Origin of the sequence: Vibrio sp. CAU 1672, from assembly GCF_029223195.1 — a bacterium.
Classification (GTDB): domain Bacteria; phylum Pseudomonadota; class Gammaproteobacteria; order Enterobacterales; family Vibrionaceae; genus Vibrio.
Genome location: NZ_JARHUF010000017.1, coordinates 1 through 57,671, shown reverse-complemented (window position 1 = coordinate 57,671; position 57,671 = coordinate 1). Strand labels below are relative to the sequence as shown.

The 57,671-nt window shown below is 50.5% G+C and carries 46 protein-coding genes and 1 other RNA gene (1 of these 47 running past the window's edge); 29 read left to right on the top strand and 18 right to left on the bottom strand.

All coding sequences use genetic code 11. The features are described from left to right. Together ssrA and smpB are read right to left on the bottom strand one after the other, a co-directional pair. Positions 1 to 234, bottom strand: a transfer-messenger RNA (tmRNA) gene (gene ssrA, locus P2G85_RS15160); it reaches 134 nt to the left of the window's first position. A 68-nt stretch (positions 235 to 302) separates the two neighbouring features. Next, positions 303 to 788, bottom strand: a complete 486-nt coding sequence (gene smpB, locus P2G85_RS15155; RefSeq protein WP_275864904.1) for an SsrA-binding protein SmpB — start codon at positions 786 to 788, stop codon at positions 303 to 305. A 118-nt stretch (positions 789 to 906) separates the two neighbouring features. Here smpB and P2G85_RS15150 point away from each other — a divergent pair, with 118 nt between their 5' ends. Further along, complete coding sequence (locus P2G85_RS15150; RefSeq protein ID WP_275864903.1) at positions 907 to 1,350, top strand: SRPBCC family protein; 444 nt, start codon at positions 907 to 909, stop codon at positions 1,348 to 1,350. Then, positions 1,340 to 1,699, top strand: a complete 360-nt coding sequence (locus tag P2G85_RS15145) for an RnfH family protein (RefSeq protein WP_275864902.1) — start codon at positions 1,340 to 1,342, stop codon at positions 1,697 to 1,699. Before P2G85_RS15150 ends, P2G85_RS15145 begins: the two co-directional genes overlap by 11 nt. Before the next feature lie 63 nt (positions 1,700 to 1,762). On the opposite strand, the gene P2G85_RS15140 is transcribed toward P2G85_RS15145, so the two are convergent. The 5 genes from P2G85_RS15140 to nadK form a co-directional block, all read right to left on the bottom strand. Beyond that, complete coding sequence (locus tag P2G85_RS15140) at positions 1,763 to 3,025, bottom strand: erythromycin esterase family protein (protein ID WP_275864901.1); 1,263 nt, start codon at positions 3,023 to 3,025, stop codon at positions 1,763 to 1,765. A gap of 217 nt (positions 3,026 to 3,242) precedes the next feature. Beyond that, positions 3,243 to 3,602 (bottom strand): outer membrane protein assembly factor BamE, encoded by a 360-nt coding sequence (gene bamE, locus P2G85_RS15135; RefSeq protein ID WP_275864900.1) that lies wholly within the window; start codon positions 3,600 to 3,602, stop codon positions 3,243 to 3,245. 232 nt (positions 3,603 to 3,834) lie between these two features. Then, entirely contained in the window at positions 3,835 to 5,499 is a 1,665-nt protein-coding gene (gene recN, locus P2G85_RS15130; protein WP_275864899.1) for a DNA repair protein RecN, read from the bottom strand. A 168-nt stretch (positions 5,500 to 5,667) separates the two neighbouring features. After that, positions 5,668 to 6,849, bottom strand: coding sequence for a DUF3103 domain-containing protein (locus tag P2G85_RS15125; RefSeq protein ID WP_275864898.1), 1,182 nt, complete (start codon positions 6,847 to 6,849; stop codon positions 5,668 to 5,670). Positions 6,850 to 7,093: 244 nt separating this feature from the next. Continuing rightward, complete coding sequence (gene nadK / locus P2G85_RS15120) at positions 7,094 to 7,978, bottom strand: NAD(+) kinase (RefSeq protein ID WP_275864897.1); 885 nt, start codon at positions 7,976 to 7,978, stop codon at positions 7,094 to 7,096. Positions 7,979 to 8,124: 146 nt separating this feature from the next. Between nadK and grpE the strand changes: the two genes are divergently transcribed. From grpE to dnaJ, 4 genes are all read left to right on the top strand, one after another. Continuing rightward, on the top strand, positions 8,125 to 8,721 hold the full coding sequence (gene grpE, locus P2G85_RS15115; protein ID WP_275864896.1) for a nucleotide exchange factor GrpE: 597 nt from the start codon (positions 8,125 to 8,127) through the stop codon (positions 8,719 to 8,721). Between the two features lie 438 nt (positions 8,722 to 9,159). Continuing rightward, positions 9,160 to 10,437, top strand: a complete 1,278-nt coding sequence (locus tag P2G85_RS15110; RefSeq protein ID WP_275864895.1) for a dicarboxylate/amino acid:cation symporter — start codon at positions 9,160 to 9,162, stop codon at positions 10,435 to 10,437. A 312-nt stretch (positions 10,438 to 10,749) separates the two neighbouring features. Beyond that, complete coding sequence (gene dnaK / locus P2G85_RS15105; RefSeq protein ID WP_275864894.1) at positions 10,750 to 12,666, top strand: molecular chaperone DnaK; 1,917 nt, start codon at positions 10,750 to 10,752, stop codon at positions 12,664 to 12,666. A 197-nt stretch (positions 12,667 to 12,863) separates the two neighbouring features. Continuing rightward, positions 12,864 to 14,012, top strand: a complete 1,149-nt coding sequence (dnaJ, locus tag P2G85_RS15100; protein WP_275864893.1) for a molecular chaperone DnaJ — start codon at positions 12,864 to 12,866, stop codon at positions 14,010 to 14,012. A gap of 195 nt (positions 14,013 to 14,207) precedes the next feature. Here the strand turns inward: dnaJ and P2G85_RS15095 are convergent, their stop codons facing one another. The 4 genes from P2G85_RS15095 to hemL form a co-directional block, all read right to left on the bottom strand. Continuing rightward, positions 14,208 to 17,594, bottom strand: coding sequence for a response regulator (locus tag P2G85_RS15095; RefSeq protein ID WP_275864892.1), 3,387 nt, complete (start codon positions 17,592 to 17,594; stop codon positions 14,208 to 14,210). Positions 17,595 to 17,822: 228 nt separating this feature from the next. After that, positions 17,823 to 18,848, bottom strand: coding sequence for a 16S rRNA (guanine(1207)-N(2))-methyltransferase RsmC (gene rsmC, locus P2G85_RS15090; protein ID WP_275864934.1), 1,026 nt, complete (start codon positions 18,846 to 18,848; stop codon positions 17,823 to 17,825). An 80-nt stretch (positions 18,849 to 18,928) separates the two neighbouring features. Further along, positions 18,929 to 20,014 (bottom strand): AI-2E family transporter, encoded by a 1,086-nt coding sequence (locus tag P2G85_RS15085; protein ID WP_275864891.1) that lies wholly within the window; start codon positions 20,012 to 20,014, stop codon positions 18,929 to 18,931. Positions 20,015 to 20,417: 403 nt separating this feature from the next. After that, positions 20,418 to 21,710 (bottom strand): glutamate-1-semialdehyde 2,1-aminomutase, encoded by a 1,293-nt coding sequence (gene hemL, locus P2G85_RS15080; protein ID WP_275864890.1) that lies wholly within the window; start codon positions 21,708 to 21,710, stop codon positions 20,418 to 20,420. Positions 21,711 to 21,957: 247 nt separating this feature from the next. On the opposite strand from hemL, the gene erpA reads away from it, so the two are divergent. From erpA to P2G85_RS15065, 3 genes are all read left to right on the top strand, one after another. Further along, positions 21,958 to 22,299 carry an iron-sulfur cluster insertion protein ErpA gene (gene erpA / locus P2G85_RS15075; RefSeq protein ID WP_275864889.1) on the top strand — a complete coding sequence of 114 codons (342 nt, stop codon included), beginning with the start codon at positions 21,958 to 21,960 and terminating at the stop codon, positions 22,297 to 22,299. Positions 22,300 to 22,414: 115 nt separating this feature from the next. After that, on the top strand, positions 22,415 to 23,530 hold the full coding sequence (locus P2G85_RS15070) for an efflux RND transporter periplasmic adaptor subunit (protein ID WP_275864888.1): 1,116 nt from the start codon (positions 22,415 to 22,417) through the stop codon (positions 23,528 to 23,530). Positions 23,531 to 23,540: 10 nt separating this feature from the next. Continuing rightward, entirely contained in the window at positions 23,541 to 26,666 is a 3,126-nt protein-coding gene (locus tag P2G85_RS15065) for an efflux RND transporter permease subunit (protein WP_275864887.1), read from the top strand. A gap of 57 nt (positions 26,667 to 26,723) precedes the next feature. Here P2G85_RS15065 and P2G85_RS15060 read toward each other — a convergent pair whose 3' ends face one another. Then, positions 26,724 to 28,013 (bottom strand): peptidoglycan DD-metalloendopeptidase family protein, encoded by a 1,290-nt coding sequence (locus P2G85_RS15060; protein ID WP_275864886.1) that lies wholly within the window; start codon positions 28,011 to 28,013, stop codon positions 26,724 to 26,726. 129 nt (positions 28,014 to 28,142) lie between these two features. On the opposite strand from P2G85_RS15060, the gene tyrS reads away from it, so the two are divergent. Then, complete coding sequence (gene tyrS / locus P2G85_RS15055; protein WP_275864885.1) at positions 28,143 to 29,330, top strand: tyrosine--tRNA ligase; 1,188 nt, start codon at positions 28,143 to 28,145, stop codon at positions 29,328 to 29,330. 140 nt (positions 29,331 to 29,470) lie between these two features. On the opposite strand, the gene P2G85_RS15050 is transcribed toward tyrS, so the two are convergent. Next, a complete protein-coding gene (locus tag P2G85_RS15050) occupies positions 29,471 to 29,659 on the bottom strand; it encodes an ABC transporter substrate-binding protein (RefSeq protein ID WP_275864884.1) in 189 nt (62 codons plus the stop codon). A gap of 75 nt (positions 29,660 to 29,734) precedes the next feature. Here P2G85_RS15050 and P2G85_RS15045 point away from each other — a divergent pair, with 75 nt between their 5' ends. Continuing rightward, positions 29,735 to 30,580: a magnesium transporter gene (locus P2G85_RS15045; RefSeq protein WP_275864883.1), complete on the top strand. Its 846-nt coding sequence runs from the start codon at positions 29,735 to 29,737 to the stop codon at positions 30,578 to 30,580. On the opposite strand, the gene dacB is transcribed toward P2G85_RS15045, so the two are convergent. Further along, the gene (gene dacB / locus P2G85_RS15040; protein WP_275864882.1) at positions 30,559 to 31,977 is read right to left on the bottom strand and encodes a serine-type D-Ala-D-Ala carboxypeptidase; all 1,419 of its coding nucleotides are present in this window, start codon (positions 31,975 to 31,977) and stop codon (positions 30,559 to 30,561) included. The two genes, P2G85_RS15045 and dacB, sit on opposite strands and share 22 nt — an antisense overlap. 212 nt (positions 31,978 to 32,189) lie before the next feature. Here dacB and tadA point away from each other — a divergent pair, with 212 nt between their 5' ends. Next, positions 32,190 to 32,708 carry a tRNA adenosine(34) deaminase TadA gene (gene tadA, locus P2G85_RS15035; RefSeq protein ID WP_275864881.1) on the top strand — a complete coding sequence of 173 codons (519 nt, stop codon included), beginning with the start codon at positions 32,190 to 32,192 and terminating at the stop codon, positions 32,706 to 32,708. A 474-nt stretch (positions 32,709 to 33,182) separates the two neighbouring features. On the opposite strand, the gene mltF is transcribed toward tadA, so the two are convergent. Continuing rightward, on the bottom strand, positions 33,183 to 34,754 hold the full coding sequence (gene mltF, locus P2G85_RS15030; protein WP_275864880.1) for a membrane-bound lytic murein transglycosylase MltF: 1,572 nt from the start codon (positions 34,752 to 34,754) through the stop codon (positions 33,183 to 33,185). Between the two features lie 300 nt (positions 34,755 to 35,054). On the opposite strand from mltF, the gene purL reads away from it, so the two are divergent. Then, positions 35,055 to 38,978 carry a phosphoribosylformylglycinamidine synthase gene (purL, locus tag P2G85_RS15025; RefSeq protein ID WP_275864879.1) on the top strand — a complete coding sequence of 1,308 codons (3,924 nt, stop codon included), beginning with the start codon at positions 35,055 to 35,057 and terminating at the stop codon, positions 38,976 to 38,978. 273 nt (positions 38,979 to 39,251) lie between these two features. Next, on the top strand, positions 39,252 to 39,548 hold the full coding sequence (locus P2G85_RS15020; protein ID WP_275864878.1) for a DUF3622 domain-containing protein: 297 nt from the start codon (positions 39,252 to 39,254) through the stop codon (positions 39,546 to 39,548). Positions 39,549 to 39,636: 88 nt separating this feature from the next. Here the strand turns inward: P2G85_RS15020 and P2G85_RS15015 are convergent, their stop codons facing one another. Then, positions 39,637 to 40,080 carry a DNA-directed RNA polymerase subunit beta gene (locus tag P2G85_RS15015; protein WP_275864877.1) on the bottom strand — a complete coding sequence of 148 codons (444 nt, stop codon included), beginning with the start codon at positions 40,078 to 40,080 and terminating at the stop codon, positions 39,637 to 39,639. 122 nt (positions 40,081 to 40,202) lie between these two features. Beyond that, on the bottom strand, positions 40,203 to 41,261 hold the full coding sequence (locus P2G85_RS15010) for a succinylglutamate desuccinylase/aspartoacylase family protein (protein ID WP_275864876.1): 1,059 nt from the start codon (positions 41,259 to 41,261) through the stop codon (positions 40,203 to 40,205). Positions 41,262 to 41,591: 330 nt separating this feature from the next. Here P2G85_RS15010 and P2G85_RS15005 point away from each other — a divergent pair, with 330 nt between their 5' ends. Beyond that, complete coding sequence (locus tag P2G85_RS15005; RefSeq protein WP_275864875.1) at positions 41,592 to 42,131, top strand: DUF3332 domain-containing protein; 540 nt, start codon at positions 41,592 to 41,594, stop codon at positions 42,129 to 42,131. Between the two features lie 71 nt (positions 42,132 to 42,202). Here the strand turns inward: P2G85_RS15005 and P2G85_RS15000 are convergent, their stop codons facing one another. After that, entirely contained in the window at positions 42,203 to 43,675 is a 1,473-nt protein-coding gene (locus tag P2G85_RS15000; RefSeq protein ID WP_275864874.1) for an aminoacyl-histidine dipeptidase, read from the bottom strand. Positions 43,676 to 44,692: 1,017 nt separating this feature from the next. Between P2G85_RS15000 and P2G85_RS14995 the strand changes: the two genes are divergently transcribed. From P2G85_RS14995 to pgpA, 14 genes are all read left to right on the top strand, one after another. Next, entirely contained in the window at positions 44,693 to 45,982 is a 1,290-nt protein-coding gene (locus P2G85_RS14995) for an NCS2 family permease (protein WP_275864873.1), read from the top strand. Between the two features lie 295 nt (positions 45,983 to 46,277). Further along, entirely contained in the window at positions 46,278 to 46,742 is a 465-nt protein-coding gene (gene tet(34) / locus P2G85_RS14990; protein WP_275864872.1) for an oxytetracycline resistance phosphoribosyltransferase domain-containing protein Tet(34), read from the top strand. A 93-nt stretch (positions 46,743 to 46,835) separates the two neighbouring features. Further along, a complete protein-coding gene (frsA, locus tag P2G85_RS14985; protein ID WP_275864871.1) occupies positions 46,836 to 48,086 on the top strand; it encodes an esterase FrsA in 1,251 nt (416 codons plus the stop codon). 114 nt (positions 48,087 to 48,200) lie between these two features. Then, a complete protein-coding gene (gene crl, locus P2G85_RS14980) occupies positions 48,201 to 48,590 on the top strand; it encodes a sigma factor-binding protein Crl (RefSeq protein ID WP_275864870.1) in 390 nt (129 codons plus the stop codon). A gap of 149 nt (positions 48,591 to 48,739) precedes the next feature. Further along, positions 48,740 to 49,879 (top strand): glutamate 5-kinase, encoded by a 1,140-nt coding sequence (proB, locus tag P2G85_RS14975; protein ID WP_275864869.1) that lies wholly within the window; start codon positions 48,740 to 48,742, stop codon positions 49,877 to 49,879. Between the two features lie 17 nt (positions 49,880 to 49,896). Continuing rightward, the gene (locus P2G85_RS14970; RefSeq protein ID WP_275864868.1) at positions 49,897 to 51,147 is read left to right on the top strand and encodes a glutamate-5-semialdehyde dehydrogenase; all 1,251 of its coding nucleotides are present in this window, start codon (positions 49,897 to 49,899) and stop codon (positions 51,145 to 51,147) included. Between the two features lie 164 nt (positions 51,148 to 51,311). Beyond that, positions 51,312 to 51,761 carry a transcriptional regulator NrdR gene (nrdR, locus tag P2G85_RS14965; RefSeq protein WP_275864867.1) on the top strand — a complete coding sequence of 150 codons (450 nt, stop codon included), beginning with the start codon at positions 51,312 to 51,314 and terminating at the stop codon, positions 51,759 to 51,761. A gap of 5 nt (positions 51,762 to 51,766) precedes the next feature. Beyond that, positions 51,767 to 52,903, top strand: coding sequence for a bifunctional diaminohydroxyphosphoribosylaminopyrimidine deaminase/5-amino-6-(5-phosphoribosylamino)uracil reductase RibD (gene ribD, locus P2G85_RS14960; RefSeq protein ID WP_275864866.1), 1,137 nt, complete (start codon positions 51,767 to 51,769; stop codon positions 52,901 to 52,903). 1 nt (position 52,904) lies between these two features. Next, a complete protein-coding gene (locus tag P2G85_RS14955; protein ID WP_275864865.1) occupies positions 52,905 to 53,558 on the top strand; it encodes a riboflavin synthase in 654 nt (217 codons plus the stop codon). A gap of 136 nt (positions 53,559 to 53,694) precedes the next feature. Further along, positions 53,695 to 54,804 (top strand): bifunctional 3,4-dihydroxy-2-butanone-4-phosphate synthase/GTP cyclohydrolase II, encoded by a 1,110-nt coding sequence (gene ribBA / locus P2G85_RS14950; RefSeq protein ID WP_275864864.1) that lies wholly within the window; start codon positions 53,695 to 53,697, stop codon positions 54,802 to 54,804. Positions 54,805 to 54,974: 170 nt separating this feature from the next. Then, a complete protein-coding gene (gene ribE, locus P2G85_RS14945) occupies positions 54,975 to 55,445 on the top strand; it encodes a 6,7-dimethyl-8-ribityllumazine synthase (RefSeq protein WP_193288390.1) in 471 nt (156 codons plus the stop codon). Continuing rightward, a complete protein-coding gene (nusB, locus tag P2G85_RS14940; RefSeq protein WP_275864863.1) occupies positions 55,445 to 55,912 on the top strand; it encodes a transcription antitermination factor NusB in 468 nt (155 codons plus the stop codon). Before ribE ends, nusB begins: the two co-directional genes overlap by 1 nt. 63 nt (positions 55,913 to 55,975) lie before the next feature. After that, complete coding sequence (gene thiL, locus P2G85_RS14935) at positions 55,976 to 56,941, top strand: thiamine-phosphate kinase (RefSeq protein ID WP_275864862.1); 966 nt, start codon at positions 55,976 to 55,978, stop codon at positions 56,939 to 56,941. A gap of 52 nt (positions 56,942 to 56,993) precedes the next feature. Continuing rightward, the gene (gene pgpA / locus P2G85_RS14930; RefSeq protein WP_275864861.1) at positions 56,994 to 57,500 is read left to right on the top strand and encodes a phosphatidylglycerophosphatase A; all 507 of its coding nucleotides are present in this window, start codon (positions 56,994 to 56,996) and stop codon (positions 57,498 to 57,500) included. Positions 57,501 to 57,671: the final 171 nt, after the last annotated feature.

The following is a 57,671-nucleotide window of genomic DNA, read 5'->3' as shown; positions in this document are numbered from 1 at the left end:
GCCGTTCATCTCTCAGGCGGGAGAATCCGGGCTAGCGCGTTTGGGTTTGATCTCTCGTGATTCCCCGTCTTACGTGCGGAAGCTAGGGCGAGAGAGCTCTGAGCAGGTTATTAAGCTGCTAGTGCGTAGTTTTCGTCGTTTGCGACTATTTTTTTGCGGTTTATTAACGAGGCCTACCGCACCTCGGCATGCACCTCAGACTTCTGAATTCCCGTCGAATCCTAAATCAGCCCCAGAGGTAATATTCGCATAGTAACAGAAAAGCTTTCGCTGTCCAGTACTATGCGTTTAAGTGGTCAAGATTAACGCAGCGAACTCTTCATTACGCGCGCTTTTTCCCGAGCCCAATCTTTTTCTTTCAGATCGGTACGCTTATCGTGCAGCTTTTTACCTTTTGCTACGCCGATCTTCATCTTCACCCATGAGCGAGACCAGTACAGAGACAGCGCCGTTAGCGTCATGCCTTCACGGTTAACTCGGCCGAGGAGGTTATCTAACTCTCGGCGGCTCATAAGGAGTTTACGCACACGTGTAGGGTTCGCCACTACGTGTGTCGATGCCTGATTCAGAGGAGTGATGGTCATGCCACTCACAAAGGCTTCACCGTTACGTAGGAATACGTAACTTTCAGAAATATTGGCTTTACCTTGGCGAAGGGCTTTCACTTCCCAGCCTTGAAGCTCCAAGCCGGCTTCAATTTCATCTTCAATGAAATATTCGTGGCGAGCTTTTTTGTTCAGCGCGATAGTATTGCTACCCGCTTTTTGTTTTGATTTTTTCTTTGCCATAATAGCGCCATTATACGGGTTGGATTTCGGTTAGGAAATCCTTTTATTTGCGCAATCGGTGAATAAAAGTAAAATTGCAGCAAGCCTTTAACCAGTACGCGTATCGATAGGAGAGTGTATGAAGCAAGTCAGCCGTTCTGCGTTGGTGTCTTTCAGTGCAGAGCAGATGTTCGATCTGGTCAATGATGTCGCCAAGTATCCGGAGTTTTTGCCGGGCTGTTCTGGGTCGCGGATCATTGAAGTTTCGGGTGACGGGATGGTGGCTTCTGTCGATGTGGCGAAAGCGGGGATCAGCAAAACCTTTACCACGGCCAATGAGTTAGAGCCAGGCAAGTCGATAATGATGAACCTGGTGGATGGCCCGTTTAAAACATTGCGTGGCGGGTGGTTTTTTACCGCACTGGATGAGCAGGCGTGTAAAGTGGAACTGAAACTGGAGTTTGAGTTCTCCAGCAAAATGATTGAGATGGCGTTTGGTAAAGTGTTCAACGAGCTGGCCAGCAATATGGTCAACGCGTTTACCAAGCGCGCAAAACAGGTGTACGAGTGCTATGAGTATTGAGTCGGATATGATCCACGTTGAGGTGGTGTACGCGCTGCCTCATGAACAGCGGGTATTTACTTTGGTGGTGAATAACCATGCCACGGTAGAAGAGATCATCCGTCAGTCCGGAGTGTTAGAACTCTACCCTGAGATTGACCTGAACAAGAACAAAGTCGGGGTATTCAGCCGTAATGTTAAGCTGGATGCCATGGTACGCGACCGGGATCGGATTGAGATTTATCGCCCGTTGCTGGCTGATCCCAAAGAAATTCGCCGCAAACGCGCGGAACAGGCAAAAGCGTCAGGTTCGGCAGATCCGGTTACCGGTGGCAAGCCCAATGCCCTGCGTAAGGGCAATGCGTCGTAGCCAGAAGGCTTACTGTTAAGCAAAAACCTCCCATTGGGAGGTTTTTTTTGTGTCAGCGCAGGCTCACCTTGGAGAGTCAATGCTGCTCGGTGTTTCAAAACGGGTATAAATAATGCCATCAGCCAGTTCCTGGCTGGTCTCGATTGGTTGGTAAATGATCGATTTCGCTTCGGGCATGTCGGCGATATCTGCCATTTTGATAAACGCCTGGTCAATCCCTTCGTTTGCCAGTAGCTGTTCGACACTGTGTTTATCATGACTAATATACATCGGTTTGGATCGCTCACTCAGATCGGCTTCCAGCGGCGTGATATGGCCTTCTGCGAACGCATGGATCAAGCTGTAGACGTTATCGGGATCGGTCATTGTTTTCAGATGTGAAAATGCGCCGATACTGTCTGGCCACGAGCCAACGTAGGCGCTGATGTGAACATTGTGCCCCCAGGCGAGGATCCGTTGCCCGGGAAACCACTCGGTTTGCAGCCAGCGCAGGTTATCTGCCTGCATGATCTCATTGGGATTAAAGGTGTCGAACCAACGGTCTTGGACGTGGGCTTGCATGCTTTTGACCACCTGTAGCCAGAATGTCGCGTATTCACGGAAATCTTTACGTTGTTCCGGTGGTGGCAAGACTTGTTCAGCCTTCATCTGTGACAAAACTTCTTTTAGCTCAACCAGTTGGCTAATGAAACGTTTTTTTTCTTTAGTATCAGGTTCAACAAAGTACCACGGGCACATCATGGCCTGGCCGCTGGAGATGAAACCGGGCCAGTCGAGGCTGAGCAGTTGGTGTTGTTCAATGAAGGTCTGCATTTCCGGTAACATCACGCTGCAGGCCGGATCGCTGCTGTGGCGCCCGTCAAAGGCGACCAGGATCAGAGGGTCATCGGTAAAGGCCTGTTGTTCGACATAGCGGTACAGCGGATAGATTTCCGGGGTTTCCGCATACAGAAACATGAAAGAGTACAGCATAGCGTCTCTTACATTGGTGATCTCTTTATCCTGCAGGCGTTGCCAGAGCCGCAAGCCGTCATACAAGCCACTCTCCATCGCCAGCACGTCGATGTCGCCAGCCTGGTGCAGGTATTTGGTGATCCTTGATTTTGCTTTAAAGCCTTTTGCTCCGCCGTGTGTGGTTTCTCCCAGACCGATAAACGATTTACCCATGACCGCCTGGTGGATGGGCTCAAGATCCGAGTCATCCGGATGATCAAACTCCAGGCTTTGAATGTGGGAGGTGACTAGCGAGGTTTCTGACGAGCTGTCATTGCAGCCACTTAGCAATAGGGTTAGGGGTAAGAGGAGACTCAAACTACGGGCCTTCATGATATCGTTCCTTTTGAAAACAGGGGCGAAATAAGGCTAAACCTTTGATTGTAGTTAACAAATCTGATTGTGATTGAATTGAGAGCTGATTCAAGTGCGGCTGATGAAAGCCTCGATGCATATCATGTGCTTATGTATTGTTGGTGTGGTATTGGCGACATAAAAAGACCTCTGCGAGCAGAGGCCTGTTTGTTGAATACGGATTTGTGTTGATGGATTACTGGATTTGTTCGTAGAAGGCATCACTTTTCGGAAAATCGCCATTGATATCGGCGAGGGTGCCTTGGTCATTGAAATTCACCACCAGGTCTTTCTGGATTGGATCGCCATGGCCTGGGGTGTGGTGATAGATGTAGTACCAGGTGTTTGGGTAACCATTTTCAATCAGCATTGGCGAACCAAGCACGTAGCGAACCTGGGCTTTGGTCATGCCAAATTTTAGTTGGTCCACGGCACTCTGTTCTACATAGTTACCTTGGTTAATATCAATTCGATACACCAGTTTTTCTAATACCGAACATCCCGTCAGCAACGTCATTGCTAATGGTACGGCAACTAACCACTTCTTTAATTGCATAATAACTTCTTAGTAACCTTCAAAATACTGCGCTGATAATAAACAAGCTCGACGCAGATGTAAAAAGCTCTGTGTCAGATGCTAGTAAGTGAGACCACGATTTTTGAGTTGAGTTGCATTTATTTCGGTATCGGGCGGGAATATTGGGCTGAGCTGGTAGCGGTTGAGGTTTGCGGCTGGCTGAACAAAGGCCAGGGGCAGGGGAATGCTCCCCTGCCTTAAAGTGGGAGGGTTAGGCGGCAACCAGTAACTCTTTAGCGTTGGCCAAAGTCGAGTCGGTGATCTGGCTACCCCCCAGCAGGCGGGCAAGCTCTGAGACGCGCTGCTCATTATTCAGCTGGCGCATCTGGGTTTCGGTTTGTCCGCCTTTGGTGTGCTTGGCAACAAACATTTGCTGGTGGCCACAGCCAGCGACCTGCGGCAGGTGGGTGACACACAGCACCTGGGTTGATTCGCCCAGTTGGCGTAACATTCGCCCGACTACCGCGGCGGTCGGGCCGCTGATCCCGACATCCACTTCATCGAAAATCAGACTTGGTGTATCGATTTTTTGTGCGGTAATGACTTGAATAGCCAGGGATATCCGCGATAATTCCCCCCCCGATGCGACTTTGGCGATCGGCTGCAGCGGCTGGCCCGGGTTGGTAGAGACCAGAAAGCAGGTGCTGTCGATGCCAAGCGGCGACGGTTGTGTCTCATTTTTACCAACTTCAATGTGGAACTGGGCTTTTTCCATGCTGAGTTCATGCATACTCTGGGTGATCAGCTTATTCAGCTCTTTGGCGTAGCGGCAGCGTGATTTATGCAGCTTTTCAGCCTGGGTCAGGAAGGCCTGGTAGTGTTGCTCAACTTCTTGTGCCAGCTCATCCAGTTTTTCATCTGAACAGTCCAGCGCCTCAATCTGAGCGAGTAGTTCTTGATGATGCTGGTAAAGATCCTCTGGCATCACATGGTGCTTGCGCGCCATGGACATCACTTTTGAGAAACGTTCTTCGACATAAGCCATCCGCGCCGGATCCACATCGATGCCATCAAGGTAGCTGCGTAACTCATTTTGGGTCTCTTCCAATTGGATCATGGCTTCGGCCAGCATATTGGGTAGTTCAGCCAGTTTTTCATCCAGCTCCGCTAATTGGATCAGGGAGTGATTGGCTGATTGCAAAATACCAAGCGCATTAACCTCTTCACCTTCGTAAATAAGTTCGAGGGCTTGTTGGCAAGTGGTGGCAAGTTCCCCGCTGTTGGACAGCCTTTTGTGCTCGTGTTCAAGCTCGGCAAATTCTTCTTCACCTAACGCTAACTCATTCAGTTCTTTGATTTGGTATTCAAGCAGTTGCTTCTGAGCCTGGTTTTGCTGGCTGTTGGCTTTGAGTTGCTTGAGGTTGTTGTCGGCCTGGCGCCAATGCTGATAGGCATTGCGGGTATTTTTCAGCAGGTTCTGGTGACCGGCGTATTGATCCAGCATCGCCATTTGATGGTCACTTTTCATCAGTTGGTGATGGGCGTGCTGGCCATGGATGTTGATCAGCAGTTGCCCGAGTGACTTAAGCTGCGACAGCGGAACCGGACTGCCATTGATAAAGGCGCGTGAACGGCCCTCTTTGGTGATCACCCGGCGCAGAATGCATTCGCTGCCATCAAACAGATCGTTGTCTTCCAGCCAGCGTGTGGCATGCAGGTTGTTATCGAGTAAAAAAGCGGCACTGACTTCGGTTTTTTCTTCCCCTTGGCGCACCATGCCGGCTTCGGCACGGCCACCCAGACAAAGGCCAAGCGCATCAATCGCGATGGACTTACCGGCACCGGTTTCACCGGTGATGGTGGTCATGCCCCCAGACAGTTCGAGCTGTAATGACTTCACGATGGCAAAATTGTTAACACTTAAGTGAGCCAGCATTTTTATTTACCTGTATAACTGAACAATACTGTATAAGAAAACAGTATATACTGTTTCTTTATACAGTAAAGTCAACAGGGTGTTTTTTTGTGAGGGAGGTGGTTTTTTGGTCGTTGGGGAAAGAAAATGAGCCGTACCAAGTGGTTGCGGCTCATTAAATCTGGCTGGCTATGGACGAGTAGGGTTAATCTCCAGTGGCTCAAGTGTGACTACGGCATTAGCGCCTGCCCCCGGATGGTCAACATAAGGTGTGTCTTGCATCAGGGTGTAGTAAACATCGACAAAGTCATCATCATTGGTGAGTACGCCATCCGGAATCGCATCAATGATTTTGTTGGTGATCTGAGGAATGATCGCATAAGCCTGAACTTCTGGGTCGGGGATGGCTTTCATTACTTGTTCTGCAACCTGAACCAGCAGTTTCGCCAGCTGTTTGTAGTCTGTGCCGTCATCTTGTTCCATCAGGATGATGTCTGCCGCTCCCCAGCGGTAACGAGACCAGTGAATGACAATCTGATCAGGGTAGTAATCTTTGTTGTCGTAATCCAGGTATGGCATTTCGACTAGATCCAGGGTGGGCTCATCCCGGCTCGGGTTAACTCCGGTTACGATGGCATAAATCTCTGCCTTGCCTGAGATCCAAGGTTCTTGGTCATCTGCCAGGCGAATTTTCTTCAATTGGGTGGTCTGAATCGGATTCGCTGCTGATGCTGGCGCTAATGCCATGCCTTTTAGTGGTGACTCTTTATGGTATGGCTGGATCATCGCCGCCTGGCCAAGCTGGTGCATTTCTGCCTGCATAGCCTGTAAGCCAGCTTTTAGCTCTGCTGAGCTGTTATTGTCGATAACCAGTACCGGCACGTCCGGCAGTTGATAAACATCCAGTTGATGAATGTTGCCGTAAACGTCAAATGCTTCAATGTATTGCCATTGCTCATCATCACCATTTGGTTCGTAAGCGAACAAAGGCGAGATATTCCCCTGCTGCCATGCCGGTAGCATCGCTTCATTGGCCAGGCGGATCTCTAACAACTCATTTGAGTATTCAGCTATCCCTTTCCAACCGCGGATGAGTGTATCTGCCTTGAGCATTTGTTGGCTCAAAGGTGACTGAGAGTTTTGGGCAACAAATTTTGACAGCGGAATATTAGTTTGTCCGGCAGTAATATCGTTGCGCAGGGCTGATTCAAGCTCGGCATAATTGTTACTCAAGGATTGGGCAAGCGCCCGTTTGGTATTGCTGATGTCTTGTGCTTTGGCATTAGAAATCGTGGTGGTTTGAGTGTCCTCTGACTGGCAGCCAACCATCACTAATGTACTGAGAATAGACAGGATTATAGTTTTTCTCATCGCTTTGCCCTTGGTAGGATTATTATTGTTAGAGTTTATACTCTATTCCTTGCCAGAGTATCACTGCCAAGGAGTCATTCAACCGGTGTATAGAAGTTCGTTAGACTTTTGCCCAGAGGTTCAAACTTTTGGTTTGTTTGGGGCGGGGCTGTAGAGAAAGCAATATGTTTGCAGATAGGTAAGCAGGCGGAGTAACGCGGATAGCAGCAAGGCCAATGTACGGACATCGGCCTTTCGTTTGGCGTCAGAATAATTTGCTGGACCAGCCTAGCTTGTTTCGCAGTACGTGGTAATAACTGTAGTCTTTGGGGTGGATCAGTTTCAGCACGTTAGGGCTCTGATAGATGTGAATTTCGTCCCCGGGAGAGACGGGCAGAGAGACCTGGCCGTCACAGCTGACTTCCTGGGTACCGCGGTTTTCCGGGGAAACAAGTAACTTGATCCGTCGTTTGCCGTCGACCACTAATGGGCGGCTGGACAAGGTATGAGGAAACATCGGCACCAGTGAAATCGCGTTCAGGCTCGGGGATAAGATCGGGCCACCACCTGAGAGCGAATACGCCGTAGAACCGGTGGGGGTGGAAATAATGATGCCATCTGCGCGCTGTGAGAAGGCAAAGCTATCGTCAATATAGACTTCAAACTCAATCATGTGCGCTACCTGACCCGGGTGCAGTACCGCCTCATTGAGTGCTGCGTTGTGGCTTTTGATCTGGCCGTGACGATGGATCTCGGTCTCCAGCAGGAAGCGTTCTTCTTCGATGTATTCGCCATCGAGCACCGCTTTGAGGGCCTCCTGGAACTCATCGGGATTCAAGTCGGTCAAAAAGCCCAGGTTGCCACGGTTAACCCCAATTACCGCGACGTCAAAGCGCGATAAGATCCGGGCTGCCCCCAGCATGTTGCCGTCGCCGCCGACCACGATCGCCAGATCAGCGTTTTTTCCCAGCTCGACCATGCTGGCAAACTGGCTTTCAGGTATGTCATTTAAAATAGTGGCCAGGCGGTCGTCGATAAATACTTGATAACCTTCTGAAGTGAGCCACAAATACAACTCTCTGTGAGTCTGGATAGCCTGTTGATCTCGTGGTTTTCCGATAATCGCGATCACGTTACATGGGTTTTTCATAGCATTTCCGCACTAAAGAGGCTTGAATCAGGAATCTTCATCCCCATAATAATGGCAAGTTACCTAAATAAGCGAATTTTTTATGTGCTTAAAGCCCGTGAAACATAAGCGGCTTTGAGGACATTACGTTGAATTCTGGAGATATCATGAGCAACGAAGAAAACAAAGTTACTGAAGAAGAGCTTGATCAAATCATCGAAGAAGCTGAGAAAGCAGAAGCGGCGGCTGAAGAAGCTGAAGCAGAGCTTGAAGATATTGGTGATGAGAATGACGCTAAGATTGCTCAACTGGAAGCGGCACTGCTGTCGAGTGAAGCGAAAATCAAAGAACAGCAAGAATCTGTGCTGCGTGCGAAGGCGGAAGTGGAAAACATGCGTCGCCGTACTGAGCAAGAGATCGATAAAGCGCGTAAGTACGCTCTGAACAAATTCGCTGAAGAACTGCTGCCGGTGATTGATAACCTGGAGCGTGCAATCCAAGCTGCAGATGCTGAGCACGAAGTGGTTAAGCCGATTCTTGAAGGCGTTGAGCTAACACACAAAACGTTTGTCGATGTGGTTGCAAAGTTTGGCCTGAAAGAAATCAATCCTGAAGGTGAAGCATTCAATCCTGAGTTCCATCAAGCGATGTCGATTCAGGAGAGCCCGGATCATGAATCGAACACTGTCATGTTTGTGATGCAAAAAGGCTATGAGCTGAACGGTCGTGTGATTCGTCCGGCGATGGTTATGGTAGCGAAATAAGCCGCTGATTGCTTATTTTCTGTTTTTAAAGCGCTCATTCCATGGAATGAGCGCTTTTTTTCGTCCCTACCCATGGTCAGGTCGTTGTGATTTCCTGCCTTATCTGATGACGGATGCGCTACCGGCGTAGCAAATTTGATCTTCTTCAAAAAATCTCTTATTGGAAAAAATATTTCCTATCGGCTGTTTTTGGTCTCGATTATGGCGGTGAATGGTTGGTCTTGTTGGTAAGTGATTGTTCTGGTGGTTATTTAGCATTTAATGCTGAGCGAGTGACAGAATTTACTATTTTACCTTTCAGATTTATTGTTAACAAATTTGTAAATTATCACTTTATTTTGTAACTCTGGTGTGTATTATTTGCGAGGTCTGGCTAAAAAATTAGCAGATATATCTACAAGAATGTAAATATCAAACACAACATTTCGGAGTTTTACGATGGATAAATCGCTTTCGAGTAAGATTTTTATCGGCCTTTTCGCCGGCTTGCTGTTGGGGACAGCAATCCAGTACCTGTTTAACGGTGTGGCGGTTTTTGATACCTACCTGCTTGGGGCGGCTGAAGGCGCTGGTGGCATGTTTGTTTCGTTGATCAAGTTGCTGGTTGTCCCTCTGGTGTATGTCTCGATTGTCTGCGGCATTGTCGATCTGAAAGACATTTCTGCGTTTGGTCGTCTTGGTGGTAAAACTTTTGCTCTCTACATTATTAACACCATCATTGCGATCACGGCAGCACTGACCGTTGGGATGATTTTCCAGCCTGGAGCGGATGCCAATCTGGCGGGAACGGTAGCAGAGACAGTGAAACTGGCCACAACGGAAACTCCGGACATTTTTTCTTTGGTGGTGAATATTGTTCCCAGTAACCCGGTTCAGGCATTTGCTAACGGGGATATGCTGCAAATCATCTTTATGGCAATTCTGACCGGCTTGGCTATTCAAGCACTGGATTCGCGTGGTGGCCCGGCAATCCGTACCTTCAAAATGGCCAATGAGATCATGATGAAACTGGTAGGATTGGTGATGAGCCTGGCTCCTTACGGGGTGTTCGCGCTGATGATCCAACTCGGTGCGACTCTGGATGCCAGCACTCTGATGTCGGTAGCCGGTTATGTTGCGCTGGTAGTGAGCATGCTGGTGTTCTGGATCTTCTTCTTTTATCCGATGGCGGTGGGTATTGCGACCGGCACGTCACCCAAGGCGTTCCTGCGCGCCACTCGCGAGCAGATCCTGTTCTCGCTGTCAACGGCCAGCTCAAATGCAACCATTCCGGTGACGATGCGCACCCTGACGGAAAAACTCAATGTGTCTAAGTCTGTGGCTGGCTTCGGCGTACCGCTGGGGGCGACGATGAACATGTCCGGTGTGTCTATCTACATTGCGCTGGCAACCATCTTTGTCGCGAATGCCTTCGGCCAGCCGATCAACACGGCGGATCTGTTCACGTTAGGTCTTACCATTCTGCTGCTGTCTATCGGTGCCGGTGGTGTTCCAGGTGGTGGTGTGGTGATGGTTGGGGTTCTGCTGCATCAACTGGGCTTGCCGCCGGAAGGCCTGGCTATCATTGCCGCGGTTGACCGTATTAACGATATGTTCTGTACCTCATCTAATGTGGTGGGTGACACGGCGGTGAACACTATTGTCGCGAAGAGCGAAGGTGAAATTGACCAGCAGGGCGCTGCAGCGGAAAGTAACCCCGTGCGGGCAAACGCATAACACCTTAAAATTTACGTAAAAGCGGGGCCCAGGCCTCGCTTTTTACGTTTTTGTCCGTATTGACCGGCATAAACAGCGACTCATGTCGTAGTTGAGCTGGCAAGGCGTGGTGCAATTCCCAGCAAAAAATAGAAAAAATACGCTTTTTTTTATTTTCTGCCCTTGAAAAGCCATTAACCGCCCTTATCTATTGGGCATAAGAGAAGCAAACATTGATTATTTTTGTTTGTGAGCAAGGGTTGAAACCCGATTCTCCATCCCCACATAGGGGATATAACCAAACGAAAATAGAATTTATTCGGAGATAGCCTGATGGGTAAAATCATTGGTATTGACTTAGGTACTACTAACTCATGTGTTGCTGTACTGGACGGCGACAAACCACGTGTAATTGAAAACGCAGAGGGTGAGCGCACCACTGCATCGGTTATTGCTTACACTGATGGTGAAACGCTAGTTGGCCAGCCTGCCAAACGTCAAGCGGTAACAAACCCAACTAACACGCTATTTGCAATTAAGCGTCTAATCGGTCGTCGTTTTGAAGACGAAGAAGTTCAGCGCGATATTGAAATCATGCCTTTCAAAATTGTTAAGGCAGATAACGGTGACGCTTGGGTAGAAGCAAAAGGCCAAAAAATGGCGGCTCCTCAGGTTTCTGCTGAAGTTCTGAAAAAAATGAAGAAAACTGCCGAAGACTTCCTGGGTGAGGAAGTAACTGGCGCAGTTATCACAGTACCGGCTTACTTTAACGATGCACAGCGTCAGGCAACAAAAGACGCTGGCCGTATCGCAGGTCTGGAAGTTAAACGTATTATCAACGAACCAACTGCTGCGGCACTGGCTTACGGTCTGGACAAGAAAGGCGGCGACCGCACTATCGCGGTTTATGACCTTGGTGGTGGTACATTCGATATCTCTATCATCGAAATCGATGAAGTTGAAGGTGAAAAAACCTTTGAAGTTCTGGCAACTAATGGTGACACCCACCTTGGTGGTGAAGACTTCGACAACCGTCTGATCAACTACCTGGTAGAAGAGTTCAACAAAGAGCAAGGCATCAACCTTAAGAACGATCCTCTGGCAATGCAGCGTGTGAAAGAAGCAGCAGAAAAAGCGAAAATCGAGCTTTCTTCTACTTCTCAAACTGACGTAAACCTACCTTACGTGACTGCAGATGCAACTGGTCCTAAGCACATGAACATCAAAGTGACTCGTGCGAAACTGGAATCTCTGGTTGAAGACCTGGTACAACGTTCTCTTGAGCCACTAAAAGTTGCTCTGGCTGACGCTGATCTGTCAGTAAACGACATCACTGATGTAATCCTGGTGGGTGGTCAGACTCGTATGCCTATGGTTCAGGCGAAAGTTGCTGAGTTCTTCGGTAAAGAAGCTCGCCGTGACGTAAACCCTGACGAAGCCGTAGCAATGGGTGCTGCAGTTCAAGGTGGTGTACTTGCGGGTGAAGTGAAAGACGTACTGCTACTAGACGTTACGCCACTGTCTCTGGGTATCGAGACAATGGGCGGCGTAATGACCAAGCTGGTTGAGAAGAACACCACTATCCCAACTAAAGCGAACCAAGTTTTCTCTACAGCAGAAGACAACCAGAGCGCGGTAACTATCCACGTTCTGCAAGGTGAGCGTAAGCAAGCGATGTACAACAAGTCTCTGGGTCAGTTCAACCTGGAAGGCATCCAGCCTGCACCACGTGGCATGCCACAAATCGAAGTGACTTTCGACCTGGATGCGGACGGTATCCTGCACGTATCTGCGAAAGACAAGCAGACTGGTAAAGAGCAGAAGATCACTATCCAGGCTTCTGGCGGTCTGAGCGATGAAGACATCGAGAAAATGGTTCAAGAAGCAGAAGCTAACAAAGAAGCGGACAAGAAGTTCGAAGAGCTAGCTACTGCGCGTAACCAGGCTGACCAAATGATCCATGGTACTCGTAAGCAAGTGACAGAAGCTGGTGAAGCTCTGCCTGCTGAAGAGAAAGAGAAGATTGAAGCGGCTATCGCTGAGCTTGAAGAAGCGCGTAAAGGCGATGACAAAGAAGCGATCGATGCGAAAGTTCAAGCGCTAATGCAAGCTGCTCAAAAACTGATGGAAATCGCTCAGCAGCAGGCTCAAGCGCAACAGGCACAAGGTGCTGACGCTGGTGCACAACAGTCTCAAGAAGACGATGTTGTTGATGCTGAGTTTGAAGAAGTTAAAGACGACAAGAAATAAGCTTTCTTAATCAGGTGACTATGGTCACCTGGTGTCGACGATGCTTTTGTGTGCGGGCGTTTGGGGAGACTCTTACGCCCGCCTGTTTGTAACGGCTGTCTTTCTAGGTAAGTACTTTGCGTGAATGCGCTTACCTAGAATGATACAAACACCAAGCGGCAAAGGCCGTTTGCAGTAAATAATTGGTGACGAAGAACATGTCAAAACGTGATTTTTACGAAGTATTAGGCGTAAGCCGCGATGCCTCTGAGCGCGATATCAAGAAGGCCTACAAGCGTCTGGCGATGAAATTCCACCCAGACCGTAACCAGGGTGATGCATCGGCTGCCGACAAGTTTAAAGAAGTAAAAGAAGCGTACGAGATTCTGACCGATCCGCAGAAAAAGGCCGCCTATGACCAGTATGGCCATGCGGCGTTTGAGCAAGGCGGTGGCGGCTTCGGCGGCGGCGGTTTTGGTGGCGGTGGTGCTGATTTCGGTGACATCTTCGGCGACGTATTTGGTGATATTTTCGGTGGTGGCCGTCGTGGCGGTGGTCAACAGCGTGCGCAGCGTGGTGCCGACTTGCGTTACAACATGGAGCTATCGCTGGAAGAAGCGGTGCGCGGCGTATCAAAAGAGATCGAAGTACCGACGTTAGTGCACTGTGACAGCTGTGATGGCAGCGGCGCGAAGAAAGGCTCATCGGCTGAGACCTGTGGCACCTGTCATGGCCATGGTCAGGTGCAGATGCGTCAGGGCTTCTTTGCGGTTCAGCAAACCTGTCCGACCTGTCACGGTAAAGGTAAGATCATTAAAGAGCCATGTACCGAGTGTCATGGCCAGGGACGCAAACAGAAAACCAAGACGCTTAACGTTAAGATCCCTGCCGGTGTGGACACTGGTGACCGTATCCGCCTGTCTGGTGAAGGTGAAGCCGGGGAAATGGGGGCGCCAGCCGGGGATCTGTATGTGCAGGTGCATGTCAGAGAACACCATATCTTTGAGCGTGATGGTAATAATCTGTATTGTGAAGTACCGGTTAGCTTCTCAATGGCAGCACTGGGCGGCGAAGTGGAAGTTCCGACCCTGGATGGCCGTGTGAGCCTCAAAGTGCCTTCAGAAACTCAAACCGGGCGTATGTTCCGTATGCGTGGCAAAGGTGTGAAGAGTGTGCGTGGTGGTGCGGTTGGTGATTTGATCGTTAAACTGGTGGTGGAAACCCCGGTTAACCTCAGTGCACGTCAGAAAGATTTGCTGCGTGAATTTGAAGAGTCCTGTGGTGGTGAAGCCGCCACTAAACATAAGCCGAAATCAGAAGGCTTCTTCAATGGCGTGAAGAAATTCTTTGATGATCTGACGAGTTAAATTTTCGCTCTATGCTGGAAAAAGCCTGCTGAACAGCAGGCTTTTTTGTATCAGTAGTATTATTTTGCATCAATAGTATCAGGGCGTGTTGGCCCGCAACAAAAACGGCGCCGAGGGCACCGTTTGATTGTATTGTCGCTGTCAGTGATTTTAACCAGCAAGATTGTTCAGATACTGATGTAGATTGGTCTGAGGCTAGCTGGTCAGCAAGCGTTGTAATTTGTCGCGCTGGGCTTCGATATAGCCCCTTTGCGGGCTCTGTTCCTTACAATGCTCAAGAATAAACTCAACCGAGCTTAGCACCGTCCGCCAGCGTGGGGTTTTCGGCAGCGTCTCGATCCGCAGGTACTTATCCAGAGTCCGGGTCTGCAGGGTGCTGCGGTCAAGGTAGACACGCCATAGACCGCTCTGCTCGGCAAAGGCGAACTTACTTTCACCGGTGACCGATTCCCAGTACTCCAATGCATGGGTCATGGTATCGACCAGGACTTCGCGCATCAGCTCTTGCTTATCTTTTTTGTTACCCAGCGCTTTGTCTGCCAGACGGGTAAACTCACCCCCGAGCTCTTTCAGTTTCTGCAATTTGTCTTTATCACCGTCAAACGCATAGCCTGACAGCACATCGACCGCGGTTTCCAGATTATGCAGCCGTTTGGTGTTTGCGCCGCCGCCAACATTAAAGATGTACATTACATCCAGGCTCGATCCTTCGGGCATTTTGAGGATGTCGGCCTCAATATTCTGGCGGATATCTTCGATATAAATGTCGATCTTGCCACAATAGTGCGGTTGTCTGATGCTGAGGTATTTCGGTGCGATCAGCTCTTCTGCGGATGAGCGTTTCAGTTGTTCCAGCGAGCGTTTAAACAGCTTACAGGCGGCCTCATTGGCAAAACGGATTCGTTGGTCATCGCGCAGGCAGATGATCGCCTCCGGCGCGGATTCCAGCTGCTCGAGCAAGCGTCCCTGGGTTTCCAGCAGGCTCGCTTCCACCTCGGCGCGTTGGCGCAGCTCTGATTCGAGCTGTTGGTTTTCAATCCGGCGTTGCTCAGCCTTACTGGCGGTTAAGTGAGCCAGTATGCGTGCTGCCAGTTCTTGCTTATTGAATGGTTTGGACAGGTAATCATTCGCTCCGGCCTCAAAACCGCGCACGCGGTCCTCGGTCTGGTTGAGGGCGGTCAGCATAATGATAGGTAACGTCGCATGATCGTACTGCTTACGCAGTTCACTGCACACCTGGTAGCCACTCATGCCGGGCATCATGATGTCAAGCAGCAACAGCTCCGGTTTTTCTTTTTCAATCAGTGTCAGTGCTTCTGCACCGTCACCGACGGCACGGACCCGGTAGCCTTCCAGGCGCAGGAAGCTTTCCAGAATACGCCGGTTAACCGGTTCATCGTCGGCAACATACAGCAGCGGGCCATCCGGGTTTTCGACCAGCGACACATCTTCACTGTTCTCCAGTTCCATCTCCGGAACATGGAAGTGCTCCAGACTGGCCAGACTGTGGCTGGAATCGATCTCTTCAGGGCTGGCAAGTGGTAAGGTAAAGCTGAATGTGGTGCCGACCATTGGCTGGCTGCTGACATAGAGCGCCCCACCCATCAGTTCAATTAGTTGACGGCTGATGGACAGGCCAAGCCCGGCCCCCTGACGGTATCGGCTTGAGTCCTGGCCGGCTTGGATCAGCGGTTCAAAAATGTGCTCCAGCTGTTCGGCAGGAATGCCCTGGCCGGTATCGACGACCTGGACTCGTATCTGCTCATCGACTACCGTCGCAGAGATGACAACTTTCCCTTCCGAGGTGTACTTAATGGCATTGCCGATCAGATTATACAGCACTTGTTCCAGCCGTTGCGGGTCCGCCGAAACGGGTTGCAGATCCGCAGGCACCTGGTTGATGATGCGCAGGGTTTTGTTGCCCAGCAGGTGACCGGACAGTTCAAGCACCAGCCGTGTCGAGCTGGCCAGATTTACCGCTGACTTTTGAATGTCCATACTGCCAAAGCGCATCTTGTGGTAATCCAGCAGATCATCGACCAGGTTAGCCAGACGCTGACCACTTTTGATGATGATATCCAGCTGGTAGCGCTGGCTGGCCGGGATCGGCCCGTTAGCTCCCGATACCAGTGTCTCAGCGATGCCAACCATCCCGTGCAGCGGGGTTCTCAGCTCATGGGAGGTGGTGGCAAGAAATTCGTCTTTGAGTTTATCGGCCAGTTGTAGTTCATCGTTCTGTTTCTGGATTAGGGTGAGGTTACTCTCCAGTTCTTCATTCTGTTGTTTGATGGTTTGGATTTTTTCGCGGATCGAGCGTTGCATGCGCTCAAAGCTGGTCGCCAGGCGGCCGATTTCGTCTTTACGCTCGGTATTGAAAGTCGTGTCATCCAGATCGCCGGCCGAGACTTTTTCTGCCGCCCAGGTCAGCTTGAGTAGCGGTGAAGTAATGAAGTTAGACAAGTAATGAGAGGCGATGACCACCAGCAGAATTGCGACCAGCATCGCGATCACAAACAGTTTTTCCAGTTGATGGACCCGGGCGAAGGCCTGTTTTTCAGGTAATTGCACCACCAGCGCCCAGCTCAGTTCGCGGGCTTGGATCGGCGCATAGGCGGCAATGATCTCTTCGCCGTGGCCGTTGGTGTAGGTACCCACCCCGGTTTGGCCCGCCAGGGCTTTATCCACCACGTCCAGGCTGGTGTAGATGTCTTCAATCCTGGTATTGAGGGTGCGGGGCTGATGATCACTACCGACCAGTAAGGTATTGATCACACTGTCCCGGTTGGTTTCAGCAATCAGTTTGGTAATGCCATTGTTGGGCAAGCGGAACATCGCGTAACTGTGCAAATAACCTTGCTGCACAATCGGGGCGCCAAGCCAGGCCACCGTCTGACCGTTTTCGAGGTCAAAATCCGAAATGACCACCGGCGTATAGTCTTCATTGTCTTTGCGTTTTTCCGTGACATCATGCGACAAACGCCGGAATGTGCGTCCCAGGGCGGTTCCCTGGTATTTCCCGTTGAGCAGGTTGGTGCCGTAATTATCACTTTTCTTGATCGAATAGGTGACATTCCCGTCTAAATCGACCAGCAAAATGTCGTCAAAATCGGAGCGTTTCAGCAGCTCTAAATAACCCCAGTGGTAGCGCTTGTGCAGCAGACGGTAGCGTTCACTGCCAATGTAGTTCGGGGATTCGGGTAAGATTGAGGTTTTGATTTGATCGCCGCTGCCCTGAATATACCGTTGCTGGGCATTAATCCGCGCCTCTTCGGGATTTTCCCCCAAACGCTGGAAAGCATTGACCAGTCCGTAGAAGCGTCCACCACTGGCGTAGGCCAGTTCTGAGCGGACAAAGCCCATTACCTCGGTGACTTCCGCTGCAAAATAGTCGATGATCCGTTGCTGTTTGCTGTCACGAACGGACAACAGGTGTGACGTGCTTTGCTCTTGAAGATCTTTGCTGTGTGATTGCAGGAAGAATATCGTCGTGATGGTAAGCGGAGTAATACTCAGCACCAAAAATGCCGTCATCAGTGTATTTTGCAGGCGCTTAAATTTCTGTTTTTTGTAGAATTTAAACATGGATAAGATTACAACTCATAAAAGGGCAAGCTCGGGATACAGAGGGCCTGCCAAGACTCTCGCGTAGCGCGGAGAAGACGTTAAACTCGATAGATTTAACAAAATTAACGAGTTTTTTTTCTTTGACAAGAAAGTTGACTGGATTTCGTGGAGAGTCACGCAGTTTTTCGCACTGCTGGCAGAAAAGCGGTAGATTAATGCGCAGGTTATCGCCTGCGCACGGTGGGATTATGCCTTTTTAGCGTAATATATCGAGAACTTATTGGTCTTATTTAGCGTCTCGCAATTATTGAAGCTTTGCTCAATAATCGGCGGGTATTTAAGGAAACTGTTGGCCACAATCACCAGCTCGCCACCCTTAACCAGATGGTTCGGAGCTTGTCCGAGCAAGGTTTCGGCCGCGTTGTAGCTGGTATCCAGCCCACTGTGGAAAGGTGGGTTGCTGATGATAAAACGGTAATCGCTGGCGGTGTCAGAGTAAATGTCGGAAGCAAACACCTGACCTTGCAAGCCGTTTGCGGCCAGTGTGGCCTGGCTGGAGGTGATAGCGTAGGCGTTGATATCACACATTTCGATGTCGATACCGGGGTTGGTCATGGCCATAAAGGCGCCAAGCACCCCGGCACCACAACCAAAATCAAGCACTTTGCCGTGCAGCGCTGGCAGGGTTTCAAGCAATAGGCGACTGCCAAGATCAAACTCGCCATGGCTAAACACGCCCGGCAGGCTTTTCACTGTCAGGGAGTGGGTTCCTGCCTTTACGGTGTAGCTTTTAAACCAGGCTTCTTGCGTGAATGGTTCGGGCTGGTTCAGGCAGGTGCCCCAGTAAAAAGAGCAGCGCCGGGCCGAATCATATTTATTGATTGGGCCGTAGGCCTGGAACAATTTTTCTATGCTCTTCACTCCGGAGCGATTTTCACCCACTACCACGATTTCGGTATCGGGACCTAATTTTGCCATCAGCATGGCCAGCAGGTATTCCGCTTCGGCTTTGGCCTTTGGCCAGTACAACAGCACCATATCAGCTTGGGTTTCAGCATCAAACTGGGAACCAAAATGGCTTTTGATTTGGTCAAAATGGCAGATTTGACGGTAGTAGCTGTAGTTGGAAGTAAACACTTCAACGGACTGGCAGTGATTGACCAGTTCAACCGGGAAAAGATCTTCAACTTCACCGGCAACCAGCACGTGTTTACCATTAAAATAGTCCAGTTGACGCTGGGCGATCTGGCTGGGAGCAATATAAGCAGACATAGTATTGGGATGGTAGAAAAATGTTGGGCCAGATTTTCGCACAATCTGGCCCAAGCTTGAAGTGTAACGGCGGGACTTTATCAGCTGTTGTCCTGGCGGTTGAGGAAGTCTTTAAATTCTTCTTCGTAGATATTAAACAACACGATGGTAATGGCAAAAATCAGTGGACCGTATATCAGGCCAATTAAGCCGAATAAGTGCAAACCGCCCAACAAAGAGAAGAAGATCATCAGGGTGTTCATTCCGGCACTGCCTTGCATCAACAGCGGGCGGAGCAAATTATCGATCGAGCCGACCACGATGACACTCCATGCCGTGAGGAAGATCGCCCAGGTAGTGTCACCGGTGAGGAACAGGTAAGCGGCCGCGGGAATCCAGATCAGTGCAGTACCGACCACCGGGATGAACGAAGCAAAGCCCATCATGGTGCCCCAGAACAGCCCCGGGAAGCCGGCCAGCCACATCCCAATCCCACCGGCAAAGCCTTGTGCGACGGCGGTCAGAAATGATCCCATCACGGCAGATTTAGATACCTGCTCGATTTCTTCCAGGATTTTGTCTTCCTGGCTGCGCGACAAAGGCAGAATATGGCGAATTGCGGCGATGATTTTATCGTGATCACGCAGTAAGAAGAACAGCACAAACAGCATCAGGAAAAAAGCCATCAGGAAGTTGGTGGCATCACCGAGGATCTTGGCACTGATGGCAACCAGGTTTGACCCGAAGCTGGTGGCAAACTGGCCGATTTTTTCGGCAATGGCCTGCGGTTCGACTTTATCAAACGGCAAGTAGTCATTAATAAAGGCTAAACCGTTGATCACCCAAGGGTGCTCGAATAAAGTCTGGATCCCCCCGTTGGTGACCCAGTGGTAAGTGTTCTGGGAAAAGACCGAGCCCTGTTGGACAATCGCACCAAACACAAATAGCAGCGGTATGACGATGATGAAAGTCAGTACCACGCAGGAAAGCAGTGACGCGAGATTAGGATGTTGTGGCAGGCGGCGTTCAAACCAGTTATGCACCGGAAACATCAGCAGTGAGATGATAAAAGCCATTATAATGGAATTAATGTATGGCTCGACCAGTAAATAGCAAGCAAACGCTGCGGCCAATAAAGCGACCACCAGCACCCGGTGGCTCGATGATATTTTTACATTATTTGGCATGTGTTTCGTTCCTACTTACCAAAGTTTGAAAACAGGTGACTGGCAAGCGGCAACCCGTACCTTGCCCGTTGTTAACCATTACTATCCCAAACATGGTAAACCGTACGTGTCCGGATGCAGGGATAACGTGCTTTCCTGCGTTTAGTCAGGTTCGGTTGGCTTGCTGGGGCTGAGTTGTATATCATGACCATAAATCAGTCAGTTATCAATCATGAGATTCATATGGGATGTTGTAACGGGGAGAAAAGCTGCCCATCGAAAAAGAAAACCAAACCGATCCCCTGGTTTGGCATTGTACTGGCAGCACTTGGTGTACTGGTGTTAGTCAACTGGCACTAGAGTCAGGCAAGAAAAAAGGGCCCGAAGGCCCTTTAGGTCAGAATGCGTTGTTAGTTCCGGTCGATTACGCTTCGTTGGCCAGGATGGCAAAACTGCGATCTGCGGCCTCCAGCGTGGCGTCAATCTCTTTCGAGCCGTGTGCCAGGGAGGTAAAGCTCGCTTCAAATGCTGAAGGCGCCAGGTAAACACCGTGCTCAAGCATCAGGTGGAAGAAACGCTTGAAGCGTTCGATGTCGCACTTAGTCACGTCTTCGTAGCAAGTTACGCTTTCTTGGTCAGTGAAGAAGAAACCGAACATACCGCCAACCTGGTTCACTACCAGTGGAATGCCGTGTTTCTCAGCAAGGCTCTTAAAGCCGTTTGCCAGTTGTTTGGTTTTGGCTGCCAGACGTTTCTCGTTGCCTTCTTCTTTTAGCAGGTTCAAACATGCAAAACCTGCGGCCATCGCTACAGGGTTACCTGATAGCGTACCAGCCTGGTAAACAGGGCCGGTTGGCGCAACGTATTGCATCACGTCTTTACGGCCACCAAAAGCACCGACTGGCATGCCGCCACCGATAACTTTACCCAGTGTGGTCAGGTCTGGTTTGATGTTGTAGTATGCTTGGGCACCGCCAAGTGCTACGCGGAAGCCTGTCATAACTTCATCAAAAATCAGCAGCGCTCCTTCCTGATCACAAATTTCGCGCAGACCTTCATGGAAGCCTTCTACTGGTGGAATACAGTTCATGTTGCCCGCGACTGGCTCAACGATGATACAGGCGATCTCACCTTTGTTTGCCGCGAACAGTTCACGTACCGAATCCAGGTCGTTGAACGTGGCTGTCAGGGTGTGTTTGGCAAAGTCAGCCGGTACACCCGGTGAGCTTGGCTGGCCAAGCGTCAGCGCGCCAGAACCCGCTTTTACCAGCAAGCTGTCGGCATGGCCGTGGTAACAGCCCTCAAATTTCATGATCTTGTCACGTCCGGTGTAGCCGCGTGCAAGGCGAATGGCGCTCATGGTGGCTTCAGTGCCAGAGCTGACCATGCGCAGCTGCTCCATTGATGGCACTAGTTCAGACACCAGTTCAGCCATGGCAATTTCCATCTCTGTTGGTGCGCCAAAGCTTAAACCGCGTTGTGCTGCACTGATCACTGCTTCACGGATAACGCCATGGTTGTGACCCAGGATCATTGGTCCCCAAGAGCCGACATAATCAATGTACGCTTTACCATCGGCATCGAAAATCAGTGCTCCGTCGGCGCGCTCAATGAAAAGTGGTGAGCCACCTACGCCGTTGAATGCGCGAACCGGTGAGTTCACACCGCCAGGAATGGTTTTCTGTGCCTTTTGATACAGGTCTGATGATTTGGTCATGGGGTATCCTCTTTATGATTGCTCGGACCAAGTGGTGCGCATTGTACCTAGGTCGTCGTCAGTTAGAAATATTTTGCTGGATTTCTGCGGCAATTAACATCGTAATCTTACTTATCTCATGCAGAGAGCGAGAATAGGGTGACGAATACTTGAACGTATTGGTCAGGTATTGGATAATCACGGTAATAGCATAAAATTGACGCCAAACCCTCAGGCTTGGCGCACTACACGAGTGAGAGAGGTCTTCGTGAGCGAAGTAAACGTACCATTGTCTTTTTCTGATGCAGCAGCGACGCGTGTTAAAGCGCTGATTGCTGAAGAAGAAAATCCAAATTTGAAACTGCGCGTCTACATCACGGGTGGTGGCTGTAGTGGCTTCCAATACGGCTTTACCTTTGATGAAAACGTTAATGAAGGGGATACGACCATTGAGAACAGCGGTGTGACGCTGGTTGTCGATCCTATGAGCCTGCAATACCTAATCGGCGGTGTTGTGGATTACACAGAGGGGCTGGAAGGGGCACGTTTCTTCGTGAATAACCCTAATGCGACCACAACTTGCGGTTGTGGCGCGTCGTTCAGCGTGTAGCCGCGACAATAGGCAGCCCTGTCGGGCTGCCTGCATATTACGTAGCAGGATGTCACGTAAATATCCTTCTCTCTTAACGTAACCTGAGAGGTGGAAATAATTTAAAGGACTATGTATGTCTGGAGTTTCCTTCGGGCGTCGTTTTTTGGAGCGTCCCTGGCTAGTTTCTCTTGTGCTGGTGTTGTTGTTAGCTGTCTGGCTTGGTGTTGGCCAGCTTAGTGCGCAAGACGATGCCGTTACCCCCTCTTCCTCACCACCTACCGAAGTGCCGTTAGCCAAGGTGCTGTATGACACTTTTCATGCTCAGTCGACCAGCAGAACCATTGATTTGTACGGCCGGACTGCACCTAATCGCCAGGCTCGGCTTGGGGCTGAAATCGCCGGTAAAATCGTGCAGCTTAAGGTGCAAAAAGGCCAGCGGGTCAAACAGGGCGAGGTGATTGCCACCATCGACAAGCGTGATCTTCGCCTCCAGCAGCAACGCGCCGAGGCGATGTTGCAAGTCAAAGAAAAAGAGTTCAAAGCCGCACAATCGTTGAAAAGCCGAGGCTTGCAGGGAGAAGTGGCGTTTGCTACTGCCCGGGCGGCACTGGTAGAGGCGCGTGCGGCGCTGAGTAAAGCCCAGACTGCGTTACGCAATACCGAAGTTCTCGCGCCGTTTGACGGCATTTTAGATCACCGTTTTGTTGAAGTGGGCGATTTTGTCGGAGTAGGCGATCCTATCGCGACCGTGATTGACCTGGATATGCTGGTGATTGAAGCTGACGTCAGTGAGCGGCATATCCGGTACCTGCAGGCGGGGCAGTCTGCCGAAGTTCGCTTTATCAACGATCAAGCCAACCTCGGTAAGATTCGATACATTGGGCGTGTTTCCTCACCATCGACCAATACTTTCCCGATTGAGATCGAGATTGATAACCGGCAAGCTTTGATGCCTGCCGGGATCAGCGCTGAAGTGAGGCTGTCTTTGGGCACAGTACCCGCGGTAAAAGTGACCGCTGCTATGCTGGCCCTCGATGAACAAGGCAATTTAGGGATCAAAACCCTGCGTGATTCACGGGTTCACTTTGTGCCAATTCAGCTGGTGAAGGCCGAGCAGGACGGGGTGTGGCTGTCGGGGCTGGGTGAGCAGGTTGATATTATCGTCCTCGGGCAGGGGTTTGCCCGGGATGGCGATATCGTAGCCGCGAGCCGGGTGGACAGTCCGGTAAGCACAGTGCCGCAGCCGTGAGGAGGCAAGTATGTATACGCTAATTGATGCCGCCTTGTCGCGTGCCCGCACGATGCTGACGTTATTGGTGATGATCCTGGTTGCCGGAGTGCTGACCTACATCACCATTCCTAAGGAATCCAGCCCTGATATTACCATTCCGATTATTTACGTTTCCGTCGGGCATCAGGGTATTTCTCCGGTTGATGCTGAGCGCCTGTTGGTGCGGCCGATTGAGCAGGAGCTGCGCTCAATTGAAGGGGTAAAAGAGATGACTGCCGTGGCTTCGGAGGGGCATGCTTCGGTGACACTCGAGTTCAGTGTGGGTGTCGATTTGGCCAAAGCGATGGCCGATGTGCGTGATGCGGTGGATCTGGCCAAGCCCAAGCTGCCGGCCGACAGCGATGAACCGACGGTGAATGAGGTGACGCTGGCCTCAGAAGAGCCGGTACTGACCGTTGTGCTCTATGGCTCGGTGCCTGAGCGGACTATAGTCCAGCTTGCCCGTACGCTGCGGGATAAACTCGAAAGTTACCGCCAGGTACTGGAAGTGGAGATTGCCGGTGATCGGGAAGACATTGTTGAGATAGTGGTTGACCCGCTGTTGATGGAGAGCTACGGCTTAGATCAGGCCGATATCTATAACCTGATCGCCCTGAACAACCGGGTGGTGGCCGCGGGTTTTGTCGATACCGGTTACGGGCGTTTTTCGGTCAAGGTACCTTCGGTGTTTGATTCGCTTAAAGATGTACTCGAGTTGCCGGTCAAAGTGGATGGCAAGCAAGTGATCACTTTTGGCGACGTAGCGACGGTGCGCCGCGCATTTCGTGATCCGGAAAGCTTTGCCCGTCTGGATGGTGAGCCAGCAATTGTGCTCGACGTGAAAAAGCGTGCCGGGGAAAACATCATTGAAACCGTCGAGCTGGTCAAGCAGGTGATTGCGCATGGTCAGCAACGTGCCGATTGGCCGAGTAATTTACAGGTAAAATACACCTGGGATCAGTCTGACGACGTCAAGCTGATGCTCAGTGATCTGCAAAACAACATCCTTTCCGCCATCATTCTGGTGGTGATCGTGATTATTGCCATTTTAGGGGTTCGCACTGCGGTATTGGTGGGGATCTCAATTCCTGGCTCATTCCTGACTGGGTTACTGGTGCTGTCGGTGTTTGGCTTAACGGTCAATATCGTGGTGTTGTTTGCCCTGATCATGGCGGTCGGGATGCTGGTGGACGGGGCGATTGTCGTCACTGAGTTTGCCGATCGGCGCATGCAGGAAGGCGTGCCGCGTAAAGAAGCCTACCGCGATGCGGCCAAGCGCATGGCGTGGCCAATCACAGCTTCGACAGCGACTACGTTAGCAGCGTTCGCGCCGTTGCTGTTCTGGCCTGATATTACCGGTGAGTTCATGAAGTATTTGCCGCTGACTTTGATCGCTACGTTGTCAGCGTCACTGGTAATGGCGCTGCTGTTTGTCCCGGTGATTGGTGGCATCATTGGTAAACCACAAGTGTACAGCCCTTTGCAGCAACAGGAGATGGTGGACCTGCATAACGGTGAGTTTGATAAGGCGACCGGCCTCACCAAACTCTATTACCAGACCCTGTCTATTGCGATTCGTCACCCGCTGAAAGTTTTGCTTGGGGCGATAGCGCTTGCAATTGGGGTAGGATTTACTTACGCCAAAGCCGGCTTGGGGGCCGAGTTTTTCCCGGAAGTGGATCCGCCGTTTTTTACGGTCAAAGTGCGCTCTTATGGCGATTTGTCGATCAATGAAAAAGATGCGGTCATGCGTAATATCGAGCAAGTGATGTTAGGTCATGATGAATTTGAAAGCGTGTATACCCGAACCGGCGGTAGTGATGAAATTGGCCAAATCCAGATCACGCCGGTCGACTGGCAGTACCGGCGCAAGGTCAAAGCGATCATTGATGAACTGAAACACACCACCGACGGTTTTTCCGGGGTGGAAATTGAGTATAAGTTTCCCGATGCCGGACCGCCGGTTGAGCATGATTTGGTCATAGAGATGTCAGTGAGCAATACCGCGCTTGATTTGGATCAGGCAGCCAAAATGGTCCGTCATTGGGCTGACAGTAATCCGGCGCTGACCAACCTCAGTGATACATCAAGCAAGCCCGGTATTGACTGGCAGATTGACATTCGCCGAGACGATGCCTCGCGCTTTGCGGCCGATGCGACCCTGGTCGGCAATACGGTGCAGTTTGTGACCAACGGCTTGAAAATTGGTGACTATCTGCCGGATGATGCCGATGAAGAGGTCGATATTCTGGTGCGTTACCCGCAAGACAAGCGGGATATAGGCCGTTTCGATCAGTTGAGAGTGAAAACAGCGGCGGGTTTGGTGCCGATCACCAATTTTGCCAGGATCAAAGCGGAACACAAACAGGATACCATCCGTCGCGTGGATGGCCACCGGGTGATCAATATCAAGGCCGACATGGCGGAAGGCTACAACCTGGCGCTTGAGTTACCTAAAATCAGTGAAGAAATTGGCAAGCTGGGCCAGCCTGATGGGGTGGAGTTTAAGATCCGTGGCCAGAATGAAGAGCAGGAACATTCGTCGGCATTTTTACAGAATGCCTTTGTTATCGCGCTTGGTGTGATGGCACTGATCCTGATCACCCAGTTCAACAGTTTCTATCAGGCGTTTTTGATTTTAAGTGCGGTGTTGTTCTCGACAGTCGGGGTGTTTGTCGGCTTACTGACTTTTCAAAAACCGTTTGGTGTGATCATGTCCGGGATTGGGGTGATTGCGCTGGCGGGGATCGTGGTGAACAACAATATTGTGCTGATCGATACCTATAACCAGATGCGCCAGCGCGGCCTGGACAAAGCGGAGGCGATATTGCGTACCGGGGTACAGCGTTTGCGGCCGGTATTGCTGACGACGGTGACCACCATTCTAGGCTTGCTGCCGATGGTGCTGGAGATGAACATTGATTTGGTGAATCAAAAAGTTGAGTTTGGGGCACCCAGTACCCAATGGTGGTCGCAGCTGGCAACTGCGGTAGCGGGCGGTTTGGCCTTTGCCACTTTGCTGACCTTGGTGTTGACGCCGTGTTTGCTGATGCTGGGACGGGAGCACCGTCAGCCTGAGCCCCGACCAGCAAAGGCTGTCAACGCAGACAAGTAATCCGCCAATAACCAAAAGGCAGCGTAAGCTGCCTTTTTATTTTCCTGTTGCCACGAGTTACTTCATTGCCAGAAGCTGGCTGTAACGTTCCAGTTTCGCCAGGCTGACTTTGGAGTTGGCGATAAAGGTCTGTTTGGCTTTACCGGTCAGCGATTTTGATTGTGGCAACTTCACCGTTCTCGGGTTTTTGTGTACGCCGTTAACCAAAAATTCATAGTGTAGGTGTGGTCCGGTAACCCGCCCGGTGCCGCCCAGCGTGCCGATGATCTGGCCCTGCTTGACGCGCTGGCCGGTTTTGACTTTACGTTTGGTCAGGTGCAGATATTTGGTTATGTAGGTATTGCTGTGTTTGATAAACACATAGTTACCGTTGAATTTGTTGTAGGCGGATTTCTGCACCACACCATCACCAGCGGCCCAGATTGGGGTGCCGACCGGAGCCACATAGTCGGTGCCCCGGTGGGGGCGGACGCGGCCGGTTACCGGGTGCAGGCGGCGTGGGTTAAAGTTGGAGCTGACGCGGCGGAAATCCACTGGCGCGCGTAAGAAGGCTTTTTTCATTGCCCGGCCATTTTCATCGTAGTACTTGCCGGTTTTCTCATCCAGGATCGCGGTAAAGAGATCACCCTGGTTCATAAAGATCGCGGCGATGATTTTACCCCGGCCGATCACTTCTCCTTCTACCACCTGTTCCTGATAAAGTACGCGGAAGCTGTCGTTTTGGCGGATGTCCAAGGCAAAATCGATGTCCCAGCCAAAAATGCCGGCCAACTCCATGATTTGGTTGGCGTTTAAGCCGGCACTGATGGCGGCATTCCAGAAGTTAGAGGTAATGGTTGCCTCTGCATAATTGTACTGATAGTCGACCTGTTTTTTATCCAGCTCAGCTACGTACTCATCACCGATGAGTTTTATCCGGAAGGTTTCAAACGCATTCAGCGGGCGGCTGAGTTGGACCAGATCATCATGTTCATTAAAGCCAAACTGCAGTTTATCCCCGGGGCGCAAGCGCGACAGTTGCTGTTTGATTTCCTGATCGGAAGAAATTAACTCATGCAGCAATCGTGGTGAAAGTCCGACCCGGTTGAATAATACCGCAGCACTTTCGCCTTGATTCACGGTATAGCGTTCCCAACGCAACACTGAGTGCAGTGCCGATGGAATGGTTTGGGGCTGGGATTCCAGGGATAGGGGAACGGGGTAATGTTGGCCGACTTGAAGTCTGCTCTGCTTAGGCTCTAATTCTTGCGGATCGGGAAGAAAAAACAGTGCGATAACAATAAGGGCACTGAAAAAGCCGATCAATATTTTGTGCAAGAGTGGAAGTCGGACAAAAATCGATTGCATGAGGTATAGAATAGTAGATTAAACATAAAAAATGACAACTACCTAGTCTAACCTGTTTCAAAATGCATCGCTATTCAAGTAAGATGTTCAGCTATTATATTTTTGCCAAATCTGTGGGAGTGAACAAGAATGGCGAGCATTGAAGCTGCACTAGCCGAGATTAAGCGCGGTGTTGAAGAGCTGATTCCGGAAGACGAATTGATTGCGAAACTGAAAGAGGGACGTCCTCTGCGCATTAAACTGGGTGCCGATCCAACGGCTCCGGATATCCATTTAGGTCACACCGTGATCTTCACCAAGCTACGTCAGTTCCAAGATTTAGGTCATGAAGTTACCTTTTTGATTGGTGATTTCACCGCAATGGTTGGTGACCCAACCGGTAAAAACACCACCCGTCCACCGCTAAGCCGTGAAGATGTGCTGCGCAACGCTGAAACGTACAAAGAGCAGGTGTTCAAAATTCTTGATCCGGCCAAGACCAAAATTCAGTTTAACTCTGAGTGGCTGTCTGAGCTGGGTGCAGAAGGCATGATCCGCCTGGCGGCAAATCAGACTGTGGCACGTATGCTGGAGCGTGATGATTTCAAAAAGCGTTATAACTCAGGCCAGCCAATCGCAATCCACGAGTTCATGTACCCGCTGCTGCAAGGTTACGACTCGGTGGCGATGGAAACCGATGTGGAGTTAGGTGGTACTGACCAGAAGTTCAACCTGTTGATGGGCCGTGAACTGCAAAAAGCCAACGGTCAGAAACCGCAGGCGGTACTGATGATGCCTCTGTTGGTTGGTCTGGACGGTGAGAAGAAGATGTCGAAGTCGGCCAACAACTACATTGGTATCAGCGAAGCGCCAAGCGAGATGTTTGGTAAGATCATGTCGATCTCGGATCTGTTGATGTGGGAATACTACGAGCTATTGTCGTTCCGTCCTCTGCAGGAAATCGAGCAATTCAAAGCTGATGTAGCGGCGGGTAAAAACCCACGTGATATTAAGGTACTGCTGGCGAAAGAAATCATTGCACGTTTCCATAGTGAAGCAGACGCTGACGCTGCAGAACAAGAGTTCGTTAACCGTTTTGCTAAGAACCAAATCCCGGATGAAATGCCTGAGTTTGACTTTGATGCCGGTACACCAGTGGCGAACCTGCTTAAAGAGGCGGGCCTGTGTGCGTCGACTTCTGAAGCGATGCGTATGGTGAAACAGGGCGCGGCTAAAATTGAGGGTGAGAAAGTGGCGGACGCCAAACACCAGCCAGAAGCGGGCACCTACGTGTTCCAGGTGGGCAAACGTAAATTTGCACGAATTACGATTAAGTAATCCATCAGCAGAGAAAATGGAAGCGCCCGCCGGGCGCTTTTTTTACGCCTTTTCAGCGAAAAAACACCGTCGGTGACTGTAAAACGTCGGCGGATTTGCTATCATGCGCGCGCTGCCAGTCAGGCAGTAATTTTGGAGACTTATATGAACAATACCGACCATCCTCCCAGTTGCTGGGTGAGTAAGATTACGGGAGTGAAATAACCCGCTTCGGTATTGGCGTTCTCCGTCTTACCTGAGTGGTAAGGCAACCTTTCTTCATCGTCCTTATAGTTAGTTCCTTCTTCATATTCTGAATAGACAATGCTGTGCTTTGAGCCGTGGGGCATTCTGTTGCCCGCATACGGATGATCACTGGTGCACCTTGTCGATGGTCGTTACCAATGCCAATCGGGAGATTCGCCATGACGGTAATGAACAACACTTTTATTGAAACGACCCCAAACTTCTCGGAAGCAGAAATTGGTGCGGCGCGTAATGCTTTTTTGCAGTATGAGTCCGAACAGCAGTTATACCTGTTGACCGTGATGCCGATTGATGAAGCGGTGGGGATTTTGCAGCACTGTTCAGTCGGCTATGTACAGAGCTTGTTGACGCAGCTTGAACATGACGGATATGACAAACGTGCCCGGCATTTCGCGCACCAGCTGGGCTTCCACCTGTCAGAGGTGGATACGCCGCAAGGCTACTTATCAACCGGGGTGATGGAGCACGTTAAACAGCGGATTGGCTGGATTGTGGCACTGGCACTGCTGGGCATTGTCTCCGGACTGATCATTGCCCAGTATGAAGACACATTAAGCCAGTTGGTACTGCTGGCCGTGTATATGCCAGTGATTGCGGCGGCAGGCGGTAATACCGGAACCCAGGCCGCGACGCTGGTGATCCGGGCTTTGGCCACCGGTGAGTTGAAAAAACGCCAGTGGCTGGCGGTGCTATGGAAAGAGAGCCGGGTGGCGCTGTGTATTGCGCTGGTGATTGCTCTGGTGATGGTCGGGCGGATCATGCTGTTCAGTAACCCCAATGCCACAGGTGGCTTTGAGCTGAGTGACATTGCACTGGCGATTGCGGTAGCGCTGTTTATTCAGGTTACGCTATCCACCACGCTGGGTGGCTTACTGCCGATCATCGCTCGTGCATTTAAGCTTGACCCAGCCGTGCTGGTCAGTCCGGTACTGGCTTCCATCGTGGATATTTCCGGGATGTGGATTTACTTCACGGTGGTTAACTATTTCTTAGGTATAGCCTGACTGAAGTTGACCAGATCCTGGTAAAACAAGGTTTCAAAAAGGGTAATCGGGGCGACAACCACAGGGGTGTCGTCCCTTTTTTCTGGGAAATAGTCAGAGACAAACTGGACAAACAAGGTGCTGGGTTGACCCTGTTCATTGAGGCCGAACCCGGCCATATTATAGGTACCGTACAACGAACCGCTTTTGGCGATCAACTGGCCTTTGACTGGTTCTTTACGCATACTTTGTCGGTACTGCAAGGTACCGGATTCTCCGGATTTGGGTAGTAAGCTGATTAACTGGAGTGTGTCATCATGCTGCCAGATATAGCGCAGGATCTGAGCCATGGTGGTTGCTGAGAGGCGGTTGTTGCGCGATAAGCCGGAGCCGTCTTCCAGGCGAGCATTCTGCATGCTGACCCCGGTATGGGCAAAAATGATTTGCTTGATGGCTTCGGTACCATTGCGAAAGCTGCCTGATTGGATAAAAAATTTCTGCCCCAAAGCTTTGGTTAAGGTGTCCGCGATCAGGTTATCTGAGCGCTTGAGCATCTCATCCAGCAGTGTTGGTAACTGGGCTGAATGGTGGGTGGCCATCAGCTCTTCAACCTGAGTGGGCGCCTGACCAATACGTAGGTTGCCCTTGAGGGGGATACCGAGTTGTGGCAGCAGTTCAGCGATTTTATCCCGGGTATAACGCTCAGGATCCTGGACGGCAAACTTGAGCGGCAGCGGACGGTCGCGTTCGACTAGGCAGCCCTGCAGTTCATAGTTATTGTCTGGCCTGGCGATCAAATCCAGATCGCAGTGGCGGCTTTTCTGCATCGCTTTCGATACCGTGACCGCATGAGTAAGCACTTTTACCGGGTGGTGTGGCGGGACGTAGACCCGTGTCGCACCAGTTTCCTCAGAATAGAGGGATGCCTGTACGCAGTTTTCATCCAGGGTAATGGCACTTGCCGGGGCACTGTAACACACCCCCAGCACATCCCATGGCCAGCCCACAGCTCGGTCGTAACCACTGAATGCACTGTTATCTAACCACAGATCGCCCTCAATGTTCCTAAGCCCGGCTTGTTTGGCCTGGGTGAGTAGGGCTTTTAAATCGGCGGTGGTGAGCGTTGGGTCACCACTAAAGCGAATAACCGCATCCTGCCCCGAGCGCGTCAGTTGGGTCTCAAAGGAGAACTCATCACCTAGCTCCAGTTTGGCGGCCAGAGCGGTAATCACTTTAAGGGTACTGGCTGGCGGGAAGTACTGCCCGTTTGGGTGAATGTCTTGCAGCGCGCTGTGGTCGCTTAGTTTCTCTGCGATTAGACTGACCCTCGCCCCTTCCGGCAACACGTCCTGATAAGGGGCGGCGTGAGTAAGGGGAGAAAAACCCGACAACAACAATAAAAGCCAACGTAAACGCATAATCCATTTGATCTGTGGTGAAGTATGACGTGAGTATATAACGAATTATCCCGCAGTGTGGTTCAAAACATGGTCAAGATCTTTGCGTTGCCTCGCTGGATAAGATAAAGCCTTACTAAAACGCCTACTGCGGATCTGATTTGTCTTGTGCTGGAATTGGGTTATCCTAATCCCTCACTATGTTCCCCCTTATGTTCTATAGGTTATCTATTTTGTCTGAGTCACATTTTACCCAGGAAGACGAGCAATTTATGCGCCGTGCCATCGAGCTTGCCCAACGAGCAGAAGCCGAAGGGGAAGTGCCGGTCGGGGCGCTGTTGGTAAAAGATGGTCAAGTCATTGCGGAAGGATGGAACCGTTCTATTAGCGCGCATGATGCCACCGCCCATGCGGAAATCCAGACTCTGCGCCAGGCCGGACAAGTGGTAGAAAACTATCGTCTGCTCGACACCACCTTGTACGTGACGCTGGAGCCTTGCCCGATGTGTGCTGGCGCGTTGCTGCACAGCCGGGTGAAACGGATTGTGTTTGGCGCACCTGACTTAAAAGCCGGGGCTGCGGGAACGGTGCTAAACTTATTCGCCAGCCAGGCTGCGTATCACTATGCCGTGGTCGAAAGTGGCTTGTTAGAAGATGAGTGCCGAAGCCAACTGCAAGCATTCTTTAAGCGGCGTCGCAAAGAAATCAAAGCCAGGAAACAAGCGCAGAAAGCGCTGGGAAATGAGCAGTAGCCTTATGGTGAGCGGGGAAGGAAATTTTAGCAAACACCTACCAGGTAGATGTTTGCTCTAAGTTTTTCAGTTATTCACCAGGTGAACGAAAACACGGTTACGTGCACTGACTTTCTTTTTCATGCACGTAAGCTTGCGCTTACGGCGGTTTGCAGCCACTGTCTTATTCAAACGTTTTGACTGCACTCTGCGTTTTCTCATACTCAGAACCTCTTGCAGACAATCAACACCCAATCCGAATCACGTATCAGGATACGCACGGTTTTGATCCGTAGATGACAATTCTTATTTGAGAGTTACATCAGATCGAGGAGAGGGTAGCCAATGGAGCTTACTGTTCCTGTCTGTTCATCATTCAGTTTAAGGCCTGAATCGCACGACAGGAAATAAGCCCGAAAGCGTCGATTCTAAATAGTTTCTGAACGGGACTCAATAAAAAATAGCGAGCTTTGTGCTCGCTATGATCCGAAAGGTTTATTCTGCTTGCGGAACCGTCTCTGGCTGCGCTTCACTTGCACCTGAAACGTGTCCTGCGACGGTTTCTACAGCCCCTGAGGTGAGCAGATCCGGGTTGAGTGGCGGAATGACCTGAATATCATTGGTATCGGCTTCCTGTACCGGTTTTTGGCTGACGTGACCAATAATCGACTGGTAGTAACGACGGATATTCTCGACATAGTTACGCGCCTCATCACCACGGGCATAACCGTAGCGGGTTTGGCTGTAGTAGCGTTTTTGCCGTAGCAGCGGCAATCGCTCTTTGACATCTGACCAGGCATCGGGGTTATCACCTTGTGCTCTGGTCAGGCGGCGTGCATCCATCATATGCCCATAACCAACGTTGTATGACGCCAGGGCAAACCAAATCTTTTCGTGCTCCGGAATTGAGTCAGGCACCCGGGCAACGATGCGGCGCAGATATTCGACTCCGCCGCGCACCGATTGCTCTGGATCGAGACGGTTGGTTACCCCGACACTTTTCGCGGTTGGCAGGGTTAACATCATCATTCCGCGCACCCCGGTGGGGGATTTGGCTTTGGGTTTCCAGTGTGACTCCTGGTAGGCCAGAGCGGCAATCAAACGCCAGTCAAATTCCTCCGAATATTTTTGGAACAGCGGCGACCACTTGGGCAATGTGTCATCAAGTGCGCGGATAAAGGCTCGGGTGTCGACATAATCAAAAGTTTCGATATGGCCAATGTATTTTTCTTCCAGGCTGGCTAACTCGCCGGATTGCTTGATTGAGCCGAAGAACTCGATCAATAAGGCGTAGAGGCTTTCATCTTCCGAGCGACGGGTGAACCAGGATACCGGTTGATCTTCAGTCAGTTCAAACGCCAGGGCCAAATCAGGATACAAGCGTTGTGCCAGTGACAATTCGACCGAATCGGTTACGGTAAAGCGTAATTCGCCAATTGAGACCTGTTTAAGTAAGTCACGGGTATCGGCATTGCCGACAATATCAAACTGCAGCGCCGGATACTCTTTTTGTAAGGCGGCTAAGGTTGGTACGTATTGCGATTGTTCAACGATTTTCAGTGTGCTTAAGGCGGTGGGTGTATGATCCTCTGCGACAGGCTCTTCTGCTTTTGCTTGTTGATATTCGATTAGACGTTCAATATTTCTTGGGCGTAGCTGGCCTTTTTTATACACCACTTGCTGGCTGACATAGTAGTAAGCGGGGCCGGGACGAAAATGCTTCACCGCCTGTGAGGTTTGGTTAAGGCCGGTGGCGATAAGGTCGATATCGCCTTTTTTCAGCGCCGGGAACAACTCGGCTTGACGGAAAGCGGGTTTGATCTCGAGCTTTACCCCCAGTTGTTCGGCAAATTTACGCGCCAGTTCGTAATCCAAGCCAGCAGGGCCATCTGGACCAATGTAGTAGGATAGCTGGTTGTTCAGCGTGCCAACGCGCAGTACCCCACGCTCCTGGATTTGCTCGAATTCACTTTTGGGGTCCGACTCTATCTGGCAGGCAGAGAGTAAAAGCACAGATGCGAAAAGCAGAGCGCAGTGCTTGAGTCGGTTGAACGGACTTATTTGCATTAATTCGGTACGTCTCGATAAATTACTAGTTGCCTTTATATCAAAGCACGCTGGTGGGGCAAAGTGGATCAGACAGATAGAGTGCGACATTGTGTGATTTATCGACATTTTAGCTGTAATTCAAATTTGACAAAAAAAATGACGCAAACGGTTGCTTTTGGTGTTACATCACAAAAACAATTGCTATATAATGCGCTCGCAACCAAGAGGTGAAATCGGCATAAGTTCGAAGTCTTGTTTTCTAACCCACTGAATTTATTCCAATATCACCTTAATCAATTGCATAAGAGACCTAAGCACATGAGAATTTTGCGTGGCTCCCCAGCTCTTTCTGAGTTTCGAGTTAATAAACTACTGGAACTTTGTCGTGAACAAGATCTGCCTGTCACGGGCATTTACGCCGAGTTTATGCACTTTGCGGATCTGAAATCTGACCTTGATGGCCAGGAGTTAGATAAACTTGAAAAGTTGCTGACTTACGGTCCAACCATCGAAGAGCATGAGCCTGAAGGTCTTCTACTGCTTGTTACTCCTCGCCCGGGCACGATTTCGCCTTGGTCTTCTAAATCTACTGACATCGCCATCAACTGTGGCCTGGACAAAGTCAAGCGTCTGGAGCGTGGTACCGCGTACTACGTCGAAACATCAACCGCACTTTCTGATGCGCAACTTGCTGAGCTAAAAGCGCTTATCCACGACCGTATGATGGAAGCGGTATTCACCGAACTAGAAGCGGCATCAGCACTGTTTACTGTGGCTGAGCCTGCACCTGTGGCCCACGTTGATATCCTTGCGGGCGGTCGTCTTGCGCTGAAAGAAGCAAACGTTTCCCTGGGTTTGGCGCTGGCAGAAGATGAAATTGATTACCTGGTCGAGAACTTTACTAAGCTGGGGCGTAACCCGAATGACATCGAACTGATGATGTTTGCCCAGGCGAACTCAGAACACTGCCGTCACAAAATCTTTAACGCAGACTGGACGATCGATGGTGTTGAACAACCCAAGTCACTGTTCAAGATGATCAAAAATACCTTCGAAACGACACCTGACCATGTACTGTCTGCCTACAAAGATAACGCAGCGGTCATGACCGGTTCAAAAGTGGGGCGTTTCTTCCCGGATCCAACCACACGCCAATACAACTACCACCATGAAGATGCACACATCTTGATGAAGGTGGAGACGCACAACCACCCAACCGCAATTTCTCCATGGCCGGGAGCTTCAACCGGCAGCGGCGGTGAGATCCGTGACGAGGGTGCAACCGGTATCGGCGGTAAGCCAAAAGCTGGCCTGGTTGGTTTCACGACTTCTAACCTGCGTATTCCTGGTTTTGAACAGCCATGGGAAACCGATTTTGGTAAGCCTGGCCGTATCGTTAATGCGCTCGATATCATGCTGGAAGGCCCGCTGGGTGGCGCGGCATTCAACAATGAATTTGGTCGTCCTAACCTGTTAGGCTATTTCCGTACTTACGAAGAGAAAGTCACTTCACACGCCGGTGAAGAAGTACGTGGCTACCACAAGCCAATCATGATTGCGGGTGGTATGGGTAACATCCGTGATGAGCATGTGCAGAAGAAAGAGATCCCGGTAGGCGCGAGCCTGATCGTACTTGGCGGTCCGGCAATGAACATCGGCCTGGGTGGCGGTGCGGCTTCTTCTATGGCGTCTGGTCAATCGGCTGAAGATCTCGATTTTGCTTCGGTACAACGTGAAAACCCAGAGATGGAACGCCGCTGTCAGGAAGTGATCGACCGTTGTTGGCAGCTGGGTGAAGAAAACCCTATCGCATTCATTCACGATGTGGGCGCGGGTGGTATCTCTAACGCACTACCAGAACTCGTAGACGATGGCGAGCGTGGCGGTAAGTTCCAGCTGCGTGACGTACCTAATGATGAGCCGGGCATGAGCCCGTTAGAAATCTGGTGTAATGAATCACAAGAGCGTTACGTGCTTGCTGTCGCACCAGAGAACATGGCAGCGTTTGAAGCCATTTGTAAGCGTGAGCGTGCACCATACGCAGTGGTGGGTGTGGCAACAGAAGAGCGTCACCTGACGCTAGAAGATTCGCACTTCGACAACACGCCAATCGATATGCCATTGGATATCCTGCTTGGCAAGCCACCGAAGATGCACCGTGAAGCGACGACGCTGAAAGTGGAAAGCCCGGCGATCGCTCGTGACGGTATCGAACTCAATGAAGCGGCGGATCGCGTACTTCGCCTGCCAACCGTGGCAGAAAAAACCTTCCTGATCACAATCGGTGACCGCACGGTAACGGGTCTGGTTGCTCGTGACCAAATGGTGGGTCCTTGGCAGGTGCCGGTAGCAAACTGCGCAGTAACCGCTGCGAGCTACGACACTTACCACGGTGAAGCGATGTCGATGGGTGAGCGTACACCAGTGGCACTGCTGGACTTTGGCGCGTCAGCACGCCTGGCAGTCGGTGAGTCACTAACCAACATTGCAGCGACAGATATTGGCGACATTAAGCACATCAAACTGTCAGCAAACTGGATGTCTCCGGCCGGCCACCCTGGTGAAGATGCCGGTCTTTACGAAGCGGTAAAAGCGGTTGGTGAAGAGCTGTGTCCGGCACTGGGTCTGACCATCCCGGTTGGTAAAGACTCGATGTCGATGAAGACTAAGTGGAGCGATAACGGTGAAAACAAAGAAGTGACCTCGCCGCTGTCTCTGATCATTACGGCATTTGGTCGTGTGGAAGACGTGCGCAAGACGGTGACTCCGCAATTGCGTACCCCTGCTACCTTGAAAGGACTAGGTGACTCATCTCTGGTTCTGGTGGATCTGGGTAACGGTAAAAACCGTCTGGGTGCAACGGCACTGGCACAGGTTTACAAGCAGCTAGGTGATAAGCCGGCTGACGTTGATAACGCTGAGCAGCTAAAAGGCTTCTTCGATGCGATGCAATCTCTTGTTCGTGATGACAAGCTGGTGGCTTACCACGATAAAGGCGACGGCGGTCTGTTCGTAACGCTGGCCGAAATGGCATTCGCGGGTCACTGTGGTGTGAAAGCCAACATTGCCGAGTTAGGTGACGATACTCTTGCTGCACTATTTAACGAAGAGCTCGGTGCTGTGGTCCAGGTTAAAAATGATGACCTGGACGCTGTACTGTCAACGCTGGCAGCGAACGGCCTGGAAGCCTGTTCCCACGTGATTGGTAACGTAGAAGATTCAGATAGCTTTGTTATCACATCTGGTGATGCCATTCTGCTAGAGCGCTCGCGTACTGAGCTACGTACTATCTGGGCTGAAACCACGCATAAGATGCAAGCTTTGCGTGACAACCCGGCCTGTGCTGACCAGGAGTTTGAAGCGAAGAAAGACAACTCAGATCCAGGTCTGAATGTATCGCTAAGCTTTGATGTCAACGAAGACATCGCAGCGCCATACATCGCCGCTGCTATGGTAAATACAGGCGCGAAGCCTAAGATGGCGATCCTACGTGAGCAGGGCGTGAACTCTCACGTTGAAATGGCAGCAGCATTCGACCGTGCAGGCTTTGAAGCAACCGACATTCATATGAGCGACATCCTGACGGGTCAGGCGGTGCTGGATGAATACCATGGTCTGGTGGCTTGTGGTGGCTTCTCTTACGGTGACGTACTGGGTGCGGGTGAAGGTTGGGCGAAGTCTGTCCTGTTTAACTCGGCAGCTCGTGAGCAGTTCCAAACCTTTTTCAACCGTGACAACACCTTCTCTCTGGGGGTGTGTAATGGCTGTCAGATGTTGTCGAACCTGAAAGAGCTGATCCCAGGTGCTGACCTGTGGCCACGTTTTGTTCGTAACGAATCAGAGCGTTTTGAAGCGCGCTTTAGCCTGGTTGAAGTGCAGAAGTCAGATTCAGTGTTCTTCGATGGTATGGCGGGTTCTCGCATGCCGATCGCGGTATCACATGGTGAAGGTCGCGTAGAAGTGCGTGATGCGGACCACCTAGCTGCGATTGAAGCCTCTGGTACGGTAGCGGTGCGTTACGTGGACAACCACGGCCACCCAACGCAGCAATACCCGAACAACCCGAACGGTTCGCCAAACGCCATCACCGGTTTAACCACCCAAGATGGTCGCGTAACTATCATGATGCCGCACCCTGAGCGAGTGTTCCGCACAGTAGCGAACTCATGGGCACCGGAAGGCTGGGGTGAAAATGGTGCGTGGATGCGTATGTTCCAGAACGCTCGTAAGAACATTGGTTAATTACGACCTACGTCAGTAATACGCCATAAAATAGAAAAGCGCTGGTTGAGAGACTGGCGCTTTGTTTTTTGGGGATACGGGCATGGGTGGTGACTAATCAAGCGACTCATTTCTTATCTCTAGTCTCTCGCAAAAAACTTGCAGCGTTTCGATAACTTTTATGCTCTAATACCGCGCTTACCAAGGGATGGTGTTAAACAGCTCAGCTTAGATGGAGTTATCAAGTTGACCGAATCCCTGATTAATCCCTAAATCCCTTAGGAACTGAAAGAAATGTCTAAAAATCCAAAATTTGCTATCCGCGTAACTGAAAAACGTAACGGCTGGAGCGCAGAGATCACTCGCCAAGTGACATCTCGTAAGACTGTTGTATCAAAACGTGAAACTGGTTTTGACAGCCAAGAGAAAGCACAAGCGTGGGCTGAGCAAGAGCTGGCGGGTTTCATCCAAAACCAAGTAGTTCGTAACGAGCGTAAAGCAGCACAACGTCAAGAGCGTGAAGCTGAGCAGCTTGCGGCAAAAGTTCGCAAAGAAGAAGCTCGCAAAGCTGCGGAAGCAGACGAAGAATAGTCGTTAATCTTCGATTTGTGATTTTCCGGTTACGGATATGCCAACAAAAAGCCCTGAAGTTTCTTCAGGGCTTTTTTGTTGGCTAAGATCAGAGACAGTCTGACGATAAGGAGATGCTGAATGAATCTTCGCTCGGTGTCGCAAACTGTTGAGTTCCTGGTAACAGATTCAGGTTGTTGGCGTAAACGCGGTGTGATGGTTTTACGCCTTGGGTGTGGATTGGCGCCAGGTCGAAATGCTGTAAGCCATCAGACAAGTCACGCGCTTCTCCATAATCAAAGTAGGCAGTAGTCTTTACTTGACTCTTGGCGTAACTGCAATGATCCGGTTTGCCATCCTGACGCCAGTGCAGATTGTCACGCTTGGCCTCGAGATTCAGGTGCTGATCAACAGGATGCGAGTAGTGATCGTCAACACTGCGCTGTTGGCTTTGCTGGTGTAAATACTGGGCAATCTGATTGCCAGGCTGAGCATAACCGGTGGTCGAGAAAGTGATGGCGATAACAGGACAAAGTTTGGGTAAATAATGCATTAGAGGCTGGATGAGAATTTAAAAGAACGCATCATACCGATAAATGAAACACTGTACAATTATGTGCTTTCACTATCAGTTTAACTGCAGAGCCTCTGGACAAGAAGCTCTGCAGAGAGGCGCTATATAGGAATCTGCCCGGTGGTAATGGTATCCGTTTCAGAGTCGACTAACCTCTCGAGGTAGCTCTCAACTACCTGCTCTATGTCTTCATCATCGGGTTTAAAGTAAGCGAGATGAAAAATGGCATCACCTTCGTTAACTAATGGCAAGGTCTGCTGGCCAATCACGATACCTTCTTTCGGCGCAGTTAACTCCAGTTCAGCATGACCGAGTGGCGAACTGATATAAGCCAGCGGCTCTCCCTTATCGACTTTATCGCCAAGATTGACAATGGTGCGTAATATGCCGTTGCCGGGGGTCCGCACCCAACTGGTAGATTTAGCGATCACCGGTGTGGGTAATTTCTTACGGCTTGCACGCAGCATACCAATGGTTTGCATGACCCGTCTTACTCCCAGAACGCCGGCGGTGATCGAGACCGGATCAAATCGCAGCGCTTCGCCCGCTTCGTAAGTCAGTACCGGAATATTGCATTTCTCGGCTTCACTGCGCAACGAGCCGTCGCGCAGTGCAGAGTCGATGATCACCGGTGTGGCAAATGCTTTGGCGATCCGCAAGGTCTCCGGGTTGCTCAGGTTGGCGCGGATTTGCGGCAGGTTAGTGCGATGAATCGCGCCGGTATGCAGATCGATGATGTAGTCACAGCGTCTGGCAATATTATCAAAAAAGGTATGCGCCATGCGTGATGCCAGTGCTCCCTTATCACTGCCCGGGAAGCAGCGGTTAAGATCGCGGCGATCAGGCAGGTAACGCGATTTATGAATAAAGCCAAACACGTTAACGATGGGCACCGCAATGACAGTGCCTTTTAACTTCAGTGGGTCGAGCAGGTTAATCAGCTGGCGCACAATTTCAACGCCGTTGAGTTCATCACCGTGGATGGCGGCATTAACCATTAACACCGGACCGGCCTGTTTGCCGTGAATAATTTCGACAGGTATAGACAGCGGTGAGTGAGTATACAACTGGGCCGCCGGCAGTTCGATTTCTAAGCGTTGTCCCGGTTGGATCTGATAGTTTAAAAGCTCAAAGGGTGAGTTTGTTTTTGTTCTGGCCATAAACTGTCTCTGTCAAATAAGTGATCAATAATGTAGCAACTGCGGCTAAATCACACTAATGATTGTTATTAAGCTCACGATAAATGGTTTTTATCATCCTGGCTAAATTGTCCCCACATGTAGGGTATTGGTTGCTATTAAGTGTAGTTGCTGAGTTTTATCACGGGAGGGCTGGCTAGGAATGGCTCAATGCATTAATGGTGTAAATGCCTTGTGTTCAAAAATAGGTATGACACTTTTTTGCCTAAAATCCTGTCTTTTATCGGCCCTTTTTATCCGCTACTATCCGCGCCGATTTTTAAACCGACGATATCTGATTAAGAGGTTGTGATGAAAACGGCGATGGCCAAAATTGGCATGATGGCTGCGGTAACAGTGGCACTTTCCGGCTGTGTGGGCAGTAATGCGGTGACGGGTTACGTGATGGGCTTTAACCTAAAAGCGGTGGATAACCGTTATGCGCGTGGTGGTCTCAATATGTTGCTGGCACCCGTTTACGGTGTTGCTATTGCGGCGGATTACATCGTGTTCAATTCTTTAGAGTTCTGGACGGGTAAAAACCCGCTTAATGGTAAGCCACACATCTTTGATACTAAGATGGACACTTACATCGATGTCAACCACCAGTTAGACAAATCTCTAACCACTGCACCAGTTGGTCCTTTAACCAACAACCGTGTTATCGAGCAAGGTCAGATGCAACAGATTGATGAGAACACCGTTCAAATGGACATTACTTACAACAACGGTGAAAAAGCGACACTGACGGGTGTTCGTTACGGTGATTTCGTCACTTACTACATCGATGGTGACGTCGTTGCTAAGACTTCTATGGATGAGTTGGCGGCTTACGCGCAAACTCGTGCATAGTTGGTGAATTTCTCGTAATAAAAAAAGGGTGCCTTGGCACCCTTTTTGTGTTTATAACGTGAGTTTGATGATTACGCTTTATCAGGAATTGCTTCCAGAAGCGCAACCATTTGATCCCAGAACAGTTGAACGGTATCAATCTTCACTTTCTCATCCGGAGAGTGAGGGAATTTGATAGTAGGGCCGAAAGACAGCATATCCATGTTCGGGTAAGGCTCTTTGAACAGGCCACACTCAAGACCCGCGTGGATTACCATGATGTTAGGCTTGTGGCCGTAGATGCCTTGGTACATGTCACGGAAAATTGCCATGATTTGTGAATCTGCATCCGGCTTCCAGCCTGGGTAAGCACCGGAGAACTCGATTTGTGCACCAGCCAGCTCTGCGACTGAGTGAAGCATACCTTCTACCTGGCTACGGCCAGAATCGATCAATGAACGGATCAGGCAAAGCACTGTCACTTTGTTCTCTTCTGTGGTGATCACGCCAACGTTCAGAGAGGTTTCAACCACGCCTGCAATCTCATCACTCATGCGCATTACGCCATTTGGACAAGCATTCAATGCGGCAATGAAACGCTGTTGATCCGCTACAGCGAATACTTGCGCGTCAGTGGCAATCTCTTCATTGAAAGTCACGATGTCGGTTTCCACTTTACCCAGCTCTGTTTTTAGCAGCTCAGTGTAGTAGTTGAACAGTTCAGCCAATTTGTCCTGGTTTTCGGCAGGAAGCGCTATGGTGACAAAGGCTTCACGAGGAATGGCATTACGCAGGCTACCGCCACGGAACTCAATCAGGCGGAGATCGAGCTCTTGTGCGTGACCAGCCAGGAAACGACCTATCAGTTTGTTGGCGTTACCGCGACCAGTGTGGATATCACAACCAGAGTGACCGCCTTTCAGACCTTTGAGGGTCAACTGGCGAGTGACAAACCCGGCCGGGATTGCGTCACGAGTGATATCGAATGTCATCGCACCGTCTATACCACCGGCACAACCCATGTACACTTCGCCTTCTTGCTCTGAGTCAGTGTTAAGCAGGATATCGCCCTCTAACCATCCAGCCTCAAGGCCGAATGCGCCAGTCATCCCCGCTTCTTCATCAATAGTCAGCAGTACTTCGATAGGGCCGTGCTTGATCTCTGTCGAAGCCAATACCGCAAGACAAGATGCCATACCGATACCGTTATCGGCACCTAATGTAGTGCCTTTGGCCGTTACCCATTCGCCATCAATGTATGGCTGGATAGGATCTTGAGTAAAGTCGTGGTCAGTGTCTTCGTTCTTTTGCGGTACCATGTCGATGTGCGCTTGAAGCACCACACCTTTTTTGCTTTCCATGCCCGGCGTAGCTGGTTTCTTAATGAAGACGTTGCCAGTCGGATCACGGCGTACGTCAAGACCCTGCTCAGTAGCCCAGTGGACAATGTACTGGGCGAGTGCCTCTTCATGCTTGGAAGGGTGGGGGATAGAACAAATCTTATCGAAAAACTGCCAAAGTGGAGTAGGTGATAAGGAACTGATCTCAGAATGGAATTCAGACACGGAAGACTCCTTTTGCTGTGCTTATGCCAAATATCTAACCTAAATATAACGGGGGCTTAGTCGTACATGCTAAGCAGATTTGGCCTGTAATTGGCGTCAAGCATACCACCAGATGGGGAAGGCGAGTAGCCGCGCGCCAAAGGATTTCAGTTTCACTTGTCACGGATTGTGGACAGGTCTGCTGGCACTGTGCAACTAAAGGGGGATTGGACAAGGTTAGAGTGAAAATATTAATTCATAATTCTGTAATTAACTTACAGTAATCGCTTAAAATTGGTCAATTCGAGAAAAAAATGTGATTTATGTCACCTAAAGGGTTGTAATTAAATTTCTCGGTGGTATATTTGTAACCAGCTTCTGAAGAGAAGAATAAAACGCTCAAAGGATGAGTCCGTATATCGCCTCCAAGGAACTGAGAAATCAAGCCCAACTTTAATTGATTTAGAAGGTGATAATTATGAAAGGTTTACCAAGTACAACGTTCTGGACAAACAACTCTGTTTACACTGGCAACTTTGTATACCCAACAAGCTTTGGTTACTAACACGAATTGAAGCATGTGACTCGAACAGTATGTTCACCCCTATTAATTGGAATTTTTTTTCAGTGACAACACTGACATGATTCACCGCCACTCATAATGAGTGGCGTTTTTTTATTTTCCTCTCCGTACATACCACTTGTAACTCCAATTTCTCTATATTTTCGTTAGCATGAGTACTTTACAGTGCGTATTTGCACATGCTCTATCCGTGAAAGGACACTTTTTCCTTTGAAAGTTTAGAACATTGTTTAAATTTACCTCATTCTGCCTTTTATTCATTTCTTACATTAATGATTGTTTAATAAGGAGTTGTTTGTGTGGTGGCTCGCTTTTTAATCCAATACTTCCCATCTGGATCAATAAATTCTGACTTAGAGTTAAAATTCCATCTGGAATTTGCTATTTGATAACTTTATAATTCCTGCCAATCGTTTACGCAACCGTTTACTATTTTACCTTTACAGGATTCGATTATGTTCGAAAGGCTCTTTAAACTTAGTGAAAATGGCACTAACGTGCGCACTGAGATCATCGCGGGTATTACTACCTTCCTTACCATGGCTTACATTATCTTTGTAAACCCTGCGATTCTGGCGGATGCCGGTATGGATCGTGGTGCGGTATTTGTCGCTACTTGTCTTGCGGCGGCCATTGGCTGTTTCATCATGGGCTTTGTTGCCAATTACCCAATCGCACAGGCTCCGGGTATGGGGTTGAACGCGTTTTTTACTTACGCAGTGGTGTTAGGGATGGGTTACACCTGGCAAGTGGCATTAGCGGCGGTGTTTGTTTCGGGTGTGCTGTTTATTTTGCTCAGTGTGTTCAAGATCCGCGAGTGGATCATCAACTCCATCCCGCTGGCACTAAGAACCGGGATTTCGGCGGGTATCGGCTTGTTTTTGGCCTTTATTGCATTGAAAAATGCAGGCATTGTGGTCGATAACCCAGCGACTTTGGTTTCTTTGGGTAACATCACGTCATTGTCTCCGGTGCTGGCTTCGATCGGCTTTTTCCTCACCATTGCTCTGGTCCACCGCGGTGTGAAAGGTGCGGTGATGATCGCGATTCTTGCGGTAACAGGCCTTGGCTTGTTGTTTGGTGACGTCCAGTGGGGCGGGGTAATGTCTGTGCCGCCAAGTCTGGCGCCAACATTTTTGCAACTCGATTTCTCGGGGCTGTTTGAAGTCGGCATGATTTCAGTGGTGTTTGCGTTCCTGTTTGTTGATTTGTTTGATACCGCCGGTACTTTGGTCGGCGTTTCGCAGAAAGCCGGATTAATGGGTGAAGACGGTAAGATCCCTCGCCTGAATAAGGCGCTGTTGGCTGACTCTACCGCGACTTCTGTCGGTGCCCTGCTGGGTACTTCGAACACCACTTCTTATATTGAAAGTGTTGCGGGCGTGGCTTCAGGTGGCCGTACCGGTCTGACCGCGGTTGTGGTTGGCGTGCTGTTCCTGCTTGCGCTGCTGTTCTCGCCGTTAGCGGGCATGATCCCGGCCTATGCCACTTCCGGCGCGCTGTTCTATGTCGCGATCCTGATGCTTTCTGGTTTGGTTAGCATCGACTGGCGTGATTTGACCGAAGCGGCACCTGTGGTAGTGACCTGCCTGTTGATGCCCCTGACTTTCTCCATTGCTGAAGGGATCTCTCTGGGCTTTATCGCTTATGCAGCGATTAAACTGTTCAGCGGTAAGGGCCGTGACGTGTCAGCCAGTGTTTGGGTGATGTCGGCCATTTTCATCATCAAATACCTGGTGGGTTAAGCCATTCCTGATAGCCAGTGCTGCCTGTGGGCATGCGCTGGCTTCTTTTTTTTGTGAACGATTCTTGTTGAAATTTATCTGTCACTCAATCTGTCTGTTATTCACCACGATTTTTTCTACGCTAATTGCAGAGATTTGTAATATCAGCGTTGGTATTCATGGTGTGTTTCGGTAGAATAATCGTTTGCGCAGCTTTGAAACCCCAATTTCCGCGGGTTGCGGAGAAGACTTTTCCAAGCCTGGGGCTGATAAAGTCCCATGGGGATGCATATATTCAAATTATTAGGTTATTACAATGAGCAAAAAATTCATTATCACTTGGGATGCGATGCAGACATATTGCCGTGAACTGGCAGAAAAGCAGATGCCAGCCGAGCAGTGGAAAGGTATTTGGGCAGTGAGCCGTGGCGGTCTGGTTCCTGGCGCAATTCTGGCGCGTGAGCTGGGTATCCGTTACGTCGATACTATCTGTATCTCCAGTTACGATCACGATCACCAGCGTGATATGAGCGTACTGAAAGCACCAGAAGGCGACGGTGAAGGCTACCTCATTGTTGAAGACTTGGTGGACAGTGGCGATACGGCGCGTAAGTTACGTGACATGTACCCGAAAGCAAAACTGATTGCCGTATGTGCAAAACCATCAGGCAAAGAGCTGTTGGATGATTACGTGGTGGATATCGCGCAAGATACCTGGATTGAGCAGCCTTGGGATATGTCAATCCAGTACGCTGAGCCGGTAAATCGCAAGCGAAAGTAATTGCCAAGTAAGATTCTGAGAAAATGCCCCTTTATTGGGGCATTTTTTTTATTATTATTAAGGCTATTACCCACTACGGCCAGAGCGACCCCTATGTCTGAAGAAGAAGTCAGTAAAAACCTCTCGGAAACCCTATTTGTCAAGCATAAACAAGCCAAGGAAACGTCCGCTTTGACGCAGTACATGCCTACCAGCCAAGAAGCGCTTAATGAAAAGAGAGAGAATGGCAGCCGGGTTTGGTACCGTCATTTACGCCGGTTGCAGTGGAACTGGCAGGGCCTTTCGCCAATCGAAGTCGAGTCGGTGTTATCGCGTATTGCCTCTTCAACCCACTCCCGTACCGAAGATAAATGGCTTGATACGGTGATGGGCTATCACAGTGGCAACTGGGCGTTTGAGTGGATTAAGCTGGGTATGGAGCACCAAAAGCGAGCCAATGACCTGCTGGGGGACCAGGCTGCGGAAGAGTTATTTACCGCTTCGTTGTGTTTCAGTGTTGCCGGCTACCCCCATTTAAAGAACGACAACTTAGCGCTTCAGGCGCAGGTGCTGGCGAACAAAGCCTATTCTGCCGCCGCAGAGAAGTCGCACTACACCATCAAGCGGATCGAGGTGCCATACCAGAACCGCAAAATCGCTGCCAATTTGCACTTACCACACACGGATAAGCCACTGCCGGTGGTGATGGTCAGTGCTGGCCTCGATACACTGCAGATTGAAATGTGGCGTTTGTTCCGGGATTATCTGGCCCCTAAAGGCATTGCGATGCTTACGGTGGATATGCCGTCGGTCGGCCACAGTTCGCACTGGCCTCTGACGGAAGACTCGAGTTGTCTGCACCAAGCCGTGTTAAATGAGTTACCGTCGTTACCCTGGGTGGATCACTTCAAGGTGGGGTTGATCGGTTTTCGCTTTGGCGGTAATGCAATGGTGAGGTTGTCGTTTCTTGAGCAGGATAAAATCAAAGCGTGTGTTGCGTTGGGTGCCCCGATCCACGATGTTTTTACTTCGCCGGATAAATTACAGCGCATGCCAAAAATGTATCTGGATATGCTGGCATCACGCTTAGGGAAAGGTGTGGTGGATATCAATAGTTTGTCCCGGCAAATGCAGGCATGGTCTCTGAAGGTTCAGGGCTTTTTGGCTAACCGCAAAACCAAAGTGCCGGTACTGGCGATGAGTATGGATGGCGACCCGGTTTCCCCATATAGTGACAACCAGTTGGTGGCGCTGTTCAGCCAGTACGGTAAAGCCAAGAAAATCAGTTCCAAGATGATTACAAAAGGATATGAGCAATCCCTCGATTTAGCGACAAAGTGGCTGGAGGATGAATTCTTAAGATGACAAATCGGCTGAATTAGTGAAAAGTAGGATATGAGCAAAAAATAAGCTCTTGGAAAATATAAATAATAATCATTCTTGGGTAATTATATCCCCCTTTGGAAACGGAGATTCTTTATGCCAGAAACAACTCAAGGTCCTACACATTTTCGCTTGATGTCAAAATTAAAGGCTGTCGGGCCTTACCTGCGCGAGCCCCAGTCGGATGAAGAGCGCTATTACTTCGACTGTTTGTCAGTGTGTGTGGATGATAAAAAATCACCTGAAAAACGCGAATTTTGGGGCTGGTGGATGGAGTTGGAACCGAGCGAGCACGGTTTCACTGCCAAATATCACATTGGCAAATACAATCAGGCGGGTAACTGGATAGCAGAAGAACTGCCTGAAAAAATCGTCGAAGAGGTTTATCTGACTCAACGAACCTTCCATGAGAAACTGGTCAGCACTCTGGCCGAACACTTTGAGTTAGAGGTGGCCTACCATGCGGAGTCATTCGACTTCGCTTAATTGGCCTGTTGCGTATTCACGCTTGTTGGGTATGCATTTTTATCTAAACACAAGAAAAGGTGCGTTATCGCACCTTTTCTTCTTGTTAAATTCCCGTTTGATTGTTAAAACATCAACTCTTTTATTTGTTTTTCACTTCAGAAGACATCATGACAACGAATCAACAAAATGCATTGGCTGCACAACCTCAAACCGTGGTGGTGAAGCTGGGAACTAGTGTGCTGACTGGTGGTACCTTAGCGCTTGAACGCGCCCATATGGTTGAACTGGTACGTCAGTGTGCGGAGCTTAAAAAACAGGGCCATTCTGTCGTAATGGTTTCGTCTGGTGCGATTGCAGCAGGCCGTGAGCATCTTGGTTACCCCGCATTGCCCAACGCGATGGCAAGCAAACAGTTACTTGCCGCAGTCGGCCAGAGCCGGTTGATTCAAACCTGGGAATCATTGTTTGCGATTTACGGGATCAAAATCGGCCAGATGCTGCTGACGCGTGCCGATCTCGAAGATCGGGAACGGTTTTTAAACGCGCGTGATACCATCAATGCCTTAGTGGCGAATGATATTATTCCGATCGTGAATGAAAATGACGCGGTTGCCACCAGTGAAATCAAAGTGGGGGATAACGATAATCTGTCCGCTTTGGTTGGGATTTTGTGTGGTGCCGATAAGTTGTTGCTGCTGACCGACCAGAAAGGTTTGTTTACCGCTGACCCTCGCAAAGATCCTAACGCAGAGCTGATCAAAGAAGTCAAAACGATCGATGATACTTTGCGCCAAATCGCAGGTGGCAGCGGCACCACTCTTGGCACCGGAGGGATGGCCACCAAGCTCCAGGCGGCAGACATTGCACGCCATGCCGGTATTGAGGTGATTATTGCTGCTGGCAGTGCTCCTAATGTCATTTTTGATTCTTTGAGCGCTACCCCGCAGGGCACACGTTTCTTACCCTGTACGGAAGCGTTGGAGAACCGCAAGCGCTGGATCCTCGCGGGACCGGCTGCTTCTGGCGACATCGTGATTGATGACGGTGCGGTTAAAGCCGTAGTTGGCACAGGCAGCAGCCTCTTGGCGAAAGGTGTCCTGAAAGTCAGCGGTGATTTTCAGCGCGGTGAAGTGGCGCGCGTGACCAACATGCATGGTAAGTTGATTGCGCGTGGGATTGCGGCATACTCCAGCCGGGAGCTGGAACGGATCTCTGGCAAACACAGTAAAGACATTAATGCGATTTTGGGCTATGACTATGGTTCAGAAGTCATCCATCGCGATGATCTTGTCGTCATTCAAGAATAGAAAAAGAGGGAAGCAGAGTGGATTTAACCAATATGGGCAAAGCGGCCAAACAGGCGGCTTTTGAACTGGCGACAGCGTCAACCGCGCAAAAAAACCAGGCTCTGGCGATCATCGCCGACGAATTAGAAGCTAATGCAGCGGCGATTTTGGCCGCCAACGCCAAAGACATCGAACTGGGCCGCGAAGCGGGTCTAACGGATGCACTACTCGATCGTCTGCTGTTGAACGAAGAGCGTTTGACTGGCATTGCTAATGACGTGCGTAACGTGATCAGCCTTAATGATCCGGTTGGCAGTGAAATCGACAGTAAAGTGCTGGAAAATGGTATGTCACTGTCACGCCGCCGTGTCCCGCTCGGGGTGATTGGGGTGATCTATGAAGCGCGTCCAAACGTAACCATCGACATTGCTGCGCTGTGTCTGAAAACCGGTAATGCAAGCATCCTACGTGGTGGCAAAGAGACGTTCTTCTCTAACATGGAGCTGGTTAAGGTTATCCAGTCCGCACTAGCAAAAGCGAACCTGCCTGCCGCATCGGTACAGTATATTGAAAAGCCAGACCGTGAGTTGGTTTCTCAACTGCTTAAGCTGGACGAGTACGTAGATATGATCATTCCACGTGGGGGTGCCGGTCTGCACAAAATGTGTAAGGAAAACAGCACGATTCCAGTGATCATCGGTGGCTTTGGTATCAGCCACATCTTTGTTGATGACTCAGCGGATCTGGAGAAATCTCTAAACGTGGTTGAGAACTCAAAAGTTCAACGTCCTTCGGCATGTAACTCACTGGATACCTTACTGGTGCATGAAAAAGTGGCGGCAGAGTTCCTGCCAATGCTGGTGGCGCGTATGAACGAGCAAGTCACGTTTGTGGCAGAGCCGCAAGCCAAAGCCCTGATGCCGGGAGCGACACAGATTCGCGACGCGGCAGAGGGGGATTTTGATACCGAATGGCTGAGTTTCACTCTGGGCGTGAAAGTGGTCGCTGACGTACGAGCTGCCATCGAGCATATGCGTGTGCACAATGCCAGCCACTCGGATGCGATCATGACCAACAGCCTGCAAAACTCGGAGCTGTTTATTAATTCGGTCGGCTCTGCTGCGGTGTATGTTAATGCGGCAACCCGTTTTACCGATGGTGCTCAGTTTGGCCTCGGTGCGGAAGTGGCGGTGTCTACGCAGAAGCTGCATGCCCGTGGTCCGATGGGGCTGGAAGAGCTCACCAGTTACAAATGGGTCGGTAAAGCGAACTACCTGCCGCGAGCTTAATAGAAACGCACTGATTTGGTTTAAAAAAGGGGCTTTACGGCCCCTTTTTGTTTTCTCTGTCATCTCAATTCCGCTACACTAGGCGTAACTTGTGCACGGTCCTCATCAGCCATCAACAGTGATGATCGGGCCTACGGCCAACAGCCAAATTTTGTGGAGGTGACATGCATTGTCCTTTTTGTTCAGAGAACGATACTAAGGTGATCGATTCTCGTCTGGTGGCGGACGGCCATCAGGTTCGCCGTCGCCGTCAGTGCCTGGCGTGCAATGAACGATTTACAACCTTTGAAACGGCAGAGTTGGTGATGCCGAAAGTCATTAAGTCTAACGGCAACCGTGAACCATTTGATGAAGACAAAATGGTCGGCGGGATCCAGCGTGCGTTGGAGAAACGCCCGGTCAGTGCAGATGCGATTGAACTTGCCATCAGCACGATCAAATCCCAGCTGCGTGCCACCGGTGAGCGTGAAGTACCGAGTGAGATGATAGGTAACTTAGTGATGGATCAACTCAAAGAGCTGGACAAGGTAGCCTATATCCGTTTTGCCTCGGTATACCGCAGTTTTGAAGATATCCGCGAGTTTGGCGAAGAAATTGCCCGTCTGGAAGACTAACCGTTATGTCTCAGCTCACGACTACCCACGAGTTTTCCAGCCAGGATCACGCCATGATGCAGCGGGCGATTGCGCTGGCCAAACGCGGCATCTATACCACCGCCCCTAACCCGAATGTCGGCTGCGTGATCATCCGTGATCAGCAGGTGGTGGGAGAAGGTTACCATCACCGGGCCGGAGAGCCACATGCGGAAGTGCATGCATTGCGTATGGCCGGTGACAAAGCGCGCGGTGCCACCGCCTACGTGACCCTGGAGCCCTGCTCCCACTATGGCCGTACGCCACCCTGCGCCGAAGGATTGATTAAGGCCGGGGTCGCGAAAGTGATTTGTGCCATGCAGGATCCTAACCCGCAAGTGGCGGGGAGGGGGATTGGCATGCTGCGCGCAGCCGGTATTGAAGTGCAGGTCGGTTTGTTGGAGTCAGATGCCAGAGCGCTCAATCCGGCGTTTATTAAGCGGATGCAAACCGGCATGCCGTATGTGCAGCTGAAAATGGCCGCCAGCCTGGACGGACAGACTGCGTTAGCCAACGGCAAAAGCCAGTGGATCACCTCACCTCAAGCCCGCCAGGATGTGCAGCGTTTGCGCGCTAGGTCATGTGCGATTCTTTCGACCAGCAAAACCGTCCGGGATGACAACGCCTCGCTTAACGTACGTTGGGATGAGTTACCGGAGAGTGTCCGTGAGCAGTATGCTGAACACACGCTGCGCCAGCCACGGCGGGTTATTTTAGATCGCCAGGACCAGCTTGAAGGCTCCCTGAAGTTATTTCACACTCCCGGTGAACGTACCATTATTGGCCCCGGTGGCAGCGTGACGGCGCCGCTGGCTGAGGATGGCCAAGTTGATCTGGCGAGGACGTTTAAGGCTCTGGTTGAACAGTATAACGTCAATCACGTGTGGGTTGAGGCCGGTGCGACTCTGGCCAGCGCACTGATCCAGGCCGAGCTGATTGATGAGCTGATTGTTTATCTGGCACCTAAACTGATGGGAAGTGACGGGCGAGGGCTGATAGCAGCACTCGGTCTGTCGGAAATGACCCAGGCCATCGAACTCACTATTACAGACTTGCGTATGGTCGGCCCGGATGTTCGTATCACGGCGCAGATTATGCGCAATCACAGCGGAATGAAGAACTAAGATGTTTACAGGAATTGTCGAAGCAGTCGGGACGCTGGCTGCCATCACGCCCAAAGGTGAGGACGTCACCATTACGGTGGATGTGGGTAAATTAGACATGGCGGATGTCAAACTTGGTGACAGTATTGCCACTAACGGGGTTTGCCTGACGGTGATTGAATTCGGCGCCCGCCACTTCAGTGCGGATCTGTCGCTTGAAACGCTGCAAAAAAGTGGCTTTGCGACCTATCAGGTAGGTGACCAGGTCAATCTAGAAAAAGCGATGCTGCCGACAACCCGCTTTGGCGGGCATATTGTCTCCGGGCATGTCGATGCGGTGGGAGAGATCGTGGAACGCCAGCAAGTAGGCCGTGCGATTGAGTTTTGGGTGGCGATGCCGGCAGAGCTGAGTAAGTACGTGGCAGAAAAGGGCTCGATTACTGTCGACGGTATCAGTTTGACCGTCAATGCATTACGCAAGAATGCCTTTAAGCTGACTATCGTGCCGCACACCAGCGCTGAGACCACCATTGACCGTTTTCAGGTCGGGCGTAAAGTTAACCTGGAGGTGGATGTGCTGGCGCGCTATATGGAGCGTCTGCTGCAAGGCCAGCAAGCGCAGCAACCTGAGTCTCGCCTGACGATGGAGTTCCTGCAACAAAACGGATTTGCTTAGCAGAACAGCATCAGGTTTATTGACTTACCATGCCCAGGCTTCAGACTAAGACACATAACGCCGGTCAGGCGGGCTGGCAAAGAACTGATGATAACGTATCAGTGACAATAACAAATAAATAACGGGGAAACAGAGTATGCCAATCAGTACGCCACAAGAAATAATTGATGATATTCGCGCAGGCAAAATGGTCATCCTGATGGATGATGAAGATCGTGAAAATGAAGGCGATTTGATCATGGCGGCCGAACACATCACCCCCGAAGCCATCAATTTTATGGCAACGCACGGCCGCGGTCTGATCTGCTTAACCATGACCAAAGCGCGTTGTGAGCGCTTGGGCCTGCCACCGATGGTGCAGGATAACAATGCCCAGTATACGACCAACTTCACGGTGTCAATTGAGGCCGCGGAGGGGGTGACCACCGGTATCTCAGCGGCGGATCGTGCGTGTACTGTTCAGGCGGCCGTGGCGCCGGAGGCCAAAGCGGCCGATCTTGTCCAGCCTGGGCATATTTTTCCGTTAGCCGCCCAGGAAGGGGGCGTGTTGACTCGTGCCGGCCATACAGAAGCCGGGTGTGATTTGGCCCGCCTGGCAGGGTTGGAGCCGGCTTCGGTGATCGTTGAAATCCTCAATGAGGATGGCACCATGGCCCGTCGCCCTGATCTGGAGGTGTTCGCCGATAAGCATGGGGTTAAACTGGGTACCATCGCTGACCTGATTGAATATCGCAATAATACCGAAACCACCATCGAGCGCGTGGCGGAATGTAAACTGCCAACCGAGTTTGGTGAGTTCAAACTGGTGACCTACAAAGATACCATCGATAACCAGATCCATTACGCACTGTGTAAAGGTGAGCAGCAAGGCCAGGCGCCGCTGGTTCGCGTGCATCTGCAGGATGTCTTTACTGACCTGCTGCACAGTGACCGTAATGCTGAGCGCAGCTGGACCCTGGATAAGGCGATGAAACGCATTGGTGAAGAGGGCGGCGTGCTGGTGGTTCTGGGCAATGAAGAATCGACCGAACTATTGATCCACCGGGTTAAAATGTTTGAAGCTCAGGACAAAGGTCAGGCACCGACGCTGGCGAAGAAACAAGGCACCTCACGCCGCGTGGGGGTAGGGTCGCAAATTCTTGCCGATCTGGGCGTACATGATATGCGTCTGTTGTCTTCTTCAGACAAAAAATATCACGCACTCGGCGGTTTCGGCCTGAATGTGGTTGAATACGTTTGTGAATAACAACTGAGCGATGAGTTTCTGGTCTTTAGCTGGACTGGTTTTGTTCACGGCCGGCAACTCATCAATCGTCGCCAATTTCCATTAGATATTGCTCACAAAATTGTGCTAGAATCCGGCGATTCTCACTTGATGAACATATTTCACTTATAAATAGAGTTAAAGGAAAGCTTATGAAAGTGATCGAGGGTGGCTTCCCAGCGCCAAATGCAAAAATTGCTATCGTTATTTCTCGTTTCAACAGTTTTATTAACGAAAGCCTACTTTCTGGTGCGATCGATACACTAAAGCGTCACGGACAGGTAAGCGAAGAGAACATCACGGTTGTTCGTTGTCCTGGTGCTGTAGAGCTGCCTCTTGTTGCTCAACGTGTCGCGAAAACAGGGAAATACGATGCGATCGTATCGTTAGGCACGGTAATCCGTGGTGGTACACCACACTTTGACTATGTTTGTAGTGAATGTAACAAGGGTCTGGCACAGGTGTCTCTGGAATACAGTCTTCCAGTCGCATTCGGTGTACTGACTGTTGATACTATCGATCAAGCGATTGAACGCGCAGGAACCAAGGCTGGTAATAAAGGTGCAGAGGCTGCACTAAGCGCACTCGAAATGATTAACGTATTATCTGAAATTGATTCCTAATGGGGGCCAGTGTGAAACCAGCCGCACGTCGTAACGCACGTCAATTCGCTCTACAGGCGATCTACTCATGGCAAATTACTAAAGAGAATGTTGCCACGATCGAAGAACAATTCTTGTCTGGGGACAAGTATGATGAAGAAGAGCATCATGCCTCTGAGCCTGCACTTGCTGCACCAGAAACTGACGTTGCTTACTTCCGTGAGCTACTGACCGGTGTTGTTCTTAGCCACGCTGAGTTGGATAGCAAAATCCGTCCATACGTGTCGCGTCCGATGCAGGACTTAGACATGATGGAACTGGCTTTGCTTCGTCTGGCCATGTATGAAATGACCCGTCGTGAGGATGTTCCTTACAAAGTGGTTATCAACGAAGCTATTGAGCTGGCAAAAGTATTTGCCGCTGAAGACAGCCATAAGTTCGTCAATGGTGTGCTGGATAAAGCCGCACCCCATGTACGCAAGAAATAACGGTTTCTTAAAACAAAAGGTCAGCACTTGCTGGCCTTTTTTGTGTGGATAAATGGACAAATTATGCCTGGTGAATTTAGCCTGATTGACCACTATCTGGTCGGGCGGCAAAAACAACGCAAAGATGTACATTTGGCGGCTGGAGATGATTGTGCCCTGGTGAAAGCTCCGGCCAATGTTGAGATAGCTATCAGCACCGATACGTTGGTGGCAGGAACGCACTTCCTGGCGGACGCTAACCCTGCTTGGGTGGCACACAAAGCGCTGGCATCGAATATCAGCGATCTTGCAGCCATGGGGGCTACGCCGGCCTGGGTCAGCTTTGCCTTAACCATGCCGCAGGCGGATGAAGCCTGGCTGGCCCCGTTCTGTGATGCGTTTTTTGCCCTGGCCGATTACTACGGCCTGCAACTCATTGGTGGTGACACCACCAAAGGCCCACTCAGCCTCACGCTGACCGTACAGGGGTTTGTTCCGGAAGGTAAAGCGCTGACCCGCTGCGGGGCAAAAGTTGGCGACTGGCTGTATGTGACCGGCACGCTCGGTGATGCCAAGGCGGGACTGGATGTGATTCTGGACGATTCCCTGCGCCAGCGTATCGGTGCAGAGGCGTTGGAAAAAGCGCACTACCTGAGTACCCCCCGCGTACTTGCCGGGCAGGCGCTGGTTGGCCTGGCGTCAGCCGCTATCGATATCTCTGACGGCCTGATTGCCGACGTTAAGCATATTTTACAGCGTTCACAAGTCGGAGTGAGTATCGATGTATCTACCTTACCGATTTCAACGGAGTTGGTGCAGTTCTTAGATGACAAGCGCACTGCCCAGCAGTATGCGTTGTCGAGTGGTGAGGAATACGAGCTGTGTTTTACCGTGCCTGAGCAAAACCGGGGCTCACTCGACAGTGCTTTGGCCCACGCCGGGTGTAAATTCACTTGTATTGGCCAAATCCGTCCACAGGGTACGTTTGAACTGCATGACAACGGCCAACTGCTGGACTGGGATTTAACCGGCTTTGACCACTTTAAATAACTCTCATCGCCTTGTAAGATGACAACCACTTAGTCATTAAGGTTTATAGAATATGACCAACCCCCTTTCTTTGATTTCATTAAAAAACCCGTGGCATCTACTGGCGACGGGGTTTGGTAGTGGTTTATCACCGGTGGTGCCCGGCACGATGGGAACGCTGGCATCGGTGCCGCTGTTTTTACTTCTGGCGCAGTTGCCGTTTTCTGTTTACGTTCTGGCCGTGCTGTTTTCATGTGTAATTGGCATCAAGATTTGCCAGGTGACCTCTGATGATATGGGCGTTCATGACCATGGCTCGATTGTGTGGGATGAGTTTGCCGGCTTTTGGATCACCATGAGTGTGATGCCGGCACTTAACATTCCACTGACGGAGTGGAAATGGCTGCTATGCGGGTTTGTCCTGTTCCGCTTTTTTGATATGGTCAAACCCTGGCCGATTGGCTGGCTCGATAAGCGAGTCCATGGCGGGCTGGGGATCATGGTCGATGACATTGTCGCCGGGGTGATGGCGGGAGTTTCATTATACCTGATTGGCCTTTATGCAGGATGGTTGCTGTAACTGACCGGCCTGGGCGGCAAATAAAGACAAAAAAGGGGAGGCACTTGCCCTGTCTCTTATACACAAATCCTCGAACCGAAAGGTTCGGGGATTTTTTTTGAACTCTTATAAAATTTTGCGATCAGATCATTCGGTTACCAACTTAGGATGATTAGGATGATGTACTCAGAA

Bases quoted from the DNA above. Each gene is read 5' to 3' on its own strand.
- P2G85_RS14995 (WP_275864873.1), top strand. From the start codon at position 44,693: ATGTTCGAAAGGCTCTTTAAACTTAGTGAAAATGGCACTAACGTGCGC.
- P2G85_RS15145 (WP_275864902.1), top strand. From the start codon at position 1,340: ATGAGTATTGAGTCGGATATGATCCACGTTGAGGTGGTGTACGCGCTG.
- ribD (WP_275864866.1), top strand. From the start codon at position 51,767: ATGTCTCAGCTCACGACTACCCACGAGTTTTCCAGCCAGGATCACGCC.
- recN (WP_275864899.1), bottom strand. From the start codon at position 5,499: ATGCTGGCTCACTTAAGTGTTAACAATTTTGCCATCGTGAAGTCATTA.
- grpE (WP_275864896.1), top strand. From the start codon at position 8,125: ATGAGCAACGAAGAAAACAAAGTTACTGAAGAAGAGCTTGATCAAATC.
- P2G85_RS15095 (WP_275864892.1), bottom strand. From the start codon at position 17,594: ATGTTTAAATTCTACAAAAAACAGAAATTTAAGCGCCTGCAAAATACA.
- nadK (WP_275864897.1), bottom strand. From the start codon at position 7,978: ATGAAAAACCCATGTAACGTGATCGCGATTATCGGAAAACCACGAGAT.
- rsmC (WP_275864934.1), bottom strand. From the start codon at position 18,848: ATGTCTGCTTATATTGCTCCCAGCCAGATCGCCCAGCGTCAACTGGAC.
- crl (WP_275864870.1), top strand. From the start codon at position 48,201: ATGCCAGAAACAACTCAAGGTCCTACACATTTTCGCTTGATGTCAAAA.
- P2G85_RS15125 (WP_275864898.1), bottom strand. From the start codon at position 6,849: ATGAGAAAAACTATAATCCTGTCTATTCTCAGTACATTAGTGATGGTT.
- proB (WP_275864869.1), top strand. From the start codon at position 48,740: ATGACAACGAATCAACAAAATGCATTGGCTGCACAACCTCAAACCGTG.
- pgpA (WP_275864861.1), top strand. From the start codon at position 56,994: ATGACCAACCCCCTTTCTTTGATTTCATTAAAAAACCCGTGGCATCTA.
- dnaJ (WP_275864893.1), top strand. From the start codon at position 12,864: ATGTCAAAACGTGATTTTTACGAAGTATTAGGCGTAAGCCGCGATGCC.
- P2G85_RS15015 (WP_275864877.1), bottom strand. From the start codon at position 40,080: ATGCATTATTTACCCAAACTTTGTCCTGTTATCGCCATCACTTTCTCG.
- bamE (WP_275864900.1), bottom strand. From the start codon at position 3,602: ATGCAATTAAAGAAGTGGTTAGTTGCCGTACCATTAGCAATGACGTTG.
- P2G85_RS15045 (WP_275864883.1), top strand. From the start codon at position 29,735: ATGACGGTAATGAACAACACTTTTATTGAAACGACCCCAAACTTCTCG.
- P2G85_RS15085 (WP_275864891.1), bottom strand. From the start codon at position 20,014: ATGCCAAATAATGTAAAAATATCATCGAGCCACCGGGTGCTGGTGGTC.
- nusB (WP_275864863.1), top strand. From the start codon at position 55,445: ATGGGGGCCAGTGTGAAACCAGCCGCACGTCGTAACGCACGTCAATTC.
- frsA (WP_275864871.1), top strand. From the start codon at position 46,836: ATGTCTGAAGAAGAAGTCAGTAAAAACCTCTCGGAAACCCTATTTGTC.
- dacB (WP_275864882.1), bottom strand. From the start codon at position 31,977: ATGCGTTTACGTTGGCTTTTATTGTTGTTGTCGGGTTTTTCTCCCCTT.
- P2G85_RS15150 (WP_275864903.1), top strand. From the start codon at position 907: ATGAAGCAAGTCAGCCGTTCTGCGTTGGTGTCTTTCAGTGCAGAGCAG.
- thiL (WP_275864862.1), top strand. From the start codon at position 55,976: ATGCCTGGTGAATTTAGCCTGATTGACCACTATCTGGTCGGGCGGCAA.
- P2G85_RS15005 (WP_275864875.1), top strand. From the start codon at position 41,592: ATGAAAACGGCGATGGCCAAAATTGGCATGATGGCTGCGGTAACAGTG.
- mltF (WP_275864880.1), bottom strand. From the start codon at position 34,754: ATGCAAATAAGTCCGTTCAACCGACTCAAGCACTGCGCTCTGCTTTTC.
- smpB (WP_275864904.1), bottom strand. From the start codon at position 788: ATGGCAAAGAAAAAATCAAAACAAAAAGCGGGTAGCAATACTATCGCG.
- hemL (WP_275864890.1), bottom strand. From the start codon at position 21,710: ATGACCAAATCATCAGACCTGTATCAAAAGGCACAGAAAACCATTCCT.
- ribBA (WP_275864864.1), top strand. From the start codon at position 53,695: ATGCCAATCAGTACGCCACAAGAAATAATTGATGATATTCGCGCAGGC.
- P2G85_RS15010 (WP_275864876.1), bottom strand. From the start codon at position 41,261: ATGGCCAGAACAAAAACAAACTCACCCTTTGAGCTTTTAAACTATCAG.
- tyrS (WP_275864885.1), top strand. From the start codon at position 28,143: ATGGCGAGCATTGAAGCTGCACTAGCCGAGATTAAGCGCGGTGTTGAA.
- purL (WP_275864879.1), top strand. From the start codon at position 35,055: ATGAGAATTTTGCGTGGCTCCCCAGCTCTTTCTGAGTTTCGAGTTAAT.
- P2G85_RS15140 (WP_275864901.1), bottom strand. From the start codon at position 3,025: ATGAAGGCCCGTAGTTTGAGTCTCCTCTTACCCCTAACCCTATTGCTA.
- P2G85_RS15050 (WP_275864884.1), bottom strand. From the start codon at position 29,659: ATGCCCCACGGCTCAAAGCACAGCATTGTCTATTCAGAATATGAAGAA.
- P2G85_RS15110 (WP_275864895.1), top strand. From the start codon at position 9,160: ATGGATAAATCGCTTTCGAGTAAGATTTTTATCGGCCTTTTCGCCGGC.
- P2G85_RS15060 (WP_275864886.1), bottom strand. From the start codon at position 28,013: ATGCAATCGATTTTTGTCCGACTTCCACTCTTGCACAAAATATTGATC.
- P2G85_RS15070 (WP_275864888.1), top strand. From the start codon at position 22,415: ATGTCTGGAGTTTCCTTCGGGCGTCGTTTTTTGGAGCGTCCCTGGCTA.
- P2G85_RS15020 (WP_275864878.1), top strand. From the start codon at position 39,252: ATGTCTAAAAATCCAAAATTTGCTATCCGCGTAACTGAAAAACGTAAC.
- dnaK (WP_275864894.1), top strand. From the start codon at position 10,750: ATGGGTAAAATCATTGGTATTGACTTAGGTACTACTAACTCATGTGTT.
- P2G85_RS14955 (WP_275864865.1), top strand. From the start codon at position 52,905: ATGTTTACAGGAATTGTCGAAGCAGTCGGGACGCTGGCTGCCATCACG.
- P2G85_RS15065 (WP_275864887.1), top strand. From the start codon at position 23,541: ATGTATACGCTAATTGATGCCGCCTTGTCGCGTGCCCGCACGATGCTG.
- nrdR (WP_275864867.1), top strand. From the start codon at position 51,312: ATGCATTGTCCTTTTTGTTCAGAGAACGATACTAAGGTGATCGATTCT.
- ribE (WP_193288390.1), top strand. From the start codon at position 54,975: ATGAAAGTGATCGAGGGTGGCTTCCCAGCGCCAAATGCAAAAATTGCT.